This is a genomic window from Lactobacillus gasseri ATCC 33323 = JCM 1131 (assembly GCF_000014425.1).
Classification (GTDB): Bacteria; Bacillota; Bacilli; order Lactobacillales; family Lactobacillaceae; genus Lactobacillus; species Lactobacillus gasseri.
On record NC_008530.1, the window covers coordinates 1,780,722 to 1,838,392 of the forward strand.

Below are 57,671 nucleotides of genomic sequence, written 5' to 3' on the forward strand. Positions count from 1 at the left end.
CATCGGCACCGTTAGCCTTATCCTCTTCTAAGGCAAGAGTAACACCAATAATAGGTGATGCTAAGTAAGGGTGTGTGTTAAAGAATTCCAGGTGTCTCTTTAATGCAAGAGATAAATCCTTCTTTTCTGGATACAATTTTCTTAAGGCTGGGATTAAACTGTATGCCCAACCACCGTTTTGCATTCTTTCGTAGTTCCATGAACCCTGAAGGAAAGTAGAACGCCACCAAACCTTAATACGATCTGATTTACTTAAAGTTAATTTCTTTTTTGCAGTTTCAGTCATTTATAATTAGCCTCCTCTCGCTCAAATTTTAATAGTCATCCAGGATGTCGCCCAATGGGTCGCCTGAACCAGAATTAGAGTTGTTATTGTTTCCACCTTTAGAACCTTCAAGAGCAAGGTACATAATAGCAAGTGAAATACCAATACCACCAAGAGCGATCAAAGTTAATTCCTTAACAGCTGCTAAACAGAAACCAATAATGAAGAATGGCCATACTTCACGACTAGCCATCATATTAATAACCATTGCGTAACCTACGGCAACAACCATACCACCACCGATGGTCATACCTTCATTTAACCAAGCAGGCATTGCGTTTAAACCAGCACGAACAACGGAAGCAGGAATGGCAAGTAATAAAGCTGCTGGAATAGCAATTCTTAAGCCTTGTAAAGCAACAGCAATCATTTGCCAACGATCAATAGCTTTCCAGTTAGCTTCTTCTGCTTTTCTATCCATAATATGAACAATAGCAACTGAAATAGTACGAACTAACATAGTCAAGAATAAACCAGCAACAGCCAATGGAATAGCAATACCAATAGCAGTACCAATACCCTTTTGTCCTTGTCCACCTTGTACCAAAATAATAGTTGAAGCAACAGATGCTAAAGCAGCATCAGGCGCAACAGCAGCACCAATATTAGCCCAACCTAAAGCAATCATTTGTAGTGAACCGCCAAGAATAATACCTATAGTTAAGTTACCAGTAACTAAACCAATTAAAGTACATGCCACTAGAGGTTGATGGAATTGGAATTCGTCAAGAATTCCTCCCATACCTGCAAAGAAGGCAACGACCACTACCAGAATCATCTGAATAGCATTCATTTATAAAAATCCCCCTATAATTTATTTCTTTTCATCAACTAATTTTTGAGCTTTCTCCAAAAGTTCATCCATATTTTGTTTACCGTCAGAAGGAACTTTACGGACATCAAATTTAACGCCCAAATCTTTTAATTTCTTATATGTGTCAATATCTTTTTGGTCCATTGCCAAAACAGTATTCACATTAACTTTACCATCACTGTAAGCCATGGAACCGATATTCAATTCTTTGATATCCATTCCACCTTCAATAGCTTTAAGCGCATCTTCTGGATTTTCAAATAAAATTAATGCTTTAGTATTTCCAAATCGTGGATCTTTTACTACTTTAAGCATTTTATCGATTGGAACAACATTCGCAGGCACACCAGCTGGAGCGGCTTCCTTGATCATTGTTTTACGAATTTTATCCTTAGCAACATTATCTGAAACAACAATAATCCGATTTGGATTCATTGCTTTAGTCCAACCAGTTGCAACTTGACCATGAAGAAGACGTGAATCGATTCTAGCCAAAACATATTTAATGTGACCATCACCAATAACAGTACCTTCTGGAATTGCACCTTGTGGTTGTGCATCAGAATTGGAAGCTGATTTTTCAGTAGTCTCTTTAGGCATAAGAGATTCAGGTTGCGTCTTAATTCCATCACGACCTGGCTTAACAATAGCTTTGGCAATATCATGGGCATTATCACTTCCCATTCTTTGACCTAAAGCTTCAATAACCATTGGTAAGTTCATACCAGAAACAATAGCCCAAGTATCTTCATGCTCTTTAACGAGATTATTTGCTTGGTTAAATGGCGTACCTCCCCATAAATCGATCAAAAACAAGACTTGGTCTTGATCATCAAAAGAAGCAACCGCCTTTTCCATCTTAGCTCTAATATCATCAGGACCTTCATCTGGCTTCAAAATCACATGAGCAAGATTTTCTTGTTTACCAAAAATCATCTCAGCAGATTGAAAAATTCCATCAGCAAAGCCACCGTGACTAGCTAGGACAATTCCTACCATTTGATTTCCCCCTTAATCAAAATATCTTCACGAATACTTTATAGCGGAATAAATGTATACGTTTACTTTTAATATCATACCATTTTTTTACTGAAAATGCTTGCATAATAGCAAAAAAAATCAAAAAATAATATCTATACAAAACAAAAAAAGGAGAATGAAGTTATTTCTCCATTCTCCCTCTTTTATTTCTTCGCTTTACCTTACTCCGGCTGTCAGACTCGAACTGACGACAACCTGATTAACAGTCAGGTGCTCTACCAACTGAGCTAAGCCGGAATATTAAAAAAGAGCACGGCGACTGCCTACCCTCGCAGGCAGTTTCCCACCAACTACTCTCGGCGTTAAGAAGCTTAACTTCTGTGTTCGGCATGGGAACAGGTGTATCCTTCTTGCCATCGCCACCGTACTCTTTCTGAGCTTTTACACTCAAAACTGAATATAATCTTCCGCTCTAAACCTTTGAGCTTTGGTCAAGTGCTCGACTGATTAGTACTAGTCCGCTCCACATATCGCTATGCTTCCACTCCTAGCCTATCTACCTCATCGTCTTTAAGGTGTCTTACTGCTTACGCATCGGAAATCTCATCTTGAGGGGGGCTTCGCACTTAGATGCTTTCAGCGCTTATCCCTTCCATACATAGCTACCCAGCGATGCCTTTGGCAAGACAACTGGTACACCAGCGGTATGTCCATCCCGGTCCTCTCGTACTAAGGACAGCTCCTCTCAAATTTCCTACGCCCACGACAGATAGGGACCGAACTGTCTCACGACGTTCTGAACCCAGCTCGCGTGCCGCTTTAATGGGCGAACAGCCCAACCCTTGGGACCGACTTCAGCCCCAGGATGCGACGAGCCGACATCGAGGTGCCAAACCTCCCCGTCGATGTGAACTCTTGGGGGAGATAAGCCTGTTATCCCCAGGGTAGCTTTTATCCGTTGAGTGATGGCCTTTCCATGCAGTACCACCAGATCACTAAGCCCGACTTTCGTCCCTGCTCGAGGTGTACCTCTCGCAGTCAAGCTCCCTTATACCTTTACACTCTGCGAATGATTTCCAACCATTCTGAGGGAACCTTTGGGCGCCTCCGTTACATTTTAGGAGGCGACCGCCCCAGTCAAACTGCCCACCTGACACTGTCCTCCAGAACGCTCAGCTCTGCGAGTTAGAGGATCCATCAAACAAGGGTAGTATCCCAACATTGCCTCCAGTAAGACTAGCGTCCTACTTTCTCTGGCTCCTACCTATCCTGTACATGTTTAACAAATACTCAATATCAAGCTACAGTAAAGCTCCATGGGGTCTTTCCGTCCTGTCGCGGGTAACCCGCATCTTCACGGGTATTATAATTTCACCGAGTCTCTCGTTGAGACAGTGCCCAAATCATTACACCTTTCGTGCAGGTCGGAACTTACCCGACAAGGAATTTCGCTACCTTAGGACCGTTATAGTTACGGCCGCCGTTTACTGGGGCTTCAATTCAAACCTTCGCTTGCGCTAAGCTCTCCTCTTAACCTTCCAGCACCGGGCAGGTGTCAGCACCTATACGTCATCTTACGATTTTGCAGATACCTGTGTTTTTGATAAACAGTTGTTTGGGCCTATTCACTGCGGCTGATCTTTTACCATCAGCACCCCTTCTCCCGAAGTTACGGGGTCATTTTGCCGAGTTCCTTAACGAGAGTTCTCTCGCTCACCTGAGTGTTCTCCACTCGACTACCTGTGTCGGTTTGCGGTACGGGTAAAATTGCTCTGGCTAGAAGCTTTTCTTGGCAGTGTGACATCATGACCTTCGCTACTTTAATTTCGCTCCGCATCACAGCTTGATTTCTTTAGACAAGCATTTGACTCATCTTTCTTCTTACTGCTTGCACATGTATTTCCAGCAACATGCGTCATTAGCCTCCTGCGTCCCTCCTTTGCTCATATCGAACAATTTCAGTACAGGAATCTCTACCTGTTGTCCATCGGCTACGCCTCTCGGCCTTACCTTAGGTCCCGACTTACCCTGGGCGGACGAGCCTGCCCCAGGAAACCTTAGTCTTTCGGCGGATAGGATTCTCACCTATCTTTCGCTACTCATACCGGCATTCTCACTTCTAAGCGCTCCATTAGTCCTCTCGATCTAACTTCTCCGCACTTAGAACGCTCTCCTACCACGCATATCCTTTGATATGCATCCACAGTTTCGGTACTATGCTTAGCCCCGGTACATTTTCGGCGCAGCGTCACTCGACTAGTGAGCTATTACGCACTCTTTAAATGGTGGCTGCTTCTAAGCCAACATCCTAGTTGTCTACGCAACTCCACATCCTTTTCCACTTAGCATAGATTTGGGGACCTTAACTGGTGATCTGGGCTGTTTCCCTTTCGACTACGGATCTTATCACTCGCAGTCTGACTCCCGTGCATTGATATCTGGCATTCGGAGTTTATCTGGATTCAGTAACCCCTGACGGGCCCCTAGTCCAAACAGCGCTCTACCTCCATTATCATTCACACGAGGCTAGCCCTAAAGCTATTTCGGAGAGAACCAGCTATCTCCAAGTTCGTTTGGAATTTCACCGCTACCCACAACTCATCCCCGCGATTTTTAACTCACGTGGGTTCGGTCCTCCAGCGTGTTTTACCACGCCTTCAACCTGGTCATGGGTAGGTCACTTGGTTTCGGGTCTACGTCATGATACTCTCTCGCCCTCTTCAGACTCGCTTTCGCTCCGGCTCCGTCTTTTCTGACTTAACCTTGCACCATAACGTAACTCGCCGGTTCATTCTACAAAAGGCACGCCATTACACTTTAATGTGCTTTGACTACTTGTAGGCACACGGTTTCAGGTTCTCTTTCACTCCCCTTCCGGGGTTCTTTTCACCTTTCCCTCACGGTACTGGTTCACTATCGGTCACTAGTTAGTATTTAGCCTTGCGAGATGGTCCTCGCGGTTTCAATCGGGATTCCTCGTGTCCCGACCTACTCAGGATCCTGCTAAGTCTCTCTGCAATTTCGCTTACGGGGCTCTCACCCTCTCTGGCTTATCTTTCCAGATAATTCTGCTATCGCTTCAAGTGCTTTCCTGCAGTCCTACTACCCCAACTGGCAAGCCAGCTGGTTTGGGCTCTTTCCTGTTCGCTCGCCGCTACTTGGGAAATCGATTTTTCTTTCTCTTCCTGCAGCTACTTAGATGTTTCAGTTCACTGCGTCTTCCTTCAACAGCCTTAACAGCTCTTGATAATACCTCCCGGTATTGGGTTCCCCCATTCGGATATCTCCGGATCATTGCTTACTTACTGCTCCCCGAAGCCTTTCGTGGTTCGTCACGTCCTTCATCGGCTTCTAGTGCCTAGGCATTCACCATGCGCCCTTTTCTACTTGACCTATTTCAAGTTGAGTTTCTCTCTTCTCGGTCGCTCTTCAATCTGTTTTTTCGATTGTCTCGGTTTTTTGCTTTAGATTATATTCAGTTTTCAATGTACTAACCCTTGAGACACAACAGTCTCAATGGAGGCTAACGGGATCGAACCGATGACCTCCTGCGTGCAAAGCAGGCGCTCTCCCATCTGAGCTAAGCCCCCATCATTGCCTTTTATCAAAGCTTTCACTTTGAATGGGCCTAAATGGACTTGAACCATCGACCTCACGCTTATCAGGCGTGCGCTCTAACCAGCTGAGCTATAGGCCCGATTGTGCTTGGCTTGTTATTCAAGTTGTTTGAGGTAATACCCTCAAAACTAAACAAAGTTTCTCAGTGTGCTTCCGCTTGGCTTTCTCGATGACTTCTCTTTAGTGCTCTCGCACTCTCCATCATCTTTCGCCTTCCTTAGAAAGGAGGTGATCCAGCCGCAGGTTCTCCTACGGCTACCTTGTTACGACTTCACCCTAATCATCTGTCCTACCTTAGACGGCTGACTCCTATAAAGGTTATCCCACCGGCTTTGGGTGTTACAGACTCTCATGGTGTGACGGGCGGTGTGTACAAGGCCCGGGAACGTATTCACCGCGGCGTGCTGATCCGCGATTACTAGCGATTCCAGCTTCGTGTAGGCGAGTTGCAGCCTACAGTCCGAACTGAGAACGGCTTTCAGAGATCCGCTTGCCTTCGCAGGTTCGCTTCTCGTTGTACCGTCCATTGTAGCACGTGTGTAGCCCAGGTCATAAGGGGCATGATGACTTGACGTCATCCCCACCTTCCTCCGGTTTGTCACCGGCAGTCTCATTAGAGTGCCCAACTTAATGATGGCAACTAATGACAAGGGTTGCGCTCGTTGCGGGACTTAACCCAACATCTCACGACACGAGCTGACGACAGCCATGCACCACCTGTCTCAGCGTCCCCGAAGGGAACACCTAATCTCTTAGGTTTGCACTGGATGTCAAGACCTGGTAAGGTTCTTCGCGTTGCTTCGAATTAAACCACATGCTCCACCGCTTGTGCGGGCCCCCGTCAATTCCTTTGAGTTTCAACCTTGCGGTCGTACTCCCCAGGCGGAGTGCTTAATGCGTTAGCTGCAGCACTGAGAGGCGGAAACCTCCCAACACTTAGCACTCATCGTTTACGGCATGGACTACCAGGGTATCTAATCCTGTTCGCTACCCATGCTTTCGAGCCTCAGCGTCAGTTGCAGACCAGAGAGCCGCCTTCGCCACTGGTGTTCTTCCATATATCTACGCATTCCACCGCTACACATGGAGTTCCACTCTCCTCTTCTGCACTCAAGTTCAACAGTTTCTGATGCAATTCTCCGGTTGAGCCGAAGGCTTTCACATCAGACTTATTGAACCGCCTGCACTCGCTTTACGCCCAATAAATCCGGACAACGCTTGCCACCTACGTATTACCGCGGCTGCTGGCACGTAGTTAGCCGTGACTTTCTAAGTAATTACCGTCAAATAAAGGCCAGTTACTACCTCTATCTTTCTTCACTACCAACAGAGCTTTACGAGCCGAAACCCTTCTTCACTCACGCGGCGTTGCTCCATCAGACTTGCGTCCATTGTGGAAGATTCCCTACTGCTGCCTCCCGTAGGAGTTTGGGCCGTGTCTCAGTCCCAATGTGGCCGATCAGTCTCTCAACTCGGCTATGCATCATTGCCTTGGTAAGCCGTTACCTTACCAACTAGCTAATGCACCGCAGGTCCATCCAAGAGTGATAGCAGAACCATCTTTTAAACTCTAGACATGCGTCTAGTGTTGTTATCCGGTATTAGCATCTGTTTCCAGGTGTTATCCCAGTCTCTTGGGCAGGTTACCCACGTGTTACTCACCCGTCCGCCGCTCGCTTGTATCTAGTTTCATCTGGTGCAAGCACCAAATTCATCTAGGCAAGCTCGCTCGACTTGCATGTATTAGGCACGCCGCCAGCGTTCGTCCTGAGCCAGGATCAAACTCTCATTTTCCTTCTTGAAAATGAGCTTTTTATCGTTTAGCTCTAAAACTTTCTTTGAGTTATCTCAAATTTATTGCTTGCGAATTGACTTCGCTTTTGTTTGGGATTTTTTATATCCCGCACACTTTCAGCGAAACTTTGTTCAGTTTTCAAGGTACTACCGTTGCCGTGTGACAACTTTTATATTATATCATGTCTCTTGAGCTTTGACAAGTTATTTTTCTTGCCCCTCATCTTTCTCAAATGACAGCTTTATAATATTATCATCTTTCCTTGCTTTTAGCAAGTATATTCTTATCTTTTTTGATAAAAATAGGAGCCTTATTGACTCCATTGGCTCCGGCTGTCAGACTCGAACTGACGACAACCTGATTAACAGTCAGGTGCTCTACCAACTGAGCTAAGCCGGAATATTAAAAAAGAGCACGGCGACTGCCTACCCTCGCAGGCAGTTTCCCACCAACTACTCTCGGCGTTAAGAAGCTTAACTTCTGTGTTCGGCATGGGAACAGGTGTATCCTTCTTGCCATCGCCACCGTACTCTTTCTGAGCTTTTACACTCAAAACTGAATATAATCTTCCGCTCTAAACCTTTGAGCTTTGGTCAAGTGCTCGACTGATTAGTACTAGTCCGCTCCACATATCGCTATGCTTCCACTCCTAGCCTATCTACCTCATCGTCTTTAAGGTGTCTTACTGCTTACGCATCGGAAATCTCATCTTGAGGGGGGCTTCGCACTTAGATGCTTTCAGCGCTTATCCCTTCCATACATAGCTACCCAGCGATGCCTTTGGCAAGACAACTGGTACACCAGCGGTATGTCCATCCCGGTCCTCTCGTACTAAGGACAGCTCCTCTCAAATTTCCTACGCCCACGACAGATAGGGACCGAACTGTCTCACGACGTTCTGAACCCAGCTCGCGTGCCGCTTTAATGGGCGAACAGCCCAACCCTTGGGACCGACTTCAGCCCCAGGATGCGACGAGCCGACATCGAGGTGCCAAACCTCCCCGTCGATGTGAACTCTTGGGGGAGATAAGCCTGTTATCCCCAGGGTAGCTTTTATCCGTTGAGTGATGGCCTTTCCATGCAGTACCACCAGATCACTAAGCCCGACTTTCGTCCCTGCTCGAGGTGTACCTCTCGCAGTCAAGCTCCCTTATACCTTTACACTCTGCGAATGATTTCCAACCATTCTGAGGGAACCTTTGGGCGCCTCCGTTACATTTTAGGAGGCGACCGCCCCAGTCAAACTGCCCACCTGACACTGTCCTCCAGAACGCTCAGCTCTGCGAGTTAGAGGATCCATCAAACAAGGGTAGTATCCCAACATTGCCTCCAGTAAGACTAGCGTCCTACTTTCTCTGGCTCCTACCTATCCTGTACATGTTTAACAAATACTCAATATCAAGCTACAGTAAAGCTCCATGGGGTCTTTCCGTCCTGTCGCGGGTAACCCGCATCTTCACGGGTATTATAATTTCACCGAGTCTCTCGTTGAGACAGTGCCCAAATCATTACACCTTTCGTGCAGGTCGGAACTTACCCGACAAGGAATTTCGCTACCTTAGGACCGTTATAGTTACGGCCGCCGTTTACTGGGGCTTCAATTCAAACCTTCGCTTGCGCTAAGCTCTCCTCTTAACCTTCCAGCACCGGGCAGGTGTCAGCACCTATACGTCATCTTACGATTTTGCAGATACCTGTGTTTTTGATAAACAGTTGTTTGGGCCTATTCACTGCGGCTGATCTTTTACCATCAGCACCCCTTCTCCCGAAGTTACGGGGTCATTTTGCCGAGTTCCTTAACGAGAGTTCTCTCGCTCACCTGAGTGTTCTCCACTCGACTACCTGTGTCGGTTTGCGGTACGGGTAAAATTGCTCTGGCTAGAAGCTTTTCTTGGCAGTGTGACATCATGACCTTCGCTACTTTAATTTCGCTCCGCATCACAGCTTGATTTCTTTAGACAAGCATTTGACTCATCTTTCTTCTTACTGCTTGCACATGTATTTCCAGCAACATGCGTCATTAGCCTCCTGCGTCCCTCCTTTGCTCATATCGAACAATTTCAGTACAGGAATCTCTACCTGTTGTCCATCGGCTACGCCTCTCGGCCTTACCTTAGGTCCCGACTTACCCTGGGCGGACGAGCCTGCCCCAGGAAACCTTAGTCTTTCGGCGGATAGGATTCTCACCTATCTTTCGCTACTCATACCGGCATTCTCACTTCTAAGCGCTCCATTAGTCCTCTCGATCTAACTTCTCCGCACTTAGAACGCTCTCCTACCACGCATATCCTTTGATATGCATCCACAGTTTCGGTACTATGCTTAGCCCCGGTACATTTTCGGCGCAGCGTCACTCGACTAGTGAGCTATTACGCACTCTTTAAATGGTGGCTGCTTCTAAGCCAACATCCTAGTTGTCTACGCAACTCCACATCCTTTTCCACTTAGCATAGATTTGGGGACCTTAACTGGTGATCTGGGCTGTTTCCCTTTCGACTACGGATCTTATCACTCGCAGTCTGACTCCCGTGCATTGATATCTGGCATTCGGAGTTTATCTGGATTCAGTAACCCCTGACGGGCCCCTAGTCCAAACAGCGCTCTACCTCCATTATCATTCACACGAGGCTAGCCCTAAAGCTATTTCGGAGAGAACCAGCTATCTCCAAGTTCGTTTGGAATTTCACCGCTACCCACAACTCATCCCCGCGATTTTTAACTCACGTGGGTTCGGTCCTCCAGCGTGTTTTACCACGCCTTCAACCTGGTCATGGGTAGGTCACTTGGTTTCGGGTCTACGTCATGATACTCTCTCGCCCTCTTCAGACTCGCTTTCGCTCCGGCTCCGTCTTTTCTGACTTAACCTTGCACCATAACGTAACTCGCCGGTTCATTCTACAAAAGGCACGCCATTACACTTTAATGTGCTTTGACTACTTGTAGGCACACGGTTTCAGGTTCTCTTTCACTCCCCTTCCGGGGTTCTTTTCACCTTTCCCTCACGGTACTGGTTCACTATCGGTCACTAGTTAGTATTTAGCCTTGCGAGATGGTCCTCGCGGTTTCAATCGGGATTCCTCGTGTCCCGACCTACTCAGGATCCTGCTAAGTCTCTCTGCAATTTCGCTTACGGGGCTCTCACCCTCTCTGGCTTATCTTTCCAGATAATTCTGCTATCGCTTCAAGTGCTTTCCTGCAGTCCTACTACCCCAACTGGCAAGCCAGCTGGTTTGGGCTCTTTCCTGTTCGCTCGCCGCTACTTGGGAAATCGATTTTTCTTTCTCTTCCTGCAGCTACTTAGATGTTTCAGTTCACTGCGTCTTCCTTCAACAGCCTTAACAGCTCTTGATAATACCTCCCGGTATTGGGTTCCCCCATTCGGATATCTCCGGATCATTGCTTACTTACTGCTCCCCGAAGCCTTTCGTGGTTCGTCACGTCCTTCATCGGCTTCTAGTGCCTAGGCATTCACCATGCGCCCTTTTCTACTTGACCTATTTCAAGTTGAGTTTCTCTCTTCTCGGTCGCTCTTCAATCTGTTTTTTCGATTGTCTCGGTTTTTTGCTTTAGATTATATTCAGTTTTCAATGTACTAACCCTTGAGACACAACAGTCTCAATGGAGGCTAACGGGATCGAACCGATGACCTCCTGCGTGCAAAGCAGGCGCTCTCCCATCTGAGCTAAGCCCCCATCATTGCCTTTTATCAAAGCTTTCACTTTGAATGGGCCTAAATGGACTTGAACCATCGACCTCACGCTTATCAGGCGTGCGCTCTAACCAGCTGAGCTATAGGCCCGATTGTGCTTGGCTTGTTATTCAAGTTGTTTGAGGTAATACCCTCAAAACTAAACAAAGTTTCTCAGTGTGCTTCCGCTTGGCTTTCTCGATGACTTCTCTTTAGTGCTCTCGCACTCTCCATCATCTTTCGCCTTCCTTAGAAAGGAGGTGATCCAGCCGCAGGTTCTCCTACGGCTACCTTGTTACGACTTCACCCTAATCATCTGTCCTACCTTAGACGGCTGACTCCTATAAAGGTTATCCCACCGGCTTTGGGTGTTACAGACTCTCATGGTGTGACGGGCGGTGTGTACAAGGCCCGGGAACGTATTCACCGCGGCGTGCTGATCCGCGATTACTAGCGATTCCAGCTTCGTGTAGGCGAGTTGCAGCCTACAGTCCGAACTGAGAACGGCTTTCAGAGATCCGCTTGCCTTCGCAGGTTCGCTTCTCGTTGTACCGTCCATTGTAGCACGTGTGTAGCCCAGGTCATAAGGGGCATGATGACTTGACGTCATCCCCACCTTCCTCCGGTTTGTCACCGGCAGTCTCATTAGAGTGCCCAACTTAATGATGGCAACTAATGACAAGGGTTGCGCTCGTTGCGGGACTTAACCCAACATCTCACGACACGAGCTGACGACAGCCATGCACCACCTGTCTCAGCGTCCCCGAAGGGAACACCTAATCTCTTAGGTTTGCACTGGATGTCAAGACCTGGTAAGGTTCTTCGCGTTGCTTCGAATTAAACCACATGCTCCACCGCTTGTGCGGGCCCCCGTCAATTCCTTTGAGTTTCAACCTTGCGGTCGTACTCCCCAGGCGGAGTGCTTAATGCGTTAGCTGCAGCACTGAGAGGCGGAAACCTCCCAACACTTAGCACTCATCGTTTACGGCATGGACTACCAGGGTATCTAATCCTGTTCGCTACCCATGCTTTCGAGCCTCAGCGTCAGTTGCAGACCAGAGAGCCGCCTTCGCCACTGGTGTTCTTCCATATATCTACGCATTCCACCGCTACACATGGAGTTCCACTCTCCTCTTCTGCACTCAAGTTCAACAGTTTCTGATGCAATTCTCCGGTTGAGCCGAAGGCTTTCACATCAGACTTATTGAACCGCCTGCACTCGCTTTACGCCCAATAAATCCGGACAACGCTTGCCACCTACGTATTACCGCGGCTGCTGGCACGTAGTTAGCCGTGACTTTCTAAGTAATTACCGTCAAATAAAGGCCAGTTACTACCTCTATCTTTCTTCACTACCAACAGAGCTTTACGAGCCGAAACCCTTCTTCACTCACGCGGCGTTGCTCCATCAGACTTGCGTCCATTGTGGAAGATTCCCTACTGCTGCCTCCCGTAGGAGTTTGGGCCGTGTCTCAGTCCCAATGTGGCCGATCAGTCTCTCAACTCGGCTATGCATCATTGCCTTGGTAAGCCGTTACCTTACCAACTAGCTAATGCACCGCAGGTCCATCCAAGAGTGATAGCAGAACCATCTTTTAAACTCTAGACATGCGTCTAGTGTTGTTATCCGGTATTAGCATCTGTTTCCAGGTGTTATCCCAGTCTCTTGGGCAGGTTACCCACGTGTTACTCACCCGTCCGCCGCTCGCTTGTATCTAGTTTCATCTGGTGCAAGCACCAAATTCATCTAGGCAAGCTCGCTCGACTTGCATGTATTAGGCACGCCGCCAGCGTTCGTCCTGAGCCAGGATCAAACTCTCATTTTCCTTCTTGAAAATGAGCTTTTTATCGTTTAGCTCTAAAACTTTCTTTGAGTTATCTCAAATTTATTGCTTGCGAATTGACTTCGCTTTTGTTTGGGATTTTTTATATCCCGCACACTTTCAGCGAAACTTTGTTCAGTTTTCAAGGTACTACCGTTGCCGTGTGACAACTTTTATATTATATCATGTCTCTTGAGCTTTGACAAGTTATTTTTCTTGCCCCTCATCTTTCTCAAATGACAGCTTTATAATATTATCATCTTTCTGCTCCCTTGACAAGCTCTTTGCTTGGCTTCCTGCCTCTGCTTCGCGCTTGCCTCAAACAGCATGTATTACTTTACAGACTTTTCTCCTTTTCGTCAACCCTTTTTTCTAAAAATTAGCAATATTTTTTTTGAGTGCTAAAAAAGGTCCCACAAAATGAGACCTTTTACTATTTTTGTAACTTAGAATGTTTTACACCATACGTTACATATACAACTATTCCAGCTATTAGCCAAATTCCTACCATAATTTTTGTCATCTTTGGTAGCATCCAGATGAAATATACGCTCAACAGTCCAGATATGACTGGTAAAACTGGATAAAGTGGCATTTTGAATCCATTATTTACAATATCTTTTCTATGACGAAGCGGAATAATCCCAAAAGATATTAAAGCAAAAGCAATTAAAGTACCAGCATTTATTAAGGACGCTAATTCCATCAATGGGACTAATCCAGCAAAAATAGCTGCTACTACTGTAGAAACAATTACAGCATGATCAGGAATCATCTTTTTAGCATGCACGCTTCCCATGGAGTCAGGCAGCAATCCATCTCTTCCCAAAGCATAGAGCAGTCTTGATCCACCCAGCAGCATTGTAATCATTGCTGTAAAAATCCCCACTAATGCTCCAACTGTAATCAACTTATTCCAGGCAGTTAATCCAACAACTTTCAGTGCATATGCTGCTGGATCGTCAACATTTAATTGCCTATAGTTGACCATCCCTGTCAGAACTAAAGAGAAACTCACATAAAGTAATACTGCAATAATTACCGTTCCCATAATTCCTTTAACTACATTTTTAGCAGGATCTTTAGTTTCAGCACTATTAGCTGCTAAAGCGTCAAAGCCAATAAAGGCAAAGAACACTGTCGCTGCTGCTGTAGAAATTCCCCCCATTCCTAATGGAGGAGTTTGAAATTTCTTCGGATAAAAAGGAACATAATTTTCTGCCTTAATATAAAACAGTCCAATCGCAATAAACAAAATGATAATCGCAACCTTGATAATTACTGCTATGTTTTCTACACGCTTCGATAAATTAGCGCCTTGATATAAAATTAGAGCTACAATTAAAACAATCAAAACTGCAGAAAGATTAATTACTCCGCCTTCCATTGGTCCCGCTTCAAGAGCCTTAGGCAAGTGAATACCAATTGGCGCTAAAATATTATTATTAAAATAAGAAGCAAAACCTGTTGCTTCGGCAGAGACAGCCAAGAAATATTCTAGTAGAAGTCCCCATCCGATTATCCAGCCAACAATTTCTCCGTAAATCACTGAGCCAAAAGAATAAGCAGATCCAGCTACTGGCATGGCAGAAGAAAACTCTGCATATGCCATTCCAACCATACCAGAAACAATTGCCGCTAATAAAAACGAGATTGCAACAGCAGGTCCAGCATGCTGAGCTGCTTCATGACCAGGTAAAATAAAAATACCTGTTCCAATAACTGCTCCAATTCCCAGTGCAACTAGATCGCGTGCATTTAAATGTCTAGTTAATCGAGAATCCGCTTTTAAAAAAGTATTTACTGGAACTTTCTTAAAGAAATTTTTCATCCCAATTCTCCTTAATTTATTTTTAATTATTATACCTGATTTCGTCGGGATTTCTACCCTATAATTAAAATTAATTAAAAAAAGAGACGACGAATTAATTCGTCGTCTCTTTTCAAAATAGTATTAACTATTTATTTTCTTTTTTATCTGCCTTTTCAGCTTCTTTAGCGTCTTTCTTTTCTTGTTCGCGTGTTTCTTTATCAAGCAATACATCTTCAAGTACTTCACCATTTAAGTATAAGTGCTTATCGTCAATGGTGAACTTAACTTCCTTAGTATCAGGCTTAGAAACAATTAACTTAGCAGCTGGGGTTTCAAGATCTTGTTCAACAACTCTTCTTAATGGACGAGCACCAAATTCTTTATCATATCCCTTCTTAGCCAAGTACTTCTTAGCATCAGCAGTAACGTGAAGTTTGATGTTTCTCTTAGCAAGAGACTTCTCCATCTTAGCTAAGTAAAGGTCTAAGATCTTAAGCATATCTTCACTAGTCAATGAATTGAATGGCACAATTGCATCAAGACGGTTCAAGAATTCTGGTCTGAAGTAAACTTCAAGTGCCTTACGTAAAGCATCTTGATCATCGCCCTTGAGTAACTTATCAGAGTATCCAGCGTTTGAAGTCATGATGATGATAGTATCCTTGAAGGAAATTGTTCTGCCTTGTGCATCAGTCAAACGACCATCATCCATAATTTGAAGTAAGGCATTAAAGACTTGTGGGTTTGCTTTTTCAATTTCGTCAAGCAAGATCAATGAATATGGTTGGTGACGAATCTTTTCAGTTAATTGTCCGCCTTCACCATAACCAACATAACCTGGTGCTGAACCAATTAACTTGTTAACAGCCATTTGGTCTTGGTATTCTGACATGTCCAAACGTACTAAAGCATCAGCCTTGCCGAACAACTTAATTGCTAATTGCTTAGCCAATTCAGTCTTACCAACACCAGTAGGACCAGTAAGTAAGAATGAACCAGTTGGGCGGTTAGAATCCTTAAATACTTGCTTACGAGCAATTGCATCAGTGATGATATCAATAGCCTTATCTTGGTCAATAACAACTTTCTTCAAGTCAGCAGCTAAGTTAGCATTCTTTTGAGCTTCATTTGCATTAATTTCGCTCATTGGAATACCAGTCTTAGTTTGAATCAAAGAGTACATATCTTCTGGTGTAACTTTAAGTTCACTAGCTTTGCCTGCAGTCTTAAGGTCTTTCTTAAGATCTTCAATTTCTTTCTTAAGCTTAGCAGCTTCATCGTATTTTTCATTTTTAGCTGCTTCTGCCTTTTTACCTTCTAAGGCATGAATCTTATTTTTGATTGAAGTTTCATCTTTTTGATCCATTCCTAAAGACTTCTTAGCACCAGCTTCATCCATTAAATCAATGGCCTTATCTGGCAAATGACGATCATTGATGTAACGGTTTGAAAGTTCAGCAGCAAGCTTTAATGCTTCTGGATCGTATTTTACATTGTGATACTTCTCATATCTTGGAGCTAAGCCCTTCAAAATTTGAACAGCATCTTCAATCGTTGGTTCTGGTACTTGAACTGGTTGGAATCTTCTAGCTAAAGCTGGATCCTTTTCGATTTGTTGGTATTCACTAGTAGTAGTTGCACCAATTACACGAATTTCACCACTTGCTAATGCTGGCTTCAAAATGTTAGCAGCATCCCCAGAATTGTTTTCTGAATCAGTAGAACCTGCACCAACAATATTATGTAATTCATCGATAAAGAGAATAACGTTCTTGTCGCCTTTAGCTTTATCAATAATCTTCTTTAATTTTTCTTCAAAACTACCACGAAGAGAAGTACCTGCAACTAACTCATTAATGTTCAATTCAATGATGTGGGCGTTCTTAAGTTTTTCAGGAACGTCTCCATCAACGATTCTTTGAGCTAAACCTTCAACTACTGAAGTTTTACCAACACCAGCAGGTCCAGTTAAAACAGGATTGTTCTTCTTACGTCTACTTAAAATTTCAATAACTTGGTCAATAACAGCTGTACGTCCAATGACAGGATCATATTTACCCTTTTTAGCTTGTTCAGTTAAATCAACACCAATTGGCTTTTCCTTTTGTTGTTGGCCATTTTGTGCTCCTTGTTGTGGTGCTTGACCAGCACTATATCTCATTGGTTGTTGACCATTAGACATTCTTCCATCATTGAAAAAGTCTCTGTTTAATTCATTAAACAAATCGTCAAAATTGTAGTTTCCATTGTCAAAGTATGCCATGCTTTACACACTCCTCATATTCTCAAAAATTTTAGCACTTACAACTAATGAGTGCTAACTACTCACATTTTTTATTATAACAGGTTATCCACAGAAAGCCAAATATTATATCATATTTTTTCCACAGATTATTTTAATTTGTGAATAAAATAGGCACAATGTATGTTTTAAAGTACATTGTGCCTAAATAATTTGTGAATTAGTATGTTAGTTTTGTTTCTAAATTATTTATTTTTATTATTTTTCCAATCTTTTAATTATTTTGATTTTTATTTTGATTTTTTCGACTTCCTCTTGGTTTTTGACCATTTCCTTGCACGTTATCTCCACTATCTTTTCAAGCAGATACTGTTCAATCAGCTGAACTACTTGTTTATTCTGCGGCAATGAAGAGTGCTGAGCATCCGCTCCAGTAACAGTCATTGTAGTATAGTGCTTTACTTGATTTTGGAAAATATATTTTCCTGCAGCCACACTACTTTCTGGCACTAATCCATCAGATTCATAATTTTGTCCACCTGATACAGAATACACATCTAAGTTCTCTGGTATTTTCTTTCGATTTTTAATAAAATCATTTAGCATTTCCGTCTTATGATCAATATTACTTTCATTAAAGTTATACGGGGTACCTAAGGTCATTAATTTCTTGATACGAATTTCATCACTATAATCATCATAGTAATTTTCTAGCCAATAAGTCCAAATTAATCCCCCATTAGAATGACCAAAAGCCTTAAAATTATTAAATTTGTATTGCTGACTAAGTTGCGCAAATGCTTCATCAAACCAACCAGCTTGTTTTTTGATATTAGCATAGCCATCATGATTGTTTTCAAAACCTACAACAATAAAGGGTTCATTATCATTACGATTGATTTTTCCACTATATTTTAGCGTTCCATCTTTTTTAACCTGAATTTTCAGTAAACTATGCTTTTTAAAAGTACCTTTATTCAGTAAATTAACTAATTCATTAAACCGTTCAGTCGTGGCACTAGAGCCGGGAATCATAATGACTGGTGACATTTGTGATTTTCGTCTCTCAGCTAAATCATGATTGGCACTTTTGATCCAGAAAAAAGTTGGAATGGACAAAACTATTAAAAAAATAAATGTTCCTAATAAAAGTAGGCGGTTTTTGGATACCTTTTTTCTATTTAACATGTTTATACACCGCCTCCTCATCATTTAACAAATCAATTTCATCCTGGACATCCTTAGACATTTTAATGATCGGTAAATATAACAAAATATCTAAGGCAAATAGTAGCATTGAAAATACTAAAGCTTGCCACGTTCCATTTGTAGCAATAAAGGCTACTAAAGGGCCTGGTGTGCCAGATAAGACATTATAAGCTGAGGCAGGAACCAAATGAATTGCAATCATACTAGCAGCTAAAAGCATATTCATAACTGGTAAAACTACATATGGAAATAAGAATAGTGGATTAAGCATAATCGGTATACCTAGAAAAGCACCCTGATTAGAACCAAATAATGTCGGTATAAAACTCCAACGTGCCACTCTAACAATGCTGCTTTTTTTAATAAAAATTAAAATACCAATTAATAAAACTAAAGTTAAGCCGCTCCCACCAAATCTTCCATAAGATTGATATAAAGAATTCCCCACATAAGGATTAGGTACATTCCAGCTTGAGCCATGAGTTAAAGCATAGTTCAGATTAGCAACATTGGTCGCACTATCGCTCCCTGCCGTCAAAGAAGCTAGCGGCTGACCAATTCCTAGCCAGTTAAGTAGTAGTGCTAGGAGTAATAAAGGAATAAATACTCCTAAGTTTAAATTGTTCTGACCTTGACTTTGAAAAAATTGATAAAAATTAGTCGCTACTACACGCACATGAACCAAACTAGTTAAAATACCAACTATTAAGCCAATTACCCAAGTTGCAAGCATCGGACGGAAAGAATCAAAGGCTCTTTGCTTAATTTGCTGTGCGCTCTCTGTATGCCGATGGTGATATTCGACTCCTAAAAATCTAAAAATAAGCCCAGTACCAAATCCTATTAAAAGGGCGAATAAAAAGCTATTAATATTTAAAAAACGCCAATTAAAGGAAAGCTGAAAATCTCTCGTGTCCCTAAAACGATACGCGCACAAAAGCAAGGCTAACATTCCTGAAACTCCAGCCATTTGAGCATCTTTTTGATACAGACGAGCAGTATATTGAGCTGAAAAATAAGCGGTAAACAAACCAAAAGTGCCAAATATTACACTGGTAACGCCTTGACAAGAATACCATGCCGCATTAAATAAATGGTCAGGCAACCATTTATCAAAATAGAAAATATTTGATATTAAACTTGTAGGTGAAAAAACACTCTGCCATAAAAATTGGAAAATACTACCGACAACAGCTAAAGGCATTAACATCATCAAAGTTCGATCTGCCACTCTAAAAAATGCTAGTCTCCGAAGTCGAACGATAGTTTTAAAAATTACTTTCTCCATATTTCACTAATCCTTAGTCCTTTAAGTCTATCCTTTAGTTTAAATTAAATATAGAAAGAAACCTATCATTTTTCATTAAAATATCGCAAAAAATACAAAATTTAGGAATCATTGATTTAAGAGAGAACATGATATAATGATGAAGAAGATAACAAGGGAGAAAAATTATGGCTAAACGAAGTTTTTCTATTAATGATGAAACTGACCGTCTACTCAATTACTACCTAAATCACTCTGAAAAAGATTGGGACTCAGTAATTAATGAAGCAATTAAATATTACATTTGCGATCATTTAACACAAAAGCAAGTCCATGAGGCAATGAAGCATACAGGAAAGGATGCTTTTCCAGCAGATGAAGTTCTTCGTAACTTTAATAGCAGCTGGATGAATGGTGATGCTTAATATCGATTGCATAAAAGACTATCTTAGGTCAAAATGAAAGTAGCATTATTAAAAAGAAGCTGACAATTGTCAGCTTCTTTTTATACGATAAATCTTAATTTAAAAGGAGGAACACACATGTTAAAAAAGCATGCGCTAGACCCTATTAAGTTAATTTGGCTATTTGCTGGTTCTCTAATCATCAATACTGGCGTTAGTTTTATTTGGCCACTAACTACAATTTATATTCACAATTATCTTCACGAAACGCTCACTATAGCTGGGATTGTATTATTTATTAACTCCGCTTTTACAATGGTAGGAAATGCACTAGGTGGTTTTTTATTTGATAAGTGGCATCCATATCAAACACTTTTAACTGGCGTAAGCATTTCTACATTATCCACTTTCTTATTGGTCCTCTTTCATGGCTGGCCAGCCTATCCAATCTTGTTAATTACTTTAGGGTTAGGTAATGGGATCGTAGTTACTGGTTTAAATTCTATTGCGACTCTAATTAGGAGTCGAAATGCTTCTTATGTTTTTAACGTTTTATATTTCACACAAAACTTGGGACTAGTCTTTGGCTCGTTAATGGTTGGATTTATTTTACCCTTCGGCATTACTTATATTTTCCTACTTGCCTTTATTATGTTTGCATTTTTAAGTATCGTAGTCTTTCTTGAATATCGCGGTTTAAATCAGGCTCATGCTGCTAAAGGTAAAAAAGTAGCTGAATCAGAATATCAAGAACAGATTCCCTATGGTGCAAAAAAAGCTATTTTTTCTATCTTAGTTTGTGTTCTAGCAGCTTGGATTGCATATGAACAATGGAACTCAAACATTTCTTCCTACATGTTAGGCTTACATATGAGTGTACGTTTATACAGTTTGCTTTGGACTTTAAATGCTGTTTTAATCGTACTCATTCAGCCTCTTTTAACTTACTTCGACGATTGGCTAACCCAGCACTTACACGGTCGTTTATATATTGGTTTCAGTTTATTTGGATTAGCTTTCTTATTGCTAATCGGGGCAAGTCACTATTTTAGCTTTGTCTTAGCTATGGCTGTCCTGACTTGTGGTGAAATTTTAGCCTTTCCTGCTGTTTCCACTTTCGTTAATGATCGGGCCACTAATAAAGATAAGGGAAAATATCAAGGAATTGTTCAATCAATTACTTCAGCTGGTCGTGCTTTAGGGCCACTAATTGGTGCCTTAGTAATCGATAATTTTTCCTACTTGGTTTTATTTATCTTTTGTACCATTTTAGTTTTAATTTCCGTTCTTCTATTTGCACTGATTAATGCTTATAACAAGAAAAAGATCGCTAAATAGCGATCTTTTATTTTATCTATTTTACAAGAAAAGCCTAATTCCACCAACATCGGAATCAGGCTCACACAGTGTTAGGTACCGTTATTCTGACCAAATAAAAAGCTACGTTTTCGCTACCGTAGAAAACGCACTTTGTTACAACGGTACAGGTAAATATTAGCACAGCAATCATACTTGCACAACCAGTTTTAGCGATGCTTAAATAGCAAAAAAAGAGATGGAAAACATGTTTCCATCTCTATGAAGCAGCCTTTATCAGATTTTCCATAAGATCATTACACATCTGTCTTACCTTAAAATAATCCTTAACCGGATAATTAGACTGAATCACTAATACATCCCTTGTATCATTAGAAATTCGATAGTACGTTGTGTAACCATCTCCAGAGCCATTTGAAGAATGAAAATCAGGGAAATTGTAAAAACCAGCATTATACTTAGCAGGATCGGCAGGAGTGTATACTTTTTGCACTGAAGAAGGTTTGATTATTTCTCCATTTAAAATAGCACTAGTAGCTCGATACAAGTCTTTATTGGACATTACCAAACATCCTGCTCCTAAGTCTCCATGCACCTTATCAGCTGAGATAAAGTGCGGTACTAAATATCCTTGGGAACTCTTGGTATAAGGGATTGCAACCTTAATTTGCTTATTCTTAGGAATATCCCAATAAAATTCAGTTTCAGACAGACCTAGTTTTTTAATATAGGTATCTTTCACAAGGCTTTCATAAGTACGATGAGTTACTTTTTCTAAAATACCTGACAGCAAAATATAATTAATTGATGAATAGACGCGTTGATTATAGTGTCGTTTATCAAAAATCACATTGTGCTTGATGTCATATTTAATCCCTGCTTGGTTGTTTTTGAAGACAGGAGTCCCGTAATTCGACTCATCTTTTCCGCGTAAACCAGCCTCCATAGTTAGAAGCTGCTCAATCGTTATTTGATTAGCATGCGGGACTTGAGGATAAAATTTTGATAATTTATCACTAAGCTTAAGCTTTTTTCGCTCAACCTGTTTCATGACCAAAGTACCAGTAAAAACTTTATTGACTGAATTAATAAAAAAAGCAGTCTTTGGTGTATTACGGACTTTTTTACTGATATTGGCATAGCCAGTTGACTCATTGAGAATTACTTTATTATTCTTAATCGCCAAGACGTTACCAATAATCCCTGCCTGTGCTAGTTTTTTTTTATATCTGCCGCTGCCTTACTTTTAGTACTTGGCATTTTTACGTCAGATTTATTACCCCAAGCTTTAGTGAAGTAGTAACTATCAAGTTTGTAATTAACTGGATGATTCTTTTCTTCCATAAATGGCTTCACGTATTGATCTACTTTTAGCCAGCCATTCCAGCCGAGGTGAATCGTATCTTCCATGAAGAATTTCTTTCCACCATCTTTTGATAAATCAGCAATATTGTTAAAGCCTTGAGAGGTAAGTTGTTTAGTAATTTTAGCAACGCACTCTTGATACATTGTTTGAGACAAGCCGGTGTACTTAGCCCATTTTTCATTAACAGGTGGGATAATAAACAAAACATTCACATGTTCATGAGCTAACTCATTTAATACTAATTCAAAGTCAGCATATTCTGGTGACTTAGTGTAGTCAAAGCTTCTTTGGGAATTCTTTAACTTCTTTAAGTGCTTATTATTTAGCTTCTTATCAAAGAAACCATTAGAAATACCGAATTTATTGTTAGTAGTACCTTGCTTACCTTGTTCATTAGCGAATTGACGCAAATTATCATATGCGTAAGTACCCGGTAATTTACCAGCTTCTTTTTGAATCTTAGGAATATTATTAGTCATCCCTATCGAAGAAAAGAAGTTATCCTCATTAGCTAGCATCCGACGTCTAGCTTTCAAATATAGGGTTTGATACTTAGACAATTTCTGTCCTGAAGCTAATGTCATTAAAGCATACTTCGTAGTTTCACTAGCAGTTCCAGCAGGCATATCTAATAGCCGTCTTGCAGCGTAGCGCGTAGCAACGCTATCTTTAGCACCTAAAATCCAGTCAACAGCTTGAAGCTGAGAAAAGTACATGCCAAAAGCAGCTGGATTTTGTCCCTGCTTAGTAAACCACTGCGGAGAAATAATAAATACAGCCTTCTTGTTAGAAAGTTGATTTACTGTTTCCTGCATAGTGAAAAAGTGGGTTAATGATTGACTTCCCGGTCCTCCTAATAAGAAAGGTCGATAATTTCTCTTATATTTATAAGCTAAAACACTTGGGTGCAAAGCATCCATTCTTGACAATTCACTAGAGCCATAAAATGGAACATAGCCTTTTTCAAAAGCCGCTTGCTTAATTGATTGCCCCTTGAAAACAGTCTGAGATTGTGAAACTGAAGCTTTAAATAAGGCATTATCCGACTTTTCACCATTTTGCCATGGAATCAAAAATAAGATCACTAGCAAAATGAAAGCACAAAGAACTGGGCCAAAAATCTGCCACAGTTTGCGTTTATTACTCATTTCTTAAGCTTTCTACCTTTGCAATGATTTTATTTGGAGTATCCCAATCTTCACGGTGAAATTCTGAAACTGGTGCAGTAACACCACATTTATCCTGCAATTCAAGTAACATTTGAACAGTTGCCATGGAATCTAACAAACCATTTTCAAAAATGTTTTCATCCATTTGATCACTTAAATCTTCACCAGTTAATTCATTTAAAATATCTAAAACAGCTTGCTTTGTATCCATAATTAAGAAAATCCTTTCAAAAATAATAAATTACTTCCAGCCAAACCATAATGTACTCAAGAAACCTGAGAAAATTAGGAAACTGAAACAAACAACATTAAATGTTAAGAAGATCGCAAACCACTGGGTAAACTTATTATGTGGAATTTGCTTACGGTGCTTACGCTTAAATCTTAGCCAAATATCATTAATGATAATTGCCAAAGCATGGTAAATACCATATACGATATAGTACCACGTTAAGCCATGCCAGAAGCCCATAATTAAGAAATCTACTAAATATGCGACTTGCGATAATCTAATTCTATTCTTTACCAATTTATGCTTCATTGCAAAGAATGTAAAACGCATAAAGATAAAGTCACGGAACCAGAACGACAGAGTCATGTGCCATCTATTCCAGAAATCTTTAATATTTTGAGAAATAAATGGTTTATTAAAGTTCATCGGAGTTCTAATTCCCATGAAATATGAAGTACCAACAGCAAATAAAGAATATCCCGCAAAGTCAAAGAAAAGGTACATACTGTAGCAGTACATATAACCAAGAAGAGCCCAAGATAAACGTAGACCACCATTGGCTTGACCATAAAACAGTGCATCTTTAGCTAATTGCGGCAACCATAAGGTACCAAAGATATAGCCAATAATAAATTTATACAAAAATCCTTGGAAAATATATCTTGTCCCAAATTTTAGGTTTTCAATATATTTGTCTCGCTCTGGTGCCTTATCATAGTCTTCCTTAAATCTCCGATAACGATCAATAGGACCCGAAGAAATAGTTGGGAAGAAGAGCAGGAATCTTGCATATGTAATTGGATCGACTTTTTTAATAGTTTTATCGCGAAGTTCCATAATAACTTGCACTGTCTTAAAAGTTAAATATGAAATTCCGAAGAACCCAATTAAATCAGCAGTCTTATTGTGTGCTAAAGGCGCAATCTTTACTGCTGCTAAAGGTAAAATTGCCAGGATAACGGCTAAACAAAAAACAGAGGTTTTATTCTTTCCAGAATTAACATATTTTTGATAAGCAAAAGTAATTAAAAATTGGAAAATAATATATCCAATCAGTTGAACTCCCTGTATCCAGTCTTTACCATTAAACATCAAAAACAAAAATAGTAATGAAACGAAAGCTTCATAAGTCTTAAAGCGCCGACCATGATACAAACCAATAATTAATGGCAACAGCGCAATAAAAAGAATGACGAAGTAACGCGGATTACTATATGGCTGAATGTTGATCACGCGTTATTTACCTCCTTAATTACTTGTTTAATATCTACCTTACCGTTTTGAGAAATTGGCATTTCATCACGGTAGATAAAGCGTTGAGGAAGCATGTATGGCATAATATCTTGACTTAAAGACTCACGTAACTTTTTAGTCAATTCAGCATCATCGTACTTTTCTCGTACTCCATCAGCTAATTCAACTACAGCCACTAATTGTTGAACCTTATGTTCTTTATTGTATTTAGGAGCAACAACGCCATAACGTACTAATGGATTCTTAGCAAGATAGAAGTTAATTTCTTCTAGCTCAATTCGGTAACCATTGAACTTAACTTGGAAATCAATTCTTCCGCGATAAAAGAGCATATTGCCATCTAAAAATCCTAAGTCCCCAGTACGGTAACTTGCATGCTCTCTATCTTTAAAGAAAGCAGCCTTAGTCTTTTCTGGATTATTTAAATATCCTTTTGAAACACTAGGTCCTTCAATAATAACTTCGCCTTGATCCTTTTCTTCACCTTTTGAAGTATCAATTGAAATTTTAGTATCTTCTTTAGAAACCCCAATTGGTAATCGATCATACTTATTCAAAACATCATCAGTAATTTCTACTTGAGTAACAGCAACAGTTGTTTCTGTAGGACCGTAAGTGTTGAAAATATGGCTATCTGGGAATTTCATCTTAAGCATTTTAGCTGTCTTATGACTTAATTCTTCACCGCAGAATAGAAAATGTGTTAATTCCGGATGGTGCTTTGCATCAAAAGTTGGATCCAAAAAGCTCATCTCTACAAATGATGGTGTTGAAACCCAAACGTTAAATTTTAATTGTGGCAAAGTCTTAAATAACTGACCTAAATTCTCAGTTACATCATGAGGTAATACTACTAGCTTGCCGCCTGCAGTTAAAGCAGGATATAGGCTCATAACAGATAAGTCAAAAGAATACGGAGCTTGTGCTAAAAAACTAGGTTGATCTGGAAGTGAAAAGTCATTTAACTCCCAATTTACAAAGCTCAGTAAATTATCATGACTAATTTGCACACCTTTAGGTTTACCGGTAGTACCTGAAGTAAAGATAATATAGAAGTTATCATCCCCACTTACAAATTTACTTTGATCAACCGCTGTGTGATTATTAGAAACTTCCTCAGGAGTTAAAACTTTGATATTTTCCATTTCAATTGGAAGCTTATCAATTGCAATTACCAATGGAGATTCAGAAACCTCTTGAATCATTAACAAACGTTCACTATTAGAATAGCTAGCAATCGGAATATAAGCATGTCCCGCTTTTACAGCACCAAGAAAACTGGCAATCATTTCAAAGGTTTGACCACCCCAAATCATTACTGGGGCTTTTTCAGGAAGATCTAATTCGCTAATCTTAGCTGCATATGCATCTGAGCGAGCTTTCAAGTCTCCATAAGTATTAGTTTCGCCAAGATAATCATAGGCGATTCGGTTTGGATCTTCAGTAGCAATTTGATCGATTGTCTTGATTACATCTTTAATCATTTAATGCGACCCTTTCAGTTCTAGAAATCTTTATAAATAAATTTTGCAGCCCCAATGCCGCTATATGAGTACAAGTAAACTAGCACTACAAGCACTGCAAAGTAAAAGAGAGTTTTAGCAATAAATAAGCCGATTTCTTTTTTCTTTGTATTATTTTGCTTATCTTTATTTTCTGCCATGCTTACACCTCGTAATCTTTTTTCTAAATTTTACAACATTGTTATAAAACAGGTTAACATTTTTACTATTTCTTAGAAAAATAGCATGAACAGAAGTAATTATACCAAAAATAGCCTTAGTTATGGATAGTTCGCTATTATTGATTACGTTTTCTTTCTATAAAATAACCAATTCCTAAAAAAATAGTCGGTAAAATCGAAACAAACACTAAGACTACTAAAATCACCTTTAAAAGCCAGTCAGGATTTTCCCACTTTTTATCATTGGCAGTTGTTAAAGCATAGGCTGAGAATAAAACAATTGTAATTAGGTTTATTAAAAACAAGCTGCTATGTGAATATTGATACAGCATTAAAACACTGCTTCCTGATACCAAGCCACTCCAGCCTGCTAATCGTACCCAAAAAGCTATCTTTTTAACCATTTTAACCCCCTAGTAAGGCATTAATATTCGCTGATAAAATTCGGTCGACAATCATAATTTGATCACGTGCATACGCCTTGGCACCAGATTCAAATAACATTAGTAGCTGACCATTTTGAACATAAATTTGTTCTAAGTATGGCGGCATAACTACAACTTTTTCTGCATTTCCTTCATCTAGATAGTTCAAAGCTGAAATTGGGAAAAAGTATAACTTAGAGTCCTTGCTTCCATAAGATTGGCTTAAAATAATCCAGTTTTGATAAAAGGCGATTCCTTGAATCTGTCGATCCATTGAAGCACTTCCAGAACCTAAGGCCCAAGATACTTGACCAGTTACTGCCTTAATTTGGTCACTAGTGATTGTTCCTTTAAAGTTCCCTGAACGGGCAATCGGATAACTAGCAATTTGTCCTTGACCATCTGTATTAAAAAAGCCAACAAACAACTGATTGTCGTAATAAGTTACACAAGATGCCCTTTCAATTGTTGGCAAAGCAATTACATTATCATATTTAATAGGTTGCTTTTTCTTATTATAACTGTATTTTTCTAATTTCTTTAATGAAAAGGACATTAGGGCTGAAGAATCGTCTTGACTTCCTGTTACCCAAATATTTTTAGCAACTGGATCATAAGCAATACCGCCCAAATGCGGCGCTCCTGAAACTTGAATGGTCTTTAAATACTTACCAGTTTTTTTATCTAAGCAGTAAATTACAGAACGATGAGTATGAGTTGAATCATAGGCCGTAATTAATAAATATTTACCGGCTACAGTTAATCCTTGCGGGGTCATTGTATCGGCATCTGTTAGCTTCTTTTTATTGAAATCATAGCTTGGCGTTACAACTTGTCCTGGGATTACGACACTGCTACCGATTTTACTAGCACGTGGCGTTTCATAGGCTGCACTATAGACATCAGGATACTTTTCATTCAGTAATTTCTTAAAATAGGCTAAATTATGATGACCTGGGCTAATGCTTGTACCATCCTTTGCCTTTTCTACATCTGGTCTAGATGTAAATGTTGCTTTTGCCTGTTCTCGCTTTTGATATTGCTGATAGCCATAGTAACCGCCATAACTAACCCCAGCAATAATTGCCAAAATTAAGATTAGTTTAAACAGAATCTTTAAAAATCTTTTCATTAGCTTTCCCTACCTAAATAAACAACTTCCTTAATTCGATATTATACCTGAACAGTCCATTTACTATATGAAAATAAAAAATTAAGCAAGTATATTATATTTGGTTCTAGTTTGTACTATAATATATTAATTGTAGTAGTGGATTAATAATAATTCACTGCTATTAGCATTAACATCCAACTTTTTATTTTCATTCTTACTCCTCCAAGTAGATTGAATAATAACAAGATCAGCTTAAAGGCTGATTATCTATCTTTGAAACGACTTATGCACTTCCCAGCATAGGTCGTTTTCTTTTTAACGCATTAAAAAAGAGAATCCTGATTATGGATTCTCTTTTCTTGTATTGAGGATTGTTATAAAAAATCTTGTGCATTTACCAGATACCAAATTGATTGATTAATTTGAATATTATCTCGTTCTTTTGTAATTTTTTATCGGTTGGGTGCACAAACAAATTCCATGCTTCTGATTGTTTTTTAGAAAGACGCAGTCCTCTAAAAGCAAGTGCGTCATTAATGTAGCTCATTGTTTTTCCAACTCGAACAGATAAGGTTATTCCCTCATACTTCTTATTCTGTAAATCAAATATTGTTTCATCAATAACTTGATATAACTCAGTAAAATCAGTAAATTTATTTAAATCTCCATATGGCTCATGTTTTAATTGATACTCTAAATTTTTAAGCAATACAATTGCTTCTTTAACTTCTGCTTCCATATTTATCTTGGCCACCCTCTACCACCACTAATAAATCCTGTGGCAGCACTATTAGCCATATTATTAATTGTACTACTTACTACACCGCCCCAATTAACTCTACATTTACCATTTTTTAGTGTAGTTGGTCCATAAGAATATCCCTTTCTACATTCCACGTTTGATCCCCACGGCATTGGATCATACCAGCCGGGAGTAGCAGCAGAAACGGTATTACTGCTAAAGTATAATGCAGCTCCTGTCATAACAGGAATAAATGCAGTCGCTAAGAATAATTTACTCTTTTTCATGATATTTACCTCCAAGTTTAGAAAAAAAGTTTTAAAAGTTTGTTTTTTAAGAAAGCGCCTTCATCTAATTAAATTTTATCATACCAATTATAAATATCAATTAAATTTTTAAATATATATTTCAATATTATCTACTTTTGTACAAGTGATTTATCCGTTAGGATTCTACGTTAATATTAGTAGCATACCAATTATACATTTTCACCAAAAAACAATTGTATAAAGTCAGCTTTCATAATACGATTATCTTATAAAGAAGAATTCTTAAATTTGTTGAAATATACAGAAGGTGAAAAAGATGGTTTCTAAAGATACAATTATTGCTACAATGACCGATTTAGTAAACTCACTTAATGAAACAAATCCAAGTTCAGAATTTACTAACTTTCTTGCAGACAGTCTAGCAACTATTAAATCAAGCAATGGCGTTGCTTTCACGGGTCAGCTTCAATATTTCTTCAATCGCGCACCAGTTGTAAAATTTTCTGATAATATCACTTTTACTCCTGAAGAAGAAAAGCTATACCATAAACTCCTCTCTCTAAACGAGTTAGGAAACAACCTTTGGGGCGCAAGTTTATAATTTATCCCAACTTCTTTAACAAATTTAACTTTTTTAATAAAAAACGTCACAATTTGTTCACATTTTCCCTCTAATATATAAACCATAGCAACGGGGGAAAACAAAAACCCCATCGCTATTAGCATTAACATCCAACTTTTTATTTTCATTCTTACTCCTCCAAGTAGATTGAATACATTTATCAGTCTTTGACTGATCCTATACTTATATATCTAAAATCCGCGTCTTTCCCAGCGCGGATTTTTTTGTGGGCTTATTTCCAAGACTTTCCTATAATAGAAGTGAAAGGGAATACAAATTTTAGAAATTAGTTATTTAAGCATAGGAAGGATTATTATGTTCTCACCATCTATTCAATCTTTGATTGAAGAAAAAGCAGGTTCATTTATCATCCCTGCCTCTAGAATTGCATTCGTAGAAGATGAAAATCCACTCTACCATGCTTTTTTAATTCTTACTAAAATGAAATACTCAAAAATTCCAGTTTTAGATAAGAATCAAAAAGTAGTGGGTTTAATCAGTTTGGCAATGATTACAGATAAGATGCTAACGCCTGATAATATCGTTATCGAACCTTTATCAGACTTAAAAGTCAAAGATGTAATGCAAACAGATTTTGAAACGATCAACTTTGCGCATACTAATCTTGAGACGCAGCTACATCTTTTAGTTGACAATCCTTTTGTTCCAGTTGTAAATGACAACAATATTTTTCAAGGATTACTTACAAGAAGAGAATGGATTAAGGCGTTTAATTACGTAACTCATTCAATTGATGATAAATATGACATTACTAAGAAGAGCAAGCCAAGCGAAACAAACTAAATCGCTTAAATTTAATCTATTAAGTGGTATAGTAATAGTGTTTTAGTATTACTTGTTAAATTAGTTGGAGGTAAAGCTAATGAGACATCAATGGAAATTTTTTACAATTCTCGGAATTGGTGTCATTGCAGCAATTTTAGACTTTCTGTGTGGAGCTCCTAAAATTGGTACATGGCCAATCTCAGGTATCTTAATTGATATCTTCGGAATTTTTATGGCAATTACAATGCTCCGTGAAATGATTCATACGCTTGAATCAGGCCGCTGGGGCGTAGATATCCTGGCAATTATTGCCGTGGTTTCAACAATGATTGTTGGCGACTACTGGGCAGCTTGGATGATCTTAATCATGCTTACCGGTGGTGACTCGCTTGAAGACTACGCTACCAGTCAAGCAGACAAGGAACTACGTTCTTTATTACAAAACTCACCAAGAATTGCTGATAAGCTAGTCAATGGAAAGATTGAAGAAGTTAAAGTCGACGATTTAAAGATTGGCGACACGGTCTTAATTAAGCCAGGTAGTCAAGTTCCTGTCGATGGAGAAATCATTAAAGGTAATTCTAGCTTTGACCAATCTTCATTAACTGGTGAATCAGTTCCCGTAGATAAAAAAGTCGGCGATGACTTAATGTCAGGGTCAATTAATGGGGATGCAGCAGTAGAAATGAAAGTTACTAAGGCTGCTAAAGATTCTGAATATCAATCAATCGTTGCCTTAGTTAAGTCTTCAGAAGCAAAACCTGCTAAGTTCGTTAAGATGGCTGACCGCTATGCAGTACCATTTACCATTATTTCTTTAATTATTGGTATTGCAGCCATGATTACTTCTGCTGTAACTAATCCAGCATTAGGTTGGCAAGGTCACTTCTTACGTTTTGCGCAAGTTATGGTTGTTGCTTCGCCTTGTCCATTGTTAATTGCTGCACCAGTTGCAATGGTTTCAGGCATGAGTTCAATGTCACGTAGCCACATTATTGTAAAATCTGGTACTACGCTTGAAAAATTATCTCGTACCCTAACTTTTGCTTTTGATAAAACTGGTACTTTAACTGAAAACCAATTAGTTATTGATCAAGTTGTTTTAGCAAAAGATAGCTCAATTTCAAAAGAAGAATTACAAGGCTTGGCAGCTAGCGTTGAACAACAATCAAGTCATGTTATCGCTACTTCATTAGTAAAAAGCACCGATAAAAACTTAATTAAACCAGTTACCAACTTGAAAGAAGCTACTGCTAAGGGTGTTAGCGGTGAAGTAGATGGTAAGTTAGTTAAAGTTGGTAAACTTTCTTATGTTGATCCCGATCAAGAAAAAATTACTGTTAATTCAACAGCTGTCTTTGTTTCAATTGACAATAAATTTGCTGGATACATTACTTTCCAAGATCAAATCAGAAAGAATACACCAGAAACCATTGCTCGTCTTCGCCGTCAAGGCATCAAGCAAATTATGATGTTAACTGGTGACCGTAGATCTGTAGCTGATAAAGTGGCTACAGAAGCTGGAATTAGAGAAAGCGAAGTTCACGCTGATTTACTTCCTGCTCAAAAGATTCAGGCTATTAGAGATGTTAAACCTAACCTCAGACCAGTTGCCATGGTTGGCGATGGTGTTAACGATGCACCTAGTTTAATGGCTGCTGATGTTGGTATCGCTATGGGTGCTAAAGGCGCAACTGCTGCTAGTGAAAGTGCTGATGCAGTTATTATGGTTAACGATATTTCTAAAGTTAATGATGCGGTCGCAATTTCTAAACATACAATGAAAGTTGCCCACGTTGATATTATTACTGCAATTTGTATCGTTATCTTAATTGAATTGATTGCCTTTACCGGTATCATTCCAGCATTCTGGGGTGCGATCTTACAAGAAGTAGTCGACCTAATTACTATCTTGCTTGCTCTTCTTGCTAAAACTAAGCCAACCAATCCTAAACAAACAGGATTAAAAAAATAAAAAAACTAGTTTGCAACCAAGAAAGTTTTTAGCTAAACTAAAATTTAGTTAAATATTTTTCATTAGTGGTTGGGTTTTATTTAAAACTTTCAAGATTTGCTTATTTGGGTCAATAAGCGCTTGGAAGTTTTTTTATTTACCACAAAGTTATAGAAAGCTGGAGAAGATGCACTTTTTAGGAGAATTAATTTTAATTCTGCTGGCTACTACATTATTAGGGCAACTGTTTTCACGTCTTAATATGCCAGCGGTTATTGGTCAATTATTATCAGGAATTTTATTAGGTCCAGCCATTTTAGGGCTAGTTAAACCAAATGAAATTATTTCACTTTTTTCAGAGTTTGGTGTAATTCTGTTGATGTTCTTAGCTGGTCTTGAAAGTGACTTAGACTTACTGAAAAAATATTTTAATCTAAGTTTCACTGTTGCTGGAATTGGCGTTATCTTGCCTGTCTTTTTCATGGGGATTGCAAGTTACTTATTTGGAATGAACTTCCTTGAAGCCCTATTTATTGGAATCGTATTTGCAGCTACTAGTGTTTCAATTTCAGTTGTCGTATTGCAAGAAGCTAATCAAATTCATACTCGAACTGGTACAGCTATTTTAGGCGCAGCTGTGGTTGATGATATCTTAGCAGTAATTGTATTAAGTTTATTTACTACCTTTAGCCATGAAGGTGGTAAAAGTGGTTTAACTAATAATTTCTTTCTTAATTTATTAATTGAGGTAATCTATTTCGTCGTTGTTTGGATTATCTTCAAGTTCATTGCTCCATATTTTATGAAACTAGCTGAAAAGATTGAAGTTGATTATGCTGTAGTTATTGGCTCACTTGTACTTGCTTTATCAATGGCTTGGGCAGCAGATTTTGTAGGCTTAAGTGCGGTTGTAGGAGCCTTTTTTGGCGGTCTTGCAATCAGACAAACTCCGCAATATAAAGAAGTTCAATCTTCAGTTAGCGCAATCGGATATTCAATTTTTATTCCAGTATTTTTTGTAAATATTGGTCTCTCAATGACATTCGCCAGCTTTATTAAAGATATTTGGTTTATCATTGTAATGACAATTTTAGCTGTCGTGTCTAAGTTCTGGGCTGGTAAATATTCAAGTGAATTATTTGGCTTTACTAAAAATGAAGGAAACATTGTCGGTGCTGGGATGGTATCACGTGGTGAAGTTGCTTTGATTGTTGCTCAAATCGGAATTACGCACCATCTCTTCCCAGAAGATATTTACTCAAGTTTAATCTTGGTAATTATTATCACCACTGTCCTCTCACCATTTATTTTGAACTACTACATTAAGCGTGGCGTAAAGAATAACTAAAGCAAAAACGAATTAGCTGTGATTGTAGCTAATTCGTTTTTTTCATATTCTAATTTATTGAAATACTTCCTGTTGGAATATCTATATCTACTTTAGTAAATTTAGAAAGTGAATAATCTTGATTAACCACTTTTTGATTAGCTATATTAAACATAGTCCATCCTCCAACTAATATAATTACAATAATGCCAATGCTAAATAATGTCTTTTTCCAATTCATCTAAATATAGTCCTTTAAATCAAGTATTTCGTCATATTGCTTTAACTCATCTTCTTCATAGTGGTGAATTACTTCAATGAAAGTTAAATTTGCAGCTAGCAAATATTGATGAATTATATCAGAAGTTTTTTTATCAAGAGAAGCGTTAATTTCATCGAGTAATAGGACTGGTCTTTCCATTAAAATTGCTCTAGCTAATTCAATTCGTGCTAATTGTCCACCAGATAATTTATCCGCTGCTTCCCCCAATTGATAATCAAAACCTTTTTCTTTAATTAATCCATTTAAGTCTAATTTATCGCAAACTTCCTCTACCTTTTCCCGGGAAATGTTTTTTCCTAAGGTTAAATTAAACAATAAACTATCCGCAAAAATAACCGGTGCTTGGCTTGCATATGAGAATAAGTCTGGAAATGTACCAGCTTTTACTCTTTTATCATTTAATCTAATCGCCTCTGCTTTTCCATATTTTCCATATAGTAAGAACTGCAATAAAGTCGACTTTCCTGCTCCAGATGGTCCAATGACAGCAATTTTCTTACCTGACTTGATGTTTAAGTCAATCCCAGTAGCTAATTGCTTACCATCTCTCTTTAAGATCAAATCTTCTACTTGTAAATCCTGTAAACTTACAGCTTTACTATTTTCTTGATCTGTTTCTTTATCTAAAAAGTCATTAACCTTCTCAACAATCTTCTTAGTAGTAGACAGTTTACTTCTATCATCTAAGATAAATAAAATTGGATTTATAAATGAATTGGCTAATTGCACAATTGCAAATAAAGCTCCTAAACTTGTTTGTCCTTTTACAACTAAATAAATTCCAAATAGAAATGGCATCAAAAATGTAACAATATTCCCAACAAAATTAATCCATGAGTTCGTATCAAGGTTTAAGAGATTCATATTACTCAATGCCTGTTCTAGCTTAGAAATTGTTTGTTTATTTTTAGCACCCGCCTGATTTTGACCATCATATAAATGTAGCGTTTCAACACCCGCTAAGAAATTTTTAGTCTGATTAACGTACTTACTATTAGCACTAGTCCACTTTTCAGAAGATTCTTGAATCGGCTTTTGAAAAACATTAGAAACAATCATTGGAATAAAAGATCCAACTAGGAATAGTAATGTAAGTAGCCAATTAACTGCTAAAGCATAGCCTAGTGCTAATACTAATGAAAAAATCTGCATAATAATTTCAATTTGAGCATTAAAACGATTAGTTTCAAGTAGTTTAAAATCATTAGTTAAAAATCCTAAACTATCACTATTTTCGTCTTTTGACTCTTCTAGCATTCCACCCAAAATATGTGTTCTTAAATAAGTGTTAGTTTCCTTAATTGCACTAGTTTTCAATCTGTTAAATACTAGACTTGCAATTAAGGTAACAACTAATGCTGCAATGATAATAGTCAAAAATTGCGCAATTTTATCCCAATTTTTATTAGTAGCAATATTAGTTAGTGTTTGCACAACATTGGCCATAATAATATTTTGAAAACTAGCAATTAAGCCGAAGATAATCATCAATACGAATCTAAATTTATTTGAATACTTAAACAGCATTTTCTTCATCCCCTCATCGATTTAAACTTGTTGATAAGAGTATATGATGAGATTATACTTAAAAATGAATCTCTTGCAGATCTGCAAGTTAGTTTTTGGAGAATGAAAAAATGTATGGTCATGAATTCAAAGAATTACGCTTAGAACAAGGTATTACGCAAAAAGAAGCCTGCCGTGGAATCTGCTCAGAATCAAAACTATCACGCTGGGAAAATGATCAAGTCGAGGTTGAATTTAGTACGGCAATGAATTTACTAAATAGAATTCACATTACTAGTCATGAATTTATGGGTTGGTCCAAATTTTCACCACGGCCAGAAATAGATCCTGAGCTTTCTGAAGCTATTGAAAAAGAAAATATTCCGTTTCTTAAACGAGTTACACAAAAACAACTAACTAAGTATCATAAAAATCATAATAAGTTTGACTTATTTATGGCCGCTAATCTATGTAATCAACTTTTTATCATCGAACATAAAAATTACTTGCCTCCTATTGACCAAAAAAAGCTTTTTGCAATTTTTTCAAAAGTCAATTTATGGAGTCAATACTATATTTCAGCATTTGGTGCATCAATTTTTCTATTCAATCCTAAGCAAATTTATGGTAGTTCAATGCAAATCATTCGTAATATTGACCGTCTTAAAGAAGCTGAAACTAGTTTTAACTTAGAAATCATTATGGGAAGTTTATCAGATGGTATTTTACGGCTGATTTCACTTAATGAATTGTCTTACGCTCAAAAATTAGTCAAAGAGCTTAAAAAAATCGAATTACCACAATATTTAATGTTTTTTACCCTAACTTTGACCTATTTGCAAAAGGCAATTGATTACATGAAAAATAGTGATGACAAACCAATACTTACATTAATTTCAGAAGTTTTAGATTTAGGATGCAGTGTCCAAGCCACCACCTACTTAGATATGTTTAAGTATTTAAAAGCTCAGCGAAAAAAATACAATTTTTAACATAGCGTCTACATTCCTTTTTAAACAATCCCAATATATAGTCACGATCACTTAATAGGCATAATAAAAAACGCAGTTTAAAGCTGCGTTTTTTATAACTATAAAATACGATCAAATTATCGTAGCAACAATCCAGACCATATTCGTAACCAATAATACCAAATCTACTAGCCCTTTAAATAAATTTATTCTCCTTGTAACAGAATATCTATTAACTAAATATTCCATACTCGCACCAACAACTATATTCATTAATACCATTACCATACGATAAGGAAAGCTTCCCCACCATGATGTCAAATTTAGCACTGCTAGTAGCGTAAAAGTTATTGTTACACTGTAAGAATAACTGATTAATTTTACATTTTTCATAGGCTATTTTGGATCTCTTTAAAAATTGCATACCAGAAATATAGATATGCTGAAATACACATGACTAAAATAGGAACCTTAATCAACAATGACCACTGCATTGTCATATTCATAATTGACACACGAATATTTGTTTTGAAAATAGCATCTACAAATAAAGGTAAAAAGGAACTACTCCTAGTAATATCTTAAAAACTAATACTAATTTTTTCATAATATTATCCCTTTCAAAACAATTTATTTCTTGAACTGTCTAGCTACTGCAGTAATTACCGTAAGTGCGTTAACACAGACAAGAAATATAGTACCCATTAAGATTTCAGTATTCCAAAAGTCTTTAACTGCAGCTGCAGTGTGAACACCAAATAGCATAGTTCCAAAACTATAATAGGCTGAATAAATCGTTATCAATATTAATCCGACTACATTGATAGCTATTAGACCTAATATCCATTTAATGAAATTCGTTCTAATCACCCTGCACTTCTTTCAGTTAATTATTATGATCTTAATAAAAAGTAATGGTACAAATACCAAGTTTCAACTATAAACACAATTACCAGATAACCATACCAATCGAAATTCGTATCATGATTACCAAATTGAGTTAAACAAACAAAGCTAGAAACAATAATCCCAATTAAGCAATAAGCAAATGGAAAACCATAGTTAATAATGTGCTGCCTAACTAATAGGCACAAAACAAAACCGATAACAGCTAAACTTAAAAAGATTCAAAACATAGAGTCACCTATATTCTAGTGATTTGCGCCTTCAACTGCTTTAATATCGCCTTTGCCGTCACGTTCAACAATTGCACCAAGAGCTGCAGTTAAACCTTTAACAATATCATCAAGAGCCATTGATGGTGTATTAGGACGATTTACAACTTGCTCAGGTAAGAATGGAATATGAATAAATCCCGCCTTAATGTTAGGAAATTCCTTATCTCTCATATATTGAACTTGATACATAATATGATTACATACATAAGTACCGGCAGTATTTGAAATGCTAGCTGGTAGGCCTGCATCCCTAATTGCCTTTGCTTCTGCCTTAATTGGCAATTGTGTAAAGTAGGCAGTTTCTCCATCTTCATGAATTGGTTCACCAAGTGGTTGATAACCTTCATTGTCTGGAATTCGACCATCATTGATATTAATTGCTACTCGCTCTGGGGTTAAGCCAAAGCGTCCGCCAGCTTGACCAACATTTAAAACATAATCAGGATTTTCTTTTTCAATTGCTTCTTTGACAACTTCAGCTGATTTATTAAAGACAGTTGGAATTTCCAATTTAATAATTTCAGCACCATTTATTTCATCAGGTAATCTTTTAACTGCTTCAATTGCGGGATTAATTTTATCTCCGCCAAATGGATCAAATCCTGTTACTAAAATTTTCATAATATTATCCTTTCAAAATTAAAATGCTAAAAAGTACATCAAACCAATTTGAATAATCAACAAAATAACTGCAACTGGTGCCTGCTGCTTAATAACGCCCATCTGATCTTTCATTTCTAAAAGAGCTACTGGCAAGGTGTTAAAGTTAGCAGCCATTGGCGTTACCAACGTTCCGCAGTATCCTGATGTCATTCCAATTGCCGCAACAACTACTGGATTGGCTCCTTGAGCAATTACAAATGGAATACCAATTGCTGCTGTAATTACGGCAAAGGCTGCAAAAGCGTTACCCATGATATAAGTAAAGAGCGCCATCGCAATACAGTATAACGCCACTCCTAAGAAATGATTTCCAGCTGGAAAAACATGACTAATCATATCAGCGGTTAACTTACCAACACCGCAGGTAGTAAAGACTACTCCCAGCATTGCTAATAGTTGCGGTAAAACGCCAGGTGCACCAACGCTACGCACCATTCGCTGAGAATCTTTAAAGACTTGCTTAGCTGGGGCCTTAGTTAAAATAATTGCTAAGATCAATGAAACAACGGCACCGATACCAATTCCAACTTGACCACCCAACGGTGTAAACTGCGCAATCAAAATAGAAGTTAACGCTAAAACTATACTTGGTAAAAATACTTTTGCACCTAAGCGCTTAGCACCTTCTTGTGCAGTTTTAGGATCTAACTTAGGTAAGTTACCAACTTGAATTTGTTTAAACAAGGCTAAAATTCCAATTACTAAAACCATTGCCCCAGAAACAACTGCTGGAATCCAATCTCCGAAGGCAAAAATAATCGCTAAAAAGAACCAAAAAATAGCAGTTCCAATTCTTGCCTTATTTGCCTTATCGCGTAAAGTTTCAATTCCAGCAACTGCCATACACAGACCAATCAAGGCATAAAGAATGGCGAGTAAAAAGTTAATCGTATTTTGCATTTTATTGACCCTCCCATTTCTTCATTTGACGGTCAAAGTATAGATTATAAGCAAAGACTAAAATAAAAGTGATAATCGCAATTGGAATCGTATTAAGCACAATCCCAACTGGATCAACCTTGTAGCCGAGCGATTTCATGGTTGAAGAAATTAAAAGCACACCGCCGGAAGCCACAAATAAGTTTTGAGCAAAGAAGTTACCGAAGTTATCAACTGCTGCACTACGTCCCTTAATCAAGTCAATTTCTGACTCAGTTAATTTCTTCTTATCTTGGTCTTCAGCAGCCGCAATTACCATTGGAGCAATTAATGGACGAACAAATTGAACTTGTCCTTGAAGAGAAATTCCAAAGACGCCTGCTAATTCACGAATTAACAGATAGATATTTAAAATCTTTCCAGCAGTTAATTTTTTTAGCTTTTTAATTGCATTAACCGCATAATCTCTTAATCCGTGAGATTCAACTAACCCGATCATCGGTAAAGTTAGGAAGAACAAACTTACCATGCGATTATCTACAAAACTTTTTCCAATTACTTCCAGCAATTTGACAAAATCCATCCCTGAGAATAATCCTGTTACAATTGCTGCAATAACTACAACTGCAGTCGTATCCCACTTTAGGACAAAACCGACCACAATTATCAATATTCCTAACAGCTTTAAATATTCCATATCGCTCATTCCTTAAATAAAAAATAGAAAAATACTATAAAAACATTATACAAAATATAATAAAAAAATACGAGGGTTAACCTGTCCTTAGCATTAAGTAACTTGCTTGACCCCCCCCATCTGGATATACTTATGTTATTAGTTACAAGGGATGATCACCATTGATGAATACTATTAATTTTTTCTTTAATTCTTTTGGTACAACAATAGTTATTCCAACAACAATTTTTATCATTGCTTTATTTGTAGGGTATGATCCTAAGAAAAGTTTACTTTATGGACTGTATGCGGGAATCGGGTTGACTGGTTTCTCATGGATTATCAATCAATTTACTCCAATAGTTATCAAAATTGTTTACAAAATGGTCAATAATACTGGAATTAAAAGACCCATCGTTGACATAGGCTGGGAGGCTGGAGCAGTTGCCAGTTTTGGATCAGCTATTGGCTTAACATTTTTCATATTTGGACTATTGGTAGAAATAATCTTATTTGCCACAAGAATTACAAAAGTCTTCATGCCATCCAACTTATGGAATAACTTTATCTTTATGCTCTGGGGAACACTAGCATTCTACATTACTCATGATTGGTGGCTTTCTTTAGGGCTTTCATTCTTTATGCTCCTCTACACCCTACTTTTTGCCGAAATTCAAGCAGATCGCTGGGCAACTTACTATAAAAGCAAAAACATTACTGTTTGTTCTGCACAAAATATAGTTCAAACAATCCCCACGATTTTACTTGATCCACTTTGGAATCGACTAGGTTTTAATCGAACTACTCTCACACCAACTACTTTAAAGCAGAAGTTAGGAATATTTGGTGAGCCACCAATTCTAGGAGCTGCCTTAGGACTATTCATTAGCTTAATTGCAAATATCAAAGCTCTCAATCAGGTTAGTGCTTGGGAACAAATCTTTCAGTTTACCATTCAATTATCAGCTGTAATTACTATCTTCCCTTTAATTGCTACAGTCTTTAACATGGCCTTTACCCCTTTGGCCGAACAAATTGATAAAAGTCGCAAACAAAAGCAAAAGTCCAACACTGTTATTGAGATAAATCCAATTCATGACAAAAAGAGGTGGTTTCTAGCAGTCGACGATAGCGTAGGATATGGTGAATCGGCTACTATAATTTCAGGCATAATTTTAATTCCAATTATGCTTATCTTGGCTTTCCTTTTACCTGGCAACAAAACTTTGCCAATCGTTGACTTAGTTTTACTTCCCTTTATGGTGGAATCGATCGTTGCAATAACAAATGGTAATATTCTAAAAATCATTGCGACCAGTATAGTTTGGTTTAGTTTAGGACTTTATACAGCTAGCTGGCTAGGCCCGATTTATACCAACGCCATTGCTCACTATGGTGTATCAATTCCTGCTGGCATTATTTTAGTTACCAGCTTTAGTTTGATGGCTCAGCCCTTTAATGCATTAATCTTTGTTGCCTTTATTTCTCGCAGTCCTTTTTGGATTAGCTTATGTATTATCATTTATTTAATTTTATTATTTATTCTTAGACGATATCGTTCACAAATTTGGATTTACTTAAACAAGATGGCTGCTAAAAATATCCAGATAAGGCATAAATCATCTTTTCAAAAATAAAATAATTTAAAACTACTGGACTACACTGAGAGACATAATTCTAATTATTAGCCTTCGCTTTTCTTCTTTTCTATACTTTTCTATACTAAGACTGGATGCTTGAGATGAAAAGAAAAGAGGCAAACTAATGCTAAACAATATTCATACTTTCTTTAACGCTTTTGGAGCAACCGTTATTGTTCCTATTATGATCTTTATTATTGCTTTATTTCTAAAAGTAAAACCAAAAAAAGCAATGATGTGTGGATTTTATGCTGGAGTAGGTTTAACCGGATTTTCTTGGATTATTAACGAATTTACACCTGTAGTTACGAAGATTGTCCGTCAAATGGTCAATAACACTGGCATCAAATTACCCGTTGTTGATATAGGCTGGCAGGCTGGTTCTCTTGCTAGTTTTGGTTCGCCGGTTGGCCTTACTTTTTTTGTATTTGGCTTAATAGCAGAATTTATTTTATTTGCTGTTGGAGTAACCAAGGTGTTCATGCCATCTAATCTTTGGAATAATTTTGGTTTCATGATTTGGGGGACTCTTGCTTTCTACGTAACTCATAATTGGTGGATTTCACTAGGTTTATCCTTTTTTATGCTTCTTTACACCTTACTATTAGCTGAAGTTCAGGCTGACCGTTGGTCAAGTTATTATAAAATTGAAAATACCACTGTCTGTGCCGCACAAAACATTGTTCAAACAGTCCCCGCTATTCTTTTAGATCCTTTGTGGGATTTGCTTGGTTTTAATAAAGCGAACTTAACACCAGCAGCTTTTAAAGATAAGTTTGGCGTTTTTGGCGAACCAACAACATTAGGTGCTATTTTAGGAATAGTAATTGGTATTTTAGGTAATATTAAAGATCTAACAACCATTAAGGCATGGGGACAAATTCTACAGTTTGCTGTTCAACTGTCAGCTGTTATGACAATCTTTCCTTTAGTTACTAATGTATTCAGTAAGGCTTTTACTCCTCTAGCTAAGCAAATTGATAAAGAGAGGAAACAAAGTAAGAATCAAGATTCTGAGATAGATCCTATTCACGATAAAAAGCGTTGGTTCCTAGCAGTTGATGACGGTGTAGGTTATGGTGAGTCAGCTACGATTATTTCAGGAATTATCTTAATCCCAATTATGGTTGTTATTGCCTTTCTTTTACCAGGAAACAAAACGCTTCCTGTCGTTGATTTAATTTCACTCCCATTTATGGTTGAATCAATTGTTGCTATCACTGATGGTAATATCTTAAAGGTTATTGCAAACGGGATTGTATGGTTTAGCTTAGGTTTGTATGCAGCTAGCTGGCTAGGTTCAATTTATACTGGAGCTATTTCTCAGTATGGTGCGACAATTCCGGCTGGTATTGTATTAGTTACTAGCTTTAACTTAATGGCTCGTCCCCTCAATGCGTTAGTTTTTGCAGCTTTCATCTCACAAAATCCTCTTTGGATTAGTCTATGCATCATTGTTTACTTGGCTTTGTTATTCATTTTAAGAAAATATCGCCCACAAATTTGGACTTACTTAAACAAAATGGCCACTAAAAATGTTCACGCTAATCAAGACCTTAAACCATCCCCTAAAGACTGAATTTGTTACAATAAGTACAAAGGATCTGACAAAAGGACGTGAATATTGATGACAAAATTTAGTTGGAAAAACGTATTAATTGCTGGTACTGCTGCTGGCGTTATTTCTGGATTAGTTAAATTAGGCTGGGAAAATATTCTTCCTCCAAGAACACCAGAGAGAAATAAAACTAATCCTCCGCAAAAATTGTTGGAGCAAATGGGCGTGCCTGCAAAATTAACTCATGCAACTTATACTTATTCTGGTGAAAAATTACCATGGGTCAGCTATTTAGTTCACTTTGGCTTTTCTATTTCTTTTGCAACTGCTTATGCAGCTTTATTAGAAAAAAAAATTAAATGGCTAACTGTAGATCAAGGCGTTCCTTTTGGTTTAGCAGTTTGGATTGCCTTTCACTTAGTTATCATGCCATTAATGAAGACGGTTCCCTCTCCTAAAGATCAACCACTAGAGGAACATATTTCAGAAGCACTAGGTCATATTGCTTGGATGTGGACTAATAATGAAATTGCCGAGATAGTTTTGAAACAATTAGGTCAAAGAAAAAAAGAGCGTTAAAGCTCTTTTTTTTTTACTATAAAATTGACAGAATATTGTTTAGCATGTGGGTTAAAATCGAATATCTAATATCTTTTGTTTCCACATACGTCCACGCCAGAATCATTCCCATTACCCAATATAGGTAAATAAATTTACTAAACATTGGATCATGACCATAAGCAAAAACAAAGCCACTTGCCACAATTCCAACCCACTTATTTAAAGTATTATCTGCTGGGAAAAAAGTGTTGAAGAACAGCGCTCTGAAGATGAACTCTTCACAGATTGGTGCTACAACAACTAGCAAGACATTAAACATTGGGGATGCTACTTTTCTAACTTCATCAAGTTCTGCTTGGTTCTGAGAAATAGTATTGCCACCAATTAGTCTAATATAAGCCACTTGAAAAATTACCAGCGCAAAAAAGGCAGCTACTGCGATAATAATTCTTTTTGCATCCCAGTGTGGTTTAGCATTAAAGAACCAGTCATTTTCTTGTTTAAGTTCTCTTTTATAAATCCAATACATCCAGTAAATCGCTACTACTGTTAAAACGGCTAAAATAATTGCAAATAATAAGTTCACCTTTTTTTGTGCATATCCCAATTGCAAAACGGTATAAAACACAAAAGCGATAATAATTATTGCTAAATTTCCTAAAAAGCGTAAAAAAGTCTTCATTCGAACACTTCCCCTAATTGAAATTACCTACTTCTTTTCATTATAATTATTTATCAAAAAGACATAAGGACATTTAATCATGCAATCACAACTCATGCAATCTTTACATCAATTTCTTAATTTTACCATTCATCATAAAGTGACAATCACTACTTTACTGATGTTTATGCTTTTAGCCTTATTTTTAATTTCTTGGCTAATTGAACCACGCCGGTTAATTAATGGCCTAATCTTTACTGCACTTGGCCTTACATTTTTAACTTGGGCTGCCATTTTAATCTTTTCGCAGCATAATGCTGTTTTAACTTCTTCATTTTCATTTATTGCCCTGGCTTTCTTGTTTGGGATCTTTTTCTTAGTTACATTTTCATGGATTTTCTTTCTTTGGAATGCGTACTTTGTTTGGAAATATGAAAGTCACTCACTGCCAAATCTTTTAACGCTAATTATCGGACTCTTTTTAGTAGCCTTGTGGACTTTATATCGCTTAGGAGTCTTTCATAAACTGCCAGGCTGGCTTCATTCCCTAGTTGCAGGTGCTGCCTTGATTGCCTTTTATCTATTATTTGTAATGTACAATTTTTTACTCAACCTAGTTTTATATCAGATTGTGCCACGTCGCTACAAGCAAGACTACTTAATTGTTTTAGGAGCAGGTCTCATTAATGGTAAAAAGGTTTCACGTCTTCTTGGTTCAAGAATTGACCGGGCTATTGCTTTTTCTAACAAACAATACGACAAAGGCCACAAACGTCCTAAATTGATTATGTCAGGTGGACAAGGTAAGGATGAAGATTTATCAGAAGCTGAAGCAATGAAGAACTATGCAGTTAAACGCGGCTATGATCCAGACCTAATCTTGCTTGAAGATAAATCAACTAATACTTATCAAAATATGATCTACTCAAAAGCAGTCGCCATCAAAGATTATGGTAGTGACAAGTTCAAAGCTAAATTCTTTACCAATAATTACCACCTCTTTAGAGCTGGTCTATATGCAAAAATGGCACATTTAAAGGCTAACGGCATCGGTTCTACTACGAGATTTTATTTCTTACCCAACGCTACGATCCGTGAGTTTGCTGGGGTCTTTATCATGCATAAGAAACGACACTTTGTTATCATTGGTTTAATCGCAATTTTATTTATAGTCCAAGCAGTCTTCGCCCTTTTAGGATGGACAAGATACTTAATTGCCTAGAGAGGAATTTATATGCTCCAACTTTTACACTTAAAAAAAACATACCATGTCGGCGATACTGTAACGCATGCACTAGATGATGTTACTATTAACTTTCGTAACAGCGAATTTGTAGCAATTCTAGGCCCAAGTGGTTCCGGAAAAACGACGCTTTTAAACGTAATTGGTGGCTTAGACCATTACGATTCTGGTGATATTATCATTAACGGTAAGTCCACCAAGAACTTTTCTCAAACCGACTGGGATGCTTATCGTAATAATTCTGTTGGCTTTATCTTTCAGAGCTATAACTTAATTTCTCACCTGTCGATTATTGAAAACGTAGAATTAGGCATGACCCTTTCAGGCGTAAGCAGCAGTGAACGTCATGAAAAAGCTGTTTCTGCCTTAGAGCGCGTTGGTCTTGGTGATCACTTAAAAAAGCATCCTAATCAATTATCTGGTGGACAGATGCAACGTGTCGCTATTGCCCGGGCAATAGCTAATGATCCAGATATTCTTTTATGCGACGAGCCAACTGGCGCTTTAGATACTAAGACTAGTGAAAGTATCATGAAGCTAATTAAAGAATTAAGTCATGATAAGTTAGTCATCATGGTAACTCACAACCCAGAATTGGCTGAAGAATATGCTAGTCGAATTGTTCATTTTCAAGATGGTAAAATTCTCAGTGATTCAAATCCTTTTGAGCCAAAGAAAGAAGTAAAAGATACTTTCAAACTCAAAAAGACCAAAATGTCTTACTGGAATGCTCTAAAATTAAGTTTTACTAACATTATGACTAAGAAGGGTAGAACTTTTTTAACTGCATTTGCCTCAAGTATTGGCATTATTGGAATTGCAATTGTTCTTGCCTTATCTCATGGTTTTCAAAAGCAAATTAACGATACACAAAGTAAAACGCTAGCCAAGTTTCCGATCTCTATTTCACAAACAGCGACCGATATGAACGCTGCCACAAATCGAAATGAATCAGATAAAAACGTCAAAAATAAGGGCTATTTAATTGCTTCAAAACCTGACAACGAAAAAAATACGCACGAAAATAAAATTACCCAGTCTTACATTAACTATGTTAAAAAGATTGATCCTGATTATGCTAACAATATTTCTTTCATTCGTGGCACCCAGCTCAATCTTTTGACTAATGATAATGGCAAAATTAAGCATGTAGAATTTTCTAACGTTAACAATTCAGGTTCAGCTATTGCTAGTGCACAACTTCAAGGAATGAATAGTGTAGGTATCAATACTAGCGTCTTTCCCAAAACACTTGATTCAAAGCAAGGAACATTTTTAAAAGATAATTACCAGATTCTTGCTGGATCATGGCCTAAGTCAAATAATGATGTAGTTCTCGTTTTAAATAATAAAAATCAGGCTAACATTAACGCACTTAAGAACTTAGGTATTTCAATTAAAGATGGTCAAAAGTTAGATCTTAATAAAATCGTTGGTCGAACTTTTAAAGTGATCAGTAATAACGACTACTATCAAGAACTACCTACTGGAAACTTTGTTCCGCAAAAAGCTTCTAAATCTATGTATGATTCAAGCAACTTAACTTTGAAAGTAACTGCAGTCATTCGTGGTAAAAATAATAGCCAAATGGCTCTTTTAGATAACGGTATTGCTTACAGCGATGGCTTGACTCAAGAAATTATTAAACAAAATGAAAACTCCAAGATTGTTAAGGCCCAAAAGAACAGTTCAACTAATGTTATGACTAATCAGCCAATAAACAAAACTCAAAAAGAACAATTCATTGCTTCTCTAGGTGGCTCTGGCATCCCGAGTGGTATTCTCATTTATCCAAATTCCTTTAAGTCAAAAGATAAAGTACTTGATTACTTAGACAAATATAATAAGGGTAAGTCGAAAAAAGACCAGATTATTTATACTGATATGTCAGGTACCGTAACTAAATTAACTGGGGGCTTACTAGACGGAATCACCGATGTTTTAGTTGCCTTTGCTGGAATTTCATTAGTAACCTCTATGATTATGATCGGTATTTTGACTTATACTTCTGTTTTAGAGCGTACTAAAGAAATTGGCGTGTTAAAAGCACTTGGAGCTAGAAAACGCGACATCACGCGCGTCTTTGATGCAGAAACATTCATTTTAGGATTATTCTCTGGTATTTTAGGTATTTTCATTGCCTATTTATGTACTTTTCCAATCAATGCTGTCTTATACGCAATTACTAATATGAGTAATGTGGCTCAGCTTGATCCAATGCAAGCTCTAATCTTAGTAATCATTAGTACTATCTTAACTATGCTTGGCGGACATATTCCTGCTCGAATGGCAGCCAAAAAGGATGCCGCAATCGCATTAAGAAGTGAATAAGATAACTACTTACTTAACAGAACTTCAGAATTGAAGTTCTGTTTTTTATTCTAATTTTAAGCAAGCTAAAATTTATAAACTTATTCTTATATATTATTGAAAACGTCATCAAGAAAGTATATGCTTAAGGTAACAGATGTTATATATGTGGATATAGAAATAGGTGAATGAAAATGTTATCGGGTGTAACAATGTTAGATCTTGCCCGCTTCCAATTCGCAATGACTACAGTATTCCACTTCTTCTTTGTTCCTTTCTCTATCGGGATGGGATTCATTGTATCAATTATGGAAACACTCTATGTCGTTAAAAAGGACGAAGTATATAAAAAGATGGCTCAGTTCTGGGGAAAAATTTATCTCTTGAGCTTTGCTGTCGGGGTAGTTACAGGTATTATTCAGGAATTCCAATTCGGAATGAACTGGTCTGACTACTCTCGTTTTATGGGAGATATTTTTGGTGCTCCATTAGCTATTGAAGCCTTACTTGCTTTCTTTATGGAATCAACCTTCATTGGCTTATGGATGTTTACTTGGGATAAGTTTAAACCAGGTCTGCACTGTGCTTTAGTTTGGATTTCTTTTATTGGATCAATGTTAAGTGCGATCTGGATTTTAACGGCTAACGCCTTCATGCAACACCCTGTTGGCTATGTCATTAAAAATGGTAAAGCACAAATGGCTAGCTTCTGGGCTTTAATTGCAAATGAACAACTTTGGGCTAGTTTCCCACACGTAGTAATCGGTGCGATCGTTACTGCATCATTTGTAGTAATTGGTATGGCTGCTTTTGGCTTACTTAGAAAGCGCGATGTCAACTTCCACAAGAAGTCAATGCGCGTTGCTTTATGGATTGCTCTGTTTGCTTCAATTGCTGAAATTGGTGCAGGCGATTACCAAACTCAAGTTGAAATTCATGAACAACCAATGAAGTTTGCTGCAACTGAAGGTGTTTATGATACTACTGGTGATCACGCTCCTTGGGATATTGTTGCTAACTTAAATACCAAAGAACATAAAAATGAAGGTGCAATTTCTATTCCTGATGTCTTAACTATTCTTACCTACCACAAGACTAGTGGTTCTATCAAAGGTATGAATCAAATTAACAAAGAATTGCATGCAAAATATGACAAGAAGTTCGGCAAGGACATGAGCTATTATGTTCCTGTTAAGACCTTGTTCTATAGTTTCAGAATTATGGCAGGTTTTGGTGCTTTATTTGCACTACTTTCAATTCTAGGTTTAATTTGGACTCGTCCAAAGAAGAATACAATTGAAAACAAGCGTTGGTTCCTATGGATCTTAGGTATTTCTACCTTCCTTCCATTTGTTGCTAATACTTGTGGTTGGTTCATTACAGAACTTGGTCGTTTTCCATGGACTGTTTACGGACTCTTCACAATTGCAGACTCAATTTCTGCAAGTACAACAACCGGCGAGCTTTGGTTCACGAATATTATGTACTTCCTAATCTTCTCAACTCTTGGCGGAGTAATGATCTATTACTGCAAACGTCAGCTTGACATGGGTGTAGCTGGTGCACTTGAAAGGGGTGCATACTAATGATCGACGGAATTGATTTTTTACAGTTGCTTTGGTTCTTATTAATCGGCCTCCTATTCATGATCTTCTACTTCACTGAAGGTTTTGACTATGGTGTAGGGATGGCAACAAAGTTTTTAGCAAGAAATGATCAAGAAAAACATCTCATGATGGAAACTATCGGACCTCACTGGGATGGAAATGAAGTATGGCTAATCACAGCTGGTGGTGCTATGTTTGCTTCATTCTCCGACTGGTACGCAAGTCTATTTAGTGGCTATTACATTTTGCTATTCTTTACTTTATTTGCTCTAATTATCAGAGGGGTGTCATTTGAGTTCTCTGCTCATGCAGAAACTGAACATGGTTTTAGAATTTGGACTAGCGCTCTATTTTGGGGTAGTTTATTAGCACCATTTTTCCTAACAATGATGTTTGGTAGCTTGATTCAAGGTGTTCCAATTGATGCTCAAGGAAATATGAGCTTAAGTGTTTGGAATATTGTTAATCCACTCTCAGTTGTTGCTGGTGTTGCCGGCGTACTTCTTTGCTTAATCCATGGAATTAACTTCTTAAGATTAAGAATTGATGATCCAGAATTAAGCGAGCGTGCTGCTAGTCTAAATGAAAAGCTTTATCTTGTGGCCTACTTAGGTGAAGTTGTTTTTGCCTTGCTAGTCTTCTTCCAAACTGATTTCTTCAAGTTAAGACCAATTTCCTCAACAATTATTACTTTAATTATTGTCGTCCTAACTGCTTGGTCAGATATATCTTTGATTAAGAACAAACAAGTAGCAGCCTTTGTAACAAGTGGCTTAACTTTAGTGGGTGTTGTTGGACTCTTGTTCAATGGACTTTTCCCACGCGTTTTAATCGCAACCGATTCAGCACACTCACTCTTGATTAAGACTGCTGCTAACTCTAAATTGACACTTGAGGTAATGACAATTGTTGCTCTTATTCTCTTGCCAATTGCCTTGGTTTACATTATCTGGTCATATGTAGTCTTTAGACGCCGGATTAAAGTAAATCAAAACGCCTAATCTAGAACAGGAATAAAAATGATTGATAAACGACTTTTCAAATTACCAAAAGCCAAAATCATGCTCGCAATGCTTGCAGGACTAATGTTCTTGCAAGCATTTGCTATTTTAGGACAAGGTATTTTTCTTGCCCGAGCAATTGTTGGCTCTTGGAAACAGCAACCTTTTTCTGAAATTACACAAGATGTGCTACTTTTTTTGATTTTCTATTTATTAAGACAAGGTATCAACTGGTTTCAAAAATGGTACATGAATCGTTATGCAAATCAAACAACTACCCTTTTGCGTCAACAACTACTTAATAAAACTTACGACGGGGGAATTGCGCTAGTATCAAGAATTGGAACCGGGAATTTGGTTTCTACCCTGCTAGACGGAATGGATGAAATTTCTAACTATCTATCTTTAATTTTTCCAAAATTAATTGCCCTTGCAATTGTTCCTTGGGTTATTTTGATTTATATTTTCACCCTAAATGCTCTGTCAGGCTGGATTCTATTATTAGTATTTCCTTTGCTGATCCTATTTATGATAATTCTCGGAACAGCAGCTCAAAGCAAGGCAAGTAAGCAATATGCTGGCTATGTTAAATTGCAAAATCATTTTGTCGATGCCTTGCGTGGCTTAAGCACTTTAAAAGTTTTGGGACTTGCTAGAAAATATGGCAATATTGTTTACAAAAACAGTGAAAACTATCGTAAAAAAACAATGGGCGTTTTAAGAGTAGCTATCTTGTCTACTTTTACACTTGATTTCTTTACAACCTTGTCAATTGCGATGATTGCCATGTTTCTTGGAATTGGCTTAATCAACGGCAATTTGGTTCTCTATCCTTCGCTGGTTATTTTGATCTTATCACCCGAATACTTTTTACCTATTCGTGATTTTGGGAATGACTTTCATGCAACATTAAATGGTAAAAATGCGCTTGGACAGATTTTCGATATTTTAGCTTTTCCTACTACACCACAAGAAGATCAGCTATCTAGTTTCACGTGGAACAAAGATAGTACTTTTATAGCTAAGAATCTTGCTTTTAACTATAGTCATGTTGATCAAAGTGAGTTCACTGTTAATAAAAATGCTAAAATGAGCGGCGTCGTAAAAAAGAAATCGAAGCCTAAAGTAAACAAACATACCGCTGATGAATTACGTAATATTAATTTAAGCCTTACTGGCTTTCAAAAAGTCGGCATTATCGGCCCAACTGGGGCTGGTAAGACAACTTTAATGCGAATCTTAGCTGGTTTTCTTACCCCGCACCTTAAAGATGATAACTTCACTATTAATGGACAAAATCTTGCTCAACTTAATCAAAAAAGTTGGCAAAATCAAATTACTTATATTCCGCAGGATCCCTACATGTTTGCAAGCAGCATCAGGGATAATCTAACTTTCTATAATCCGAATGCCAGCCAAGAAGAGATTGACGCAGCTTTAAAGGCAACTGACTTAGATAATTTTGTTGCCAGTTTAAAAGACGGTTTAAATACGCGAATTGGTGAAAATGGACGTGGTATTTCTGGTGGTCAAAAGCAGCGAATTGCTTTGGCACGTGCATTTTTGGCAAAAGACCGCAAAATTCTATTCTTTGATGAACCAACTGCTCACCTTGATATTGAAACTGAATACGAATTAAAGCAACCAATGAAAAAACTAATGGAAAATCATTTAGTCTTTTTTACAACTCACCGTTTGCACTGGCTAAATGACATGGACTGGTGCCTAGTTATTGAAAATGGGGAAATTGTTGAACAAGGTACTCCTGATGATCTAGCAAAAAACGGAACTGTATTTAAGAAATTAACTCAGCCACTGAAAGAAGATCTACTATGATGAATAAAAAATTTTCTTGGAAAAATGAACGGTGGGTAAAGCCCTACCTAGCACAATATAAATGGAATTTTATTCTAGCAATTTTTCTCGGCGTTGTGATGTTCTTTTGTGGTGGAGCCTTGATGTTTTATGCCGGCTATACCATCGATAAAGCCGCTACGCGTCCAGAAAACATTTTGATGATTTATGTTCCTATAGTTTTAATGAGAGCTGTTGGTATTGGACGGCCTTTATTTAGATATTTAGAACGTCTGGTATCCCACAACTGGATTTTACGCGTTACTAGTTCTTTGAGAAGACGCCTCTTTTATATTGCTGAAAGAAATACCTCGGCTGTTGGCTCAAGTTTTCAAACAGGCAGCATTTTATCACTGTTGACTGATGATATTGGACACTTGCAAAATCTTTATTTAAGAACTATTTTCCCGGCAATTTTAAGTTACTTAGTTGGCTTTATCGTTGTAATTTTATTGGGACTTTTTTCCTGGCCTCTAGCTGGAGTAATCGCAATTTTATTAGTTGCGGAATTAGTATTGGTTCCCTTCTTTTCTCTTTTAAAGCAAGCTGCTGTTCGCACTAAGGAAAAAGAAGAAAAAGCGCAGCTTTACACTGAATTTACTGATCAAGTTTTAGGCGCTGGTGACTGGAAAATTTCTGGTAGACGGGATGCTTTTTTCAATCAAACTAAAGGAACTTTAAAATCTTTAGGACAATATGAAAAGAAGTCTGGAAAATTTGATTGGGCTAGAGACTTTGGTCTTGAATTTATTTTTGGCTTGATGGCAGTTGCCCTCCTTTATTTCACGAACCAAACTCTTACCAATAATCAAGAAGCAGCAAATTATGTTGGAGCAGTTGTCTTAGCTCTCTTTCCTTTATCAGATGCCTTTATTCCAGTTGGACAAGGAATTGAAGAATGGCATACATATAGTGATTCTGTAAAACACTTAAATGAATTAAAAGTACCAGAGAACCGTTTACCTGCCCAACAATATTTTGATCCTGCTTTTGCTGGCACTTTAAGAGTTTCAAATATTTCATTTACTTATCCTGGAGAAGACTATCCAATTATTCAAAACTTTTCCCTTACCCTAAAAAGAGGACAAAAAGCGGCTTTAATTGGTCCATCAGGTGCTGGTAAAAGTACTATCCTGCAATTAATCTTAGGTGATTTAAAGCCTCGCCAAGGAACTGTTACGCTCGACCGCTTTAATGTTCTTGAACTTCAAAAAGAGCGTTCGAAGTTATTTTCTGTATTAAATCAAGAGCCATTTTTATTTAATACGACGATCTATGAAAATTTAAAAATGGCCAATCCAGACGCTAGTGCTGATCAAATGATGCAAATCTTAGAAAAAGTCCAATTAGCCGATTTTGTTAATTCACTCCCTAAGAAATTAGATACCGAAGTAGCTGAAGCTGGAGCACGCTTTTCTGGTGGTCAGAAAGAGCGTTTAGCACTAGCACGTGTACTTTTGCAAGATACGCAAATTGTCCTCTTAGACGAGCCAACAGTCGGCTTAGATCCACTCACAGAGCAAAAGCTCTTAAATTTGGTATTTGATGTCTTAAAAAATAAGACAGTCGTTTGGGTAACCCACCACTTACAAGGTGTAAAATATATGAACGAAGTTCTCTTCTTTAAAGATGGAAAAGTCACAATGCAAGGAGATCCGCATGAACTCTTTAAACACAATGAACACTTCCACCAACTTTATTTAATGGATCAAGGACTAATCTAAAAAATAGAAAGAAGTTTACTATGTCTGCTGAAGCTAAGCAAGGCTACTATGAATTAGTTGAACCACGTACACTATTTAATTCAATTATTCCCGTATTATTAGGAATGATGTATACAGAATATAATTTTCAGTTTTTCAGAATTTTTCCTACAATTGAAATGTGTATTGCCACAATCGTTCTACAAGTTTTCATGAACGTAAATGATGGCTATTGGGATTATAAACGTGAAAAAGCAGCTAAAACGGGTGATCATAAGAAGAATCCCATTGGTAAGTATCACCTTAATCCTAAACACGTTTTAGCTTTTGTTTGGGTATTATTCATCATTTCAGCTGTTTGCGCTATTCTGATTGGATTTCAAACTAATATCTATATTTGGATTGTTGGAATTATTTGTTATGCTATTGCTATTTCTTATTCAACGGGTTCACACACAAGTTCTGCTGGACCGTTTGGAGAGATTGCAGCTTGTTTTGCAATGGGCTTTGGTATTTTCTTGGTAATGGTTTACATCAATGTTTGTTCTAAGGTTTCCTTTAATTGGAACTTTATTTATCCAATTATTCTAGCTGCTGGAATACCTGAAATTTGTAACTTTACTTTAATGCTAGGTAACAATTTATGTGATCATGATGCCGATATTGCAAATGGTCGCCACACACTAGTTTCATACATTGGAATCAAAGGCGGATTATATTTATTTGTATTCAATTATTTACTTGGTTTCTTTTTAACAGGTTGGGCAATTTGGATTGGTGTCCTTCCTTGGAGTGTAGCTTTAATTTTAATTTGTATTCCAACTATCTATAAGAACATGCGCTTTCTTTGGAAAATCCAAACTAAACCTAAATCATTTCCTAAAGTGGTGCAAAATACACAAGTTCTATTTATTACTGAAGCCGTTGGATTCTTTATTGGTTTGATTTTAAATCTTAGAATTAGATAATAAAATAAGGTCGAAACTTCATCTTAGTACGAAGTTTCGACCTTATTTTATTTCAAATTATTTTTATTGCTTCCACGCTGCATCAAATTTTGCTTTACCTGCTTTAATTTGATTATCAACATTTTGACCATTCTTAGCTGCATACAAAATCTTAGCCATAATTGGATCTAATTGACTATAGGCAGCGTTTGAGTTCTTAGCTACTGGAATACTGTACAAGTGTTTCATAGCCCCTTCTAGCTTAGCTGGAAGCTTAGTCTTGGTGTTTTCTTTGTATTCTTTAGATTTCACAACAGAATCATTAACTGGAATATAGCCAGTTGCATTTGCCCATTTAAGTTGAGTAGATTTAGAAGTTAAAAATTGCATATATTTAAATGCGGCAGTTCTTTGCGTTGCTGTTGCTTTTTTAAACATATAAATATCAGTACCTTGCTGCATAGTATATTTACCAGGACGCGCAGCTACATCATAAGTAAACTTATCACCGACTGCCTTTTTAACGTAGCCTTCACCTGCTGATGTTCCAATATACATTGCTACCTTTTCATTAGCAAATGGACCTGATAAGTAGTGTGCTGAACCAGCAGTTGTAAAGTAGCCCTTCTTCATACCTTGAGCGTAGTAATCAATAACTTTCTTGGAATCTTTACCAGTAAAGTTAACTTTATCAGTTAAATTAATTCCTTCATTTTTCATACCCAAAGTATAGTAATTAGCTAAAGAATCAAAACCTGCACCAATAACTTGATGGTTACTCTTCTTATAAATAGTTTCTGAAACTTGTGCTAATTCCTTCATAGTTGTAGGAACTTTTTTAATACCATATTTTTCAAACATGGACTTGTTATAGGTTAAAACTTCAATAGATTTATTAAATGGAATACCGTATTGTTTTCCTTGAATTTTAGCTCCATCCAATAATTCAGTTCTAATATTTGACTTAGTAGCACTTCCCCAACCGAGCTTACTGTTATTAATGTATGAGGAAAGATCAACCAACATATTACTCTTAGCAGCATTATAGAGCCAACCAGGATATGCTTGCGTAATTGTTGGTAAATTATTTGGCGATTGTAGTGTCGAATTTACCTTGGCTTGTAAATCAATGTAAGAACCCTGATTTTCAAGCTTGATTTTAATATTAGGATTTTTCTTTTCAAATTCTGCAGTTAATTTCTCTAATTCTGCACGCTGACCACCATTCATTCCATGCCAAAAGGTTACCGTAGTTTTCTTTGTAATTTTAGTTGGAATATTTGCTGCTGAACTATCTTCTTTATTTTCTTTTGAACATCCAGTAGCAATTAATGCCACCCCTGCAACTAAACCTAAAGCAATCTTTTTATATAAATTCATCAAAATCCTCCAGTAATTTAAAAATTGAAGCACTATTTATTGTACCAAAGTAAAAATCATATACAAGATATTGTAGTGTAAAAAATTGAATTTTTTATTTTGAAATTTTTTATATTTTAAATTACGCGAAAAACGCGCATTATACGTAGCTTTTGTATATATAAAATACGGATATATACGTACATTATAAAGAATAATGTTTATAATTATTCATATTTTTCCTTGAATTACGATTAATAGTCTGCTATCTTTAAATCGTCAACTTCATTAAATAGTTCTGGAGGAAAAAATGAAGATAAAGAAATTTTTGATTGGCGCTGCTATGGTTTTACTCGCTGCAACAAGTGCAGCTTGCTCGAACAGTAAATCTGCTTCTAAATCAAGCGATGGTTATACTCCTAAGGAGTTAAACGTTCAATTCGTTCCTAGTGTCCAAGCTTCTAAGCTTGAAGCTAAAGCTAAACCATTACAGGGTTTACTTGAAAAGCAATTACACATGCCCGTTCACGTAACTGTTTCAACTGATAATTCCGCTTTGGTTGAAGCAATGGCATCTAAGAAAGTTGATGTCGGTTTCTTACCACCTGATGCTTATGTTTTAGCTCACAAACGTGGTGTAGCTGACGTTTTACTTCAGGCACAACGCTATGGCTACGATGAACCAAGTGGTAAGCAAAATCATAAATTGATGGATAGCTACCGTTCAATGATCGTTGTTAAAAAAGGATCTAAGATTAAGTCTTGGAAAGACCTTAAAGGTAAAACTATCGCAGTTCAAGACCCAACTTCTACTTCTGGCTATGTCCTACC

Annotated in this window: 42 protein-coding genes, 6 tRNA genes, 6 rRNA genes, 1 pseudogene and 1 other annotated feature (2 of these 56 cut by a window edge); of the genes and pseudogenes, 18 read left to right on the plus strand and 37 right to left on the minus strand. The window is 37.6% G+C overall.

Annotation, left to right across the window (positions count from 1 at the left end; genetic code table 11):
* From LGAS_RS08815 to LGAS_RS08905, 19 genes and pseudogenes are all read right to left on the minus strand, one after another.
* On the minus strand, positions 1 to 286 hold the start of the coding sequence (locus LGAS_RS08815; RefSeq protein WP_011678991.1) for a PTS system mannose/fructose/sorbose family transporter subunit IID. The gene continues 644 nt to the left of window position 1, outside the view; only the first 286 of its 930 coding nucleotides appear in the window; its start codon is at positions 284 to 286; its stop codon lies off the left edge, out of view.
* Between the two features lie 28 nt (positions 287 to 314).
* Positions 315 to 1,118 carry a PTS mannose/fructose/sorbose transporter subunit IIC gene (locus tag LGAS_RS08820; RefSeq protein WP_003646624.1) on the minus strand — a complete coding sequence of 268 codons (804 nt, stop codon included), beginning with the start codon at positions 1,116 to 1,118 and terminating at the stop codon, positions 315 to 317.
* Between the two features lie 21 nt (positions 1,119 to 1,139).
* Entirely contained in the window at positions 1,140 to 2,138 is a 999-nt protein-coding gene (locus LGAS_RS08825) for a PTS sugar transporter subunit IIB (RefSeq protein ID WP_003646623.1), read from the minus strand.
* A gap of 206 nt (positions 2,139 to 2,344) precedes the next feature.
* Positions 2,345 to 2,417 (minus strand) — tRNA-Asn (locus LGAS_RS08830).
* A 13-nt stretch (positions 2,418 to 2,430) separates the two neighbouring features.
* A 5S ribosomal RNA gene (rrf, locus tag LGAS_RS08835) occupies positions 2,431 to 2,547 on the minus strand.
* A 60-nt stretch (positions 2,548 to 2,607) separates the two neighbouring features.
* Positions 2,608 to 5,513 (minus strand): 23S ribosomal RNA (locus tag LGAS_RS08840).
* A gap of 124 nt (positions 5,514 to 5,637) precedes the next feature.
* A tRNA-Ala gene (locus LGAS_RS08845) sits at positions 5,638 to 5,710 on the minus strand.
* 33 nt (positions 5,711 to 5,743) lie between these two features.
* Positions 5,744 to 5,817, minus strand: a tRNA-Ile gene (locus LGAS_RS08850).
* Positions 5,818 to 5,959: 142 nt separating this feature from the next.
* Positions 5,960 to 7,532, minus strand: a 16S ribosomal RNA gene (locus tag LGAS_RS08855).
* Positions 7,533 to 7,856: 324 nt separating this feature from the next.
* Positions 7,857 to 7,932, minus strand: a tRNA-Asn gene (locus LGAS_RS08860).
* 13 nt (positions 7,933 to 7,945) lie between these two features.
* A 5S ribosomal RNA gene (rrf, locus tag LGAS_RS08865) occupies positions 7,946 to 8,062 on the minus strand.
* 60 nt (positions 8,063 to 8,122) lie between these two features.
* Positions 8,123 to 11,028 (minus strand): 23S ribosomal RNA (locus LGAS_RS08870).
* Positions 11,029 to 11,152: 124 nt separating this feature from the next.
* Positions 11,153 to 11,225: transfer RNA gene (locus LGAS_RS08875), tRNA-Ala, on the minus strand.
* 33 nt (positions 11,226 to 11,258) lie between these two features.
* Positions 11,259 to 11,332, minus strand: a tRNA-Ile gene (locus LGAS_RS08880).
* A gap of 142 nt (positions 11,333 to 11,474) precedes the next feature.
* Positions 11,475 to 13,047: ribosomal RNA gene (locus tag LGAS_RS08885) — 16S ribosomal RNA — on the minus strand.
* Together the 16S, 23S and 5S rRNA genes with 6 tRNA genes alongside form the textbook arrangement of a ribosomal RNA operon.
* Before the next feature lie 430 nt (positions 13,048 to 13,477).
* On the minus strand, positions 13,478 to 14,875 hold the full coding sequence (locus LGAS_RS08890; RefSeq protein WP_003657406.1) for an APC family permease: 1,398 nt from the start codon (positions 14,873 to 14,875) through the stop codon (positions 13,478 to 13,480).
* Between the two features lie 127 nt (positions 14,876 to 15,002).
* Positions 15,003 to 17,120: an ATP-dependent Clp protease ATP-binding subunit gene (locus LGAS_RS08895; RefSeq protein ID WP_003657405.1), complete on the minus strand. Its 2,118-nt coding sequence runs from the start codon at positions 17,118 to 17,120 to the stop codon at positions 15,003 to 15,005.
* Between the two features lie 253 nt (positions 17,121 to 17,373).
* Positions 17,374 to 18,287: pseudogene (locus LGAS_RS08900) on the minus strand (alpha/beta hydrolase).
* Complete coding sequence (locus LGAS_RS08905; protein ID WP_003648204.1) at positions 18,277 to 19,596, minus strand: PTS transporter subunit EIIC; 1,320 nt, start codon at positions 19,594 to 19,596, stop codon at positions 18,277 to 18,279. The pseudogene LGAS_RS08900 and the gene LGAS_RS08905 overlap by 11 nt, the downstream one beginning before the upstream one ends.
* 167 nt (positions 19,597 to 19,763) lie before the next feature.
* Between LGAS_RS08905 and LGAS_RS08910 the strand changes: the two genes are divergently transcribed.
* The gene (locus LGAS_RS08910; protein ID WP_003648203.1) at positions 19,764 to 20,000 is read left to right on the plus strand and encodes a hypothetical protein; all 237 of its coding nucleotides are present in this window, start codon (positions 19,764 to 19,766) and stop codon (positions 19,998 to 20,000) included.
* Positions 20,001 to 20,117: 117 nt separating this feature from the next.
* Positions 20,118 to 21,317 carry an MDR family MFS transporter gene (locus LGAS_RS08915; protein WP_003653107.1) on the plus strand — a complete coding sequence of 400 codons (1,200 nt, stop codon included), beginning with the start codon at positions 20,118 to 20,120 and terminating at the stop codon, positions 21,315 to 21,317.
* 238 nt (positions 21,318 to 21,555) lie between these two features.
* Here LGAS_RS08915 and LGAS_RS08920 read toward each other — a convergent pair whose 3' ends face one another.
* The 10 genes from LGAS_RS08920 to LGAS_RS08965 form a co-directional block, all read right to left on the minus strand.
* Positions 21,556 to 22,482, minus strand: a complete 927-nt coding sequence (locus LGAS_RS08920) for a serine hydrolase domain-containing protein (RefSeq protein WP_003648202.1) — start codon at positions 22,480 to 22,482, stop codon at positions 21,556 to 21,558.
* Between the two features lie 26 nt (positions 22,483 to 22,508).
* Positions 22,509 to 23,810, minus strand: a complete 1,302-nt coding sequence (gene dltD / locus LGAS_RS08925; protein ID WP_003648201.1) for a D-alanyl-lipoteichoic acid biosynthesis protein DltD — start codon at positions 23,808 to 23,810, stop codon at positions 22,509 to 22,511.
* A complete protein-coding gene (gene dltC, locus LGAS_RS08930) occupies positions 23,803 to 24,042 on the minus strand; it encodes a D-alanine--poly(phosphoribitol) ligase subunit DltC (RefSeq protein WP_003648200.1) in 240 nt (79 codons plus the stop codon). The genes dltD and dltC overlap by 8 nt, the downstream gene beginning before the upstream one ends.
* 30 nt (positions 24,043 to 24,072) lie before the next feature.
* Positions 24,073 to 25,296 (minus strand): D-alanyl-lipoteichoic acid biosynthesis protein DltB, encoded by a 1,224-nt coding sequence (gene dltB / locus LGAS_RS08935; RefSeq protein ID WP_003657404.1) that lies wholly within the window; start codon positions 25,294 to 25,296, stop codon positions 24,073 to 24,075.
* Positions 25,293 to 26,801, minus strand: coding sequence for a D-alanine--poly(phosphoribitol) ligase subunit DltA (gene dltA / locus LGAS_RS08940; protein ID WP_003648199.1), 1,509 nt, complete (start codon positions 26,799 to 26,801; stop codon positions 25,293 to 25,295). The genes dltB and dltA overlap by 4 nt, the downstream gene beginning before the upstream one ends.
* A gap of 20 nt (positions 26,802 to 26,821) precedes the next feature.
* On the minus strand, positions 26,822 to 26,980 hold the full coding sequence (locus LGAS_RS08945; protein ID WP_003649824.1) for a teichoic acid D-Ala incorporation-associated protein DltX: 159 nt from the start codon (positions 26,978 to 26,980) through the stop codon (positions 26,822 to 26,824).
* A gap of 137 nt (positions 26,981 to 27,117) precedes the next feature.
* Complete coding sequence (locus LGAS_RS08950; protein WP_003648197.1) at positions 27,118 to 27,405, minus strand: hypothetical protein; 288 nt, start codon at positions 27,403 to 27,405, stop codon at positions 27,118 to 27,120.
* A gap of 1 nt (position 27,406) precedes the next feature.
* The gene (locus LGAS_RS08955) at positions 27,407 to 28,558 is read right to left on the minus strand and encodes a YncE family protein (RefSeq protein ID WP_003653120.1); all 1,152 of its coding nucleotides are present in this window, start codon (positions 28,556 to 28,558) and stop codon (positions 27,407 to 27,409) included.
* A 376-nt stretch (positions 28,559 to 28,934) separates the two neighbouring features.
* A complete protein-coding gene (locus tag LGAS_RS08960) occupies positions 28,935 to 29,279 on the minus strand; it encodes a hypothetical protein (protein ID WP_025012179.1) in 345 nt (114 codons plus the stop codon).
* Between the two features lie 2 nt (positions 29,280 to 29,281).
* Positions 29,282 to 29,569 (minus strand): hypothetical protein, encoded by a 288-nt coding sequence (locus tag LGAS_RS08965; RefSeq protein WP_003653123.1) that lies wholly within the window; start codon positions 29,567 to 29,569, stop codon positions 29,282 to 29,284.
* 298 nt (positions 29,570 to 29,867) lie between these two features.
* Between LGAS_RS08965 and LGAS_RS08970 the strand changes: the two genes are divergently transcribed.
* The 4 genes from LGAS_RS08970 (at position 29,868) to LGAS_RS08985 (ending at position 34,261) form a co-directional block, all read left to right on the plus strand.
* Positions 29,868 to 30,152: a hypothetical protein gene (locus tag LGAS_RS08970; protein ID WP_003653125.1), complete on the plus strand. Its 285-nt coding sequence runs from the start codon at positions 29,868 to 29,870 to the stop codon at positions 30,150 to 30,152.
* 336 nt (positions 30,153 to 30,488) lie between these two features.
* The gene (gene cbpB / locus LGAS_RS08975; protein WP_003648191.1) at positions 30,489 to 30,977 is read left to right on the plus strand and encodes a cyclic-di-AMP-binding protein CbpB; all 489 of its coding nucleotides are present in this window, start codon (positions 30,489 to 30,491) and stop codon (positions 30,975 to 30,977) included.
* 79 nt (positions 30,978 to 31,056) lie between these two features.
* Entirely contained in the window at positions 31,057 to 32,934 is a 1,878-nt protein-coding gene (locus tag LGAS_RS08980; protein WP_003657400.1) for a heavy metal translocating P-type ATPase, read from the plus strand.
* Positions 32,935 to 33,001: 67 nt separating this feature from the next.
* Positions 33,002 to 33,052, plus strand: a sequence feature (sodium ion sensor (DUF1646 type); this cis-regulatory element may regulate processes involved in with the transportation of sodium ions).
* 48 nt (positions 33,053 to 33,100) lie between these two features.
* On the plus strand, positions 33,101 to 34,261 hold the full coding sequence (locus LGAS_RS08985) for a cation:proton antiporter (protein ID WP_003653133.1): 1,161 nt from the start codon (positions 33,101 to 33,103) through the stop codon (positions 34,259 to 34,261).
* A gap of 49 nt (positions 34,262 to 34,310) precedes the next feature.
* Here LGAS_RS08985 and LGAS_RS09600 read toward each other — a convergent pair whose 3' ends face one another.
* Together LGAS_RS09600 and LGAS_RS08990 are read right to left on the minus strand one after the other, a co-directional pair.
* Positions 34,311 to 34,481 carry a hypothetical protein gene (locus tag LGAS_RS09600; RefSeq protein ID WP_003653134.1) on the minus strand — a complete coding sequence of 57 codons (171 nt, stop codon included), beginning with the start codon at positions 34,479 to 34,481 and terminating at the stop codon, positions 34,311 to 34,313.
* A complete protein-coding gene (locus tag LGAS_RS08990; protein WP_003657398.1) occupies positions 34,482 to 36,059 on the minus strand; it encodes an ATP-binding cassette domain-containing protein in 1,578 nt (525 codons plus the stop codon).
* A 101-nt stretch (positions 36,060 to 36,160) separates the two neighbouring features.
* On the opposite strand from LGAS_RS08990, the gene LGAS_RS08995 reads away from it, so the two are divergent.
* Positions 36,161 to 37,021 carry a helix-turn-helix domain-containing protein gene (locus LGAS_RS08995; RefSeq protein ID WP_021314928.1) on the plus strand — a complete coding sequence of 287 codons (861 nt, stop codon included), beginning with the start codon at positions 36,161 to 36,163 and terminating at the stop codon, positions 37,019 to 37,021.
* Between the two features lie 609 nt (positions 37,022 to 37,630).
* On the opposite strand, the gene LGAS_RS09005 is transcribed toward LGAS_RS08995, so the two are convergent.
* The 4 genes from LGAS_RS09005 to LGAS_RS09020 all read right to left on the minus strand — a co-directional run bounded on the left by LGAS_RS09005 (position 37,631) and on the right by LGAS_RS09020 (position 40,417).
* Positions 37,631 to 37,870 carry a hypothetical protein gene (locus tag LGAS_RS09005; RefSeq protein ID WP_003648187.1) on the minus strand — a complete coding sequence of 80 codons (240 nt, stop codon included), beginning with the start codon at positions 37,868 to 37,870 and terminating at the stop codon, positions 37,631 to 37,633.
* Positions 37,871 to 38,151: 281 nt separating this feature from the next.
* The gene (gene pcp / locus LGAS_RS09010) at positions 38,152 to 38,799 is read right to left on the minus strand and encodes a pyroglutamyl-peptidase I (RefSeq protein WP_003653142.1); all 648 of its coding nucleotides are present in this window, start codon (positions 38,797 to 38,799) and stop codon (positions 38,152 to 38,154) included.
* Between the two features lie 18 nt (positions 38,800 to 38,817).
* A complete protein-coding gene (locus tag LGAS_RS09015) occupies positions 38,818 to 39,741 on the minus strand; it encodes a DUF979 domain-containing protein (protein ID WP_003653145.1) in 924 nt (307 codons plus the stop codon).
* A 1-nt stretch (position 39,742) separates the two neighbouring features.
* A complete protein-coding gene (locus LGAS_RS09020; RefSeq protein ID WP_025012180.1) occupies positions 39,743 to 40,417 on the minus strand; it encodes a DUF969 domain-containing protein in 675 nt (224 codons plus the stop codon).
* A gap of 164 nt (positions 40,418 to 40,581) precedes the next feature.
* On the opposite strand from LGAS_RS09020, the gene LGAS_RS09025 reads away from it, so the two are divergent.
* The 3 genes from LGAS_RS09025 (at position 40,582) to LGAS_RS09035 (ending at position 44,173) form a co-directional block, all read left to right on the plus strand.
* A complete protein-coding gene (locus LGAS_RS09025; RefSeq protein ID WP_003648183.1) occupies positions 40,582 to 42,033 on the plus strand; it encodes a PTS transporter subunit IIC in 1,452 nt (483 codons plus the stop codon).
* Positions 42,034 to 42,160: 127 nt separating this feature from the next.
* Complete coding sequence (locus LGAS_RS09030; RefSeq protein WP_003648182.1) at positions 42,161 to 43,615, plus strand: PTS galactitol transporter subunit IIC; 1,455 nt, start codon at positions 42,161 to 42,163, stop codon at positions 43,613 to 43,615.
* 48 nt (positions 43,616 to 43,663) lie between these two features.
* A complete protein-coding gene (locus tag LGAS_RS09035; RefSeq protein WP_021314929.1) occupies positions 43,664 to 44,173 on the plus strand; it encodes a DUF1440 domain-containing protein in 510 nt (169 codons plus the stop codon).
* Positions 44,174 to 44,189: 16 nt separating this feature from the next.
* Here LGAS_RS09035 and LGAS_RS09040 read toward each other — a convergent pair whose 3' ends face one another.
* Positions 44,190 to 44,837 carry a CPBP family intramembrane glutamic endopeptidase gene (locus tag LGAS_RS09040; RefSeq protein WP_003648181.1) on the minus strand — a complete coding sequence of 216 codons (648 nt, stop codon included), beginning with the start codon at positions 44,835 to 44,837 and terminating at the stop codon, positions 44,190 to 44,192.
* Positions 44,838 to 44,916: 79 nt separating this feature from the next.
* Here LGAS_RS09040 and LGAS_RS09045 point away from each other — a divergent pair, with 79 nt between their 5' ends.
* From LGAS_RS09045 to LGAS_RS09075, 7 genes are all read left to right on the plus strand, one after another.
* The gene (locus LGAS_RS09045) at positions 44,917 to 46,038 is read left to right on the plus strand and encodes a YdcF family protein (RefSeq protein ID WP_003648180.1); all 1,122 of its coding nucleotides are present in this window, start codon (positions 44,917 to 44,919) and stop codon (positions 46,036 to 46,038) included.
* A gap of 12 nt (positions 46,039 to 46,050) precedes the next feature.
* Positions 46,051 to 48,390: an ABC transporter ATP-binding protein/permease gene (locus LGAS_RS09050; protein ID WP_003648179.1), complete on the plus strand. Its 2,340-nt coding sequence runs from the start codon at positions 46,051 to 46,053 to the stop codon at positions 48,388 to 48,390.
* Positions 48,391 to 48,563: 173 nt separating this feature from the next.
* On the plus strand, positions 48,564 to 49,955 hold the full coding sequence (locus LGAS_RS09055; protein ID WP_003653156.1) for a cytochrome ubiquinol oxidase subunit I: 1,392 nt from the start codon (positions 48,564 to 48,566) through the stop codon (positions 49,953 to 49,955).
* Positions 49,955 to 50,977 carry a cytochrome d ubiquinol oxidase subunit II gene (cydB, locus tag LGAS_RS09060; RefSeq protein WP_003653157.1) on the plus strand — a complete coding sequence of 341 codons (1,023 nt, stop codon included), beginning with the start codon at positions 49,955 to 49,957 and terminating at the stop codon, positions 50,975 to 50,977. The genes LGAS_RS09055 and cydB overlap by 1 nt, the downstream gene beginning before the upstream one ends.
* An 18-nt stretch (positions 50,978 to 50,995) precedes the next feature.
* Positions 50,996 to 52,813: a thiol reductant ABC exporter subunit CydD gene (cydD, locus tag LGAS_RS09065; RefSeq protein ID WP_003657391.1), complete on the plus strand. Its 1,818-nt coding sequence runs from the start codon at positions 50,996 to 50,998 to the stop codon at positions 52,811 to 52,813.
* Entirely contained in the window at positions 52,810 to 54,555 is a 1,746-nt protein-coding gene (gene cydC / locus LGAS_RS09070) for a thiol reductant ABC exporter subunit CydC (RefSeq protein ID WP_011678998.1), read from the plus strand. The genes cydD and cydC overlap by 4 nt, the downstream gene beginning before the upstream one ends.
* A 20-nt stretch (positions 54,556 to 54,575) precedes the next feature.
* Positions 54,576 to 55,502: a prenyltransferase gene (locus LGAS_RS09075; RefSeq protein WP_011678999.1), complete on the plus strand. Its 927-nt coding sequence runs from the start codon at positions 54,576 to 54,578 to the stop codon at positions 55,500 to 55,502.
* A 63-nt stretch (positions 55,503 to 55,565) separates the two neighbouring features.
* Here LGAS_RS09075 and LGAS_RS09080 read toward each other — a convergent pair whose 3' ends face one another.
* The gene (locus LGAS_RS09080) at positions 55,566 to 56,861 is read right to left on the minus strand and encodes an extracellular solute-binding protein (protein WP_021314934.1); all 1,296 of its coding nucleotides are present in this window, start codon (positions 56,859 to 56,861) and stop codon (positions 55,566 to 55,568) included.
* A 289-nt stretch (positions 56,862 to 57,150) separates the two neighbouring features.
* On the opposite strand from LGAS_RS09080, the gene phnD reads away from it, so the two are divergent.
* Positions 57,151 to 57,671 carry the 5' portion of a phosphate/phosphite/phosphonate ABC transporter substrate-binding protein gene (phnD, locus tag LGAS_RS09085; protein ID WP_003648175.1) on the plus strand. The gene runs 412 nt beyond the window's last position, so only the first 521 of its 933 coding nucleotides appear in the window; it begins with the start codon at positions 57,151 to 57,153; the stop codon falls past the right edge of the window.

What these genes read in the sequence shown, in the direction of transcription:
- LGAS_RS08820 (WP_003646624.1), bottom strand. Translation starts at nt 1,118, where the DNA reads ATGAATGCTATTCAGATGATTCTGGTAGTGGTCGTTGCCTTCTTTGCA.
- LGAS_RS08825 (WP_003646623.1), bottom strand. Translation starts at nt 2,138, where the DNA reads ATGGTAGGAATTGTCCTAGCTAGTCACGGTGGCTTTGCTGATGGAATT.
- LGAS_RS08890 (WP_003657406.1), bottom strand. Translation starts at nt 14,875, where the DNA reads ATGAAAAATTTCTTTAAGAAAGTTCCAGTAAATACTTTTTTAAAAGCG.
- LGAS_RS08895 (WP_003657405.1), bottom strand. Translation starts at nt 17,120, where the DNA reads ATGGCATACTTTGACAATGGAAACTACAATTTTGACGATTTGTTTAAT.
- LGAS_RS08905 (WP_003648204.1), bottom strand. Translation starts at nt 19,596, where the DNA reads ATGGAGAAAGTAATTTTTAAAACTATCGTTCGACTTCGGAGACTAGCA.
- LGAS_RS08910 (WP_003648203.1), top strand. Translation starts at nt 19,764, where the DNA reads ATGGCTAAACGAAGTTTTTCTATTAATGATGAAACTGACCGTCTACTC.
- LGAS_RS08915 (WP_003653107.1), top strand. Translation starts at nt 20,118, where the DNA reads ATGTTAAAAAAGCATGCGCTAGACCCTATTAAGTTAATTTGGCTATTT.
- dltD (WP_003648201.1), bottom strand. Translation starts at nt 23,810, where the DNA reads ATGAGTAATAAACGCAAACTGTGGCAGATTTTTGGCCCAGTTCTTTGT.
- dltC (WP_003648200.1), bottom strand. Translation starts at nt 24,042, where the DNA reads ATGGATACAAAGCAAGCTGTTTTAGATATTTTAAATGAATTAACTGGT.
- dltA (WP_003648199.1), bottom strand. Translation starts at nt 26,801, where the DNA reads ATGATTAAAGATGTAATCAAGACAATCGATCAAATTGCTACTGAAGAT.
- LGAS_RS08945 (WP_003649824.1), bottom strand. Translation starts at nt 26,980, where the DNA reads ATGGCAGAAAATAAAGATAAGCAAAATAATACAAAGAAAAAAGAAATC.
- LGAS_RS08950 (WP_003648197.1), bottom strand. Translation starts at nt 27,405, where the DNA reads ATGGTTAAAAAGATAGCTTTTTGGGTACGATTAGCAGGCTGGAGTGGC.
- LGAS_RS08955 (WP_003653120.1), bottom strand. Translation starts at nt 28,558, where the DNA reads ATGAAAAGATTTTTAAAGATTCTGTTTAAACTAATCTTAATTTTGGCA.
- LGAS_RS08960 (WP_025012179.1), bottom strand. Translation starts at nt 29,279, where the DNA reads ATGGAAGCAGAAGTTAAAGAAGCAATTGTATTGCTTAAAAATTTAGAG.
- LGAS_RS08965 (WP_003653123.1), bottom strand. Translation starts at nt 29,569, where the DNA reads ATGAAAAAGAGTAAATTATTCTTAGCGACTGCATTTATTCCTGTTATG.
- LGAS_RS08970 (WP_003653125.1), top strand. Translation starts at nt 29,868, where the DNA reads ATGGTTTCTAAAGATACAATTATTGCTACAATGACCGATTTAGTAAAC.
- cbpB (WP_003648191.1), top strand. Translation starts at nt 30,489, where the DNA reads ATGTTCTCACCATCTATTCAATCTTTGATTGAAGAAAAAGCAGGTTCA.
- LGAS_RS08980 (WP_003657400.1), top strand. Translation starts at nt 31,057, where the DNA reads ATGAGACATCAATGGAAATTTTTTACAATTCTCGGAATTGGTGTCATT.
- LGAS_RS08985 (WP_003653133.1), top strand. Translation starts at nt 33,101, where the DNA reads ATGCACTTTTTAGGAGAATTAATTTTAATTCTGCTGGCTACTACATTA.
- LGAS_RS09600 (WP_003653134.1), bottom strand. Translation starts at nt 34,481, where the DNA reads ATGAATTGGAAAAAGACATTATTTAGCATTGGCATTATTGTAATTATA.
- LGAS_RS08990 (WP_003657398.1), bottom strand. Translation starts at nt 36,059, where the DNA reads ATGAAGAAAATGCTGTTTAAGTATTCAAATAAATTTAGATTCGTATTG.
- LGAS_RS08995 (WP_021314928.1), top strand. Translation starts at nt 36,161, where the DNA reads ATGTATGGTCATGAATTCAAAGAATTACGCTTAGAACAAGGTATTACG.
- pcp (WP_003653142.1), bottom strand. Translation starts at nt 38,799, where the DNA reads ATGAAAATTTTAGTAACAGGATTTGATCCATTTGGCGGAGATAAAATT.
- LGAS_RS09015 (WP_003653145.1), bottom strand. Translation starts at nt 39,741, where the DNA reads ATGCAAAATACGATTAACTTTTTACTCGCCATTCTTTATGCCTTGATT.
- LGAS_RS09020 (WP_025012180.1), bottom strand. Translation starts at nt 40,417, where the DNA reads ATGGAATATTTAAAGCTGTTAGGAATATTGATAATTGTGGTCGGTTTT.
- LGAS_RS09025 (WP_003648183.1), top strand. Translation starts at nt 40,582, where the DNA reads ATGAATACTATTAATTTTTTCTTTAATTCTTTTGGTACAACAATAGTT.
- LGAS_RS09030 (WP_003648182.1), top strand. Translation starts at nt 42,161, where the DNA reads ATGCTAAACAATATTCATACTTTCTTTAACGCTTTTGGAGCAACCGTT.
- LGAS_RS09035 (WP_021314929.1), top strand. Translation starts at nt 43,664, where the DNA reads ATGACAAAATTTAGTTGGAAAAACGTATTAATTGCTGGTACTGCTGCT.
- LGAS_RS09040 (WP_003648181.1), bottom strand. Translation starts at nt 44,837, where the DNA reads ATGAAGACTTTTTTACGCTTTTTAGGAAATTTAGCAATAATTATTATC.
- LGAS_RS09045 (WP_003648180.1), top strand. Translation starts at nt 44,917, where the DNA reads ATGCAATCACAACTCATGCAATCTTTACATCAATTTCTTAATTTTACC.
- LGAS_RS09050 (WP_003648179.1), top strand. Translation starts at nt 46,051, where the DNA reads ATGCTCCAACTTTTACACTTAAAAAAAACATACCATGTCGGCGATACT.
- LGAS_RS09055 (WP_003653156.1), top strand. Translation starts at nt 48,564, where the DNA reads ATGTTATCGGGTGTAACAATGTTAGATCTTGCCCGCTTCCAATTCGCA.
- cydB (WP_003653157.1), top strand. Translation starts at nt 49,955, where the DNA reads ATGATCGACGGAATTGATTTTTTACAGTTGCTTTGGTTCTTATTAATC.
- cydD (WP_003657391.1), top strand. Translation starts at nt 50,996, where the DNA reads ATGATTGATAAACGACTTTTCAAATTACCAAAAGCCAAAATCATGCTC.
- cydC (WP_011678998.1), top strand. Translation starts at nt 52,810, where the DNA reads ATGATGAATAAAAAATTTTCTTGGAAAAATGAACGGTGGGTAAAGCCC.
- LGAS_RS09075 (WP_011678999.1), top strand. Translation starts at nt 54,576, where the DNA reads ATGTCTGCTGAAGCTAAGCAAGGCTACTATGAATTAGTTGAACCACGT.
- LGAS_RS09080 (WP_021314934.1), bottom strand. Translation starts at nt 56,861, where the DNA reads ATGAATTTATATAAAAAGATTGCTTTAGGTTTAGTTGCAGGGGTGGCA.